This is a genomic window from Brevundimonas sp. Leaf168, assembly GCF_001423685.1.
GTDB lineage: Bacteria > Pseudomonadota > Alphaproteobacteria > Caulobacterales > Caulobacteraceae > Brevundimonas > Brevundimonas vesicularis_C.
This window is the reverse complement of record NZ_LMOY01000001.1, coordinates 778,324-835,058: the sequence shown is the minus strand read 5'-3', so window position 1 is coordinate 835,058 and position 56,735 is coordinate 778,324. Positions and strand designations below refer to the sequence as shown.

Annotated in this window: 53 protein-coding genes and 1 tRNA gene (1 of these 54 running past the window's edge); 14 read left to right on the top strand and 40 right to left on the bottom strand. The window is 66.3% G+C overall.

Features of this window, described 5'->3' with window-relative positions:
- The 3 genes in view from ASF81_RS04110 to lipA are tightly spaced (at most 7 nt apart) and all read right to left on the bottom strand, a layout consistent with a single transcriptional unit that may run on beyond the window.
- Window positions 1-931: the 5' portion of an NAD(P)/FAD-dependent oxidoreductase gene (locus ASF81_RS04110; RefSeq protein WP_055805071.1), read on the bottom strand. 185 nt of this gene lie to the left of the window's left edge; only the first 931 of its 1,116 coding nucleotides appear in the window; its start codon is at window positions 929-931; its stop codon lies off the left edge, out of view.
- Window positions 928-1,380: a type II toxin-antitoxin system RatA family toxin gene (locus ASF81_RS04105; protein ID WP_055805069.1), complete on the bottom strand. Its 453-nt coding sequence runs from the start codon at window positions 1,378-1,380 to the stop codon at window positions 928-930. Before ASF81_RS04105 ends, ASF81_RS04110 begins: the two co-directional genes overlap by 4 nt.
- A 7-nt stretch (window positions 1,381-1,387) precedes the next feature.
- On the bottom strand, window positions 1,388-2,350 hold the full coding sequence (lipA, locus tag ASF81_RS04100) for a lipoyl synthase (RefSeq protein WP_017504838.1): 963 nt from the start codon (window positions 2,348-2,350) through the stop codon (window positions 1,388-1,390).
- Between the two features lie 183 nt (window positions 2,351-2,533).
- On the opposite strand from lipA, the gene ASF81_RS04095 reads away from it, so the two are divergent.
- Complete coding sequence (locus tag ASF81_RS04095; RefSeq protein WP_055805065.1) at window positions 2,534-4,087, top strand: AMP-binding protein; 1,554 nt, start codon at window positions 2,534-2,536, stop codon at window positions 4,085-4,087.
- Here ASF81_RS04095 and ygiD read toward each other — a convergent pair whose 3' ends face one another.
- The 4 genes from ygiD to ASF81_RS04075 form a co-directional block, all read right to left on the bottom strand.
- On the bottom strand, window positions 4,088-4,846 hold the full coding sequence (gene ygiD / locus ASF81_RS04090) for a 4,5-DOPA dioxygenase extradiol (protein ID WP_082503415.1): 759 nt from the start codon (window positions 4,844-4,846) through the stop codon (window positions 4,088-4,090). It lies immediately after the preceding gene.
- Window positions 4,847-4,850: 4 nt separating this feature from the next.
- Entirely contained in the window at window positions 4,851-5,453 is a 603-nt protein-coding gene (gene wrbA, locus ASF81_RS04085; protein ID WP_055805062.1) for an NAD(P)H:quinone oxidoreductase, read from the bottom strand.
- Between the two features lie 98 nt (window positions 5,454-5,551).
- Window positions 5,552-6,010, bottom strand: coding sequence for a hypothetical protein (locus tag ASF81_RS04080; RefSeq protein WP_055805058.1), 459 nt, complete (start codon window positions 6,008-6,010; stop codon window positions 5,552-5,554).
- Window positions 5,986-6,843: a D-alanyl-D-alanine carboxypeptidase family protein gene (locus ASF81_RS04075; RefSeq protein WP_055805054.1), complete on the bottom strand. Its 858-nt coding sequence runs from the start codon at window positions 6,841-6,843 to the stop codon at window positions 5,986-5,988. Before ASF81_RS04075 ends, ASF81_RS04080 begins: the two co-directional genes overlap by 25 nt.
- 105 nt (window positions 6,844-6,948) lie before the next feature.
- Here ASF81_RS04075 and ASF81_RS04070 point away from each other — a divergent pair, with 105 nt between their 5' ends.
- From ASF81_RS04070 to ASF81_RS04060, 3 genes are read left to right on the top strand one after another with little or no spacing between them, the layout of a single operon-like run.
- Window positions 6,949-8,310, top strand: coding sequence for an MFS transporter (locus ASF81_RS04070; protein ID WP_055805449.1), 1,362 nt, complete (start codon window positions 6,949-6,951; stop codon window positions 8,308-8,310).
- Window positions 8,307-9,101: a nucleoside triphosphate pyrophosphohydrolase gene (gene mazG / locus ASF81_RS04065; protein ID WP_082503414.1), complete on the top strand. Its 795-nt coding sequence runs from the start codon at window positions 8,307-8,309 to the stop codon at window positions 9,099-9,101. Before ASF81_RS04070 ends, mazG begins: the two co-directional genes overlap by 4 nt.
- A gap of 11 nt (window positions 9,102-9,112) precedes the next feature.
- Entirely contained in the window at window positions 9,113-9,775 is a 663-nt protein-coding gene (locus ASF81_RS04060; RefSeq protein WP_055805047.1) for an HAD family phosphatase, read from the top strand.
- Here the strand turns inward: ASF81_RS04060 and ASF81_RS04055 are convergent.
- From ASF81_RS04055 to dusB, 7 genes are all read right to left on the bottom strand, one after another.
- On the bottom strand, window positions 9,766-11,403 hold the full coding sequence (locus ASF81_RS04055) for a Na+/H+ antiporter (RefSeq protein ID WP_055805044.1): 1,638 nt from the start codon (window positions 11,401-11,403) through the stop codon (window positions 9,766-9,768). The two genes, ASF81_RS04060 and ASF81_RS04055, sit on opposite strands and share 10 nt — an antisense overlap.
- A gap of 6 nt (window positions 11,404-11,409) precedes the next feature.
- Entirely contained in the window at window positions 11,410-12,723 is a 1,314-nt protein-coding gene (gene hflX, locus ASF81_RS04050; protein WP_055805040.1) for a GTPase HflX, read from the bottom strand.
- The gene (gene hfq, locus ASF81_RS04045) at window positions 12,724-12,969 is read right to left on the bottom strand and encodes an RNA chaperone Hfq (protein ID WP_003164861.1); all 246 of its coding nucleotides are present in this window, start codon (window positions 12,967-12,969) and stop codon (window positions 12,724-12,726) included.
- Window positions 12,970-13,070: 101 nt separating this feature from the next.
- Window positions 13,071-13,931 carry a D-amino-acid transaminase gene (locus ASF81_RS04040; protein WP_055805035.1) on the bottom strand — a complete coding sequence of 287 codons (861 nt, stop codon included), beginning with the start codon at window positions 13,929-13,931 and terminating at the stop codon, window positions 13,071-13,073.
- Window positions 13,931-15,337 (bottom strand): sigma-54 dependent transcriptional regulator, encoded by a 1,407-nt coding sequence (locus tag ASF81_RS04035; protein ID WP_055805031.1) that lies wholly within the window; start codon window positions 15,335-15,337, stop codon window positions 13,931-13,933. The genes ASF81_RS04040 and ASF81_RS04035 overlap by 1 nt, the downstream gene beginning before the upstream one ends.
- A 9-nt stretch (window positions 15,338-15,346) precedes the next feature.
- Window positions 15,347-17,617 (bottom strand): PAS domain-containing sensor histidine kinase, encoded by a 2,271-nt coding sequence (locus ASF81_RS04030; protein WP_055805028.1) that lies wholly within the window; start codon window positions 17,615-17,617, stop codon window positions 15,347-15,349.
- Window positions 17,614-18,669 (bottom strand): tRNA dihydrouridine synthase DusB, encoded by a 1,056-nt coding sequence (gene dusB, locus ASF81_RS04025; RefSeq protein WP_055805447.1) that lies wholly within the window; start codon window positions 18,667-18,669, stop codon window positions 17,614-17,616. Before dusB ends, ASF81_RS04030 begins: the two co-directional genes overlap by 4 nt.
- Before the next feature lie 95 nt (window positions 18,670-18,764).
- Here dusB and ASF81_RS04020 point away from each other — a divergent pair, with 95 nt between their 5' ends.
- Window positions 18,765-19,916 carry a bifunctional 2-C-methyl-D-erythritol 4-phosphate cytidylyltransferase/2-C-methyl-D-erythritol 2,4-cyclodiphosphate synthase gene (locus ASF81_RS04020; RefSeq protein ID WP_055805026.1) on the top strand — a complete coding sequence of 384 codons (1,152 nt, stop codon included), beginning with the start codon at window positions 18,765-18,767 and terminating at the stop codon, window positions 19,914-19,916.
- Here ASF81_RS04020 and ASF81_RS04015 read toward each other — a convergent pair.
- Window positions 19,913-22,201, bottom strand: coding sequence for a spermidine synthase (locus ASF81_RS04015; protein WP_055805023.1), 2,289 nt, complete (start codon window positions 22,199-22,201; stop codon window positions 19,913-19,915). The two genes, ASF81_RS04020 and ASF81_RS04015, sit on opposite strands and share 4 nt — an antisense overlap.
- A 40-nt stretch (window positions 22,202-22,241) precedes the next feature.
- On the opposite strand from ASF81_RS04015, the gene ASF81_RS04010 reads away from it, so the two are divergent.
- Both ASF81_RS04010 and ASF81_RS04005 read left to right on the top strand, forming a co-directional pair.
- On the top strand, window positions 22,242-22,730 hold the full coding sequence (locus tag ASF81_RS04010; protein WP_055805442.1) for a CinA family protein: 489 nt from the start codon (window positions 22,242-22,244) through the stop codon (window positions 22,728-22,730).
- Entirely contained in the window at window positions 22,727-22,978 is a 252-nt protein-coding gene (locus ASF81_RS04005) for a sulfurtransferase TusA family protein (protein WP_055805020.1), read from the top strand. Before ASF81_RS04010 ends, ASF81_RS04005 begins: the two co-directional genes overlap by 4 nt.
- On the opposite strand, the gene ASF81_RS04000 is transcribed toward ASF81_RS04005, so the two are convergent.
- Complete coding sequence (locus ASF81_RS04000) at window positions 22,935-23,783, bottom strand: YhjD/YihY/BrkB family envelope integrity protein (protein ID WP_017504819.1); 849 nt, start codon at window positions 23,781-23,783, stop codon at window positions 22,935-22,937. The genes ASF81_RS04005 and ASF81_RS04000 overlap by 44 nt on opposite strands.
- A 297-nt stretch (window positions 23,784-24,080) precedes the next feature.
- On the opposite strand from ASF81_RS04000, the gene ASF81_RS03995 reads away from it, so the two are divergent.
- Complete coding sequence (locus tag ASF81_RS03995; RefSeq protein ID WP_055805435.1) at window positions 24,081-25,388, top strand: diguanylate cyclase domain-containing protein; 1,308 nt, start codon at window positions 24,081-24,083, stop codon at window positions 25,386-25,388.
- A gap of 6 nt (window positions 25,389-25,394) precedes the next feature.
- On the opposite strand, the gene mfd is transcribed toward ASF81_RS03995, so the two are convergent.
- A complete protein-coding gene (mfd, locus tag ASF81_RS03990; protein WP_055805016.1) occupies window positions 25,395-28,844 on the bottom strand; it encodes a transcription-repair coupling factor in 3,450 nt (1,149 codons plus the stop codon).
- Window positions 28,844-29,152 (bottom strand): succinate dehydrogenase assembly factor 2, encoded by a 309-nt coding sequence (locus tag ASF81_RS03985; RefSeq protein WP_200932859.1) that lies wholly within the window; start codon window positions 29,150-29,152, stop codon window positions 28,844-28,846. The genes mfd and ASF81_RS03985 overlap by 1 nt, the downstream gene beginning before the upstream one ends.
- 177 nt (window positions 29,153-29,329) lie before the next feature.
- Here ASF81_RS03985 and recG point away from each other — a divergent pair, with 177 nt between their 5' ends.
- Entirely contained in the window at window positions 29,330-31,417 is a 2,088-nt protein-coding gene (gene recG / locus ASF81_RS03980; protein WP_055805431.1) for an ATP-dependent DNA helicase RecG, read from the top strand.
- Here recG and ASF81_RS03975 read toward each other — a convergent pair.
- The 5 genes from ASF81_RS03975 to ASF81_RS03955 are packed head-to-tail and all read right to left on the bottom strand — an operon-like array spanning window position 31,414 to window position 35,503.
- Window positions 31,414-32,208, bottom strand: a complete 795-nt coding sequence (locus ASF81_RS03975; protein ID WP_055805008.1) for an MBL fold metallo-hydrolase — start codon at window positions 32,206-32,208, stop codon at window positions 31,414-31,416. The genes recG and ASF81_RS03975 overlap by 4 nt on opposite strands.
- The gene (locus ASF81_RS03970) at window positions 32,205-32,987 is read right to left on the bottom strand and encodes a TatD family hydrolase (RefSeq protein ID WP_055805005.1); all 783 of its coding nucleotides are present in this window, start codon (window positions 32,985-32,987) and stop codon (window positions 32,205-32,207) included. Before ASF81_RS03970 ends, ASF81_RS03975 begins: the two co-directional genes overlap by 4 nt.
- On the bottom strand, window positions 32,987-33,976 hold the full coding sequence (locus ASF81_RS03965; RefSeq protein WP_055805000.1) for a DNA polymerase III subunit delta': 990 nt from the start codon (window positions 33,974-33,976) through the stop codon (window positions 32,987-32,989). The genes ASF81_RS03970 and ASF81_RS03965 overlap by 1 nt, the downstream gene beginning before the upstream one ends.
- The gene (gene tmk / locus ASF81_RS03960) at window positions 33,973-34,605 is read right to left on the bottom strand and encodes a dTMP kinase (RefSeq protein ID WP_055804997.1); all 633 of its coding nucleotides are present in this window, start codon (window positions 34,603-34,605) and stop codon (window positions 33,973-33,975) included. The genes ASF81_RS03965 and tmk overlap by 4 nt, the downstream gene beginning before the upstream one ends.
- 49 nt (window positions 34,606-34,654) lie before the next feature.
- Window positions 34,655-35,503, bottom strand: a complete 849-nt coding sequence (locus ASF81_RS03955) for a septal ring lytic transglycosylase RlpA family protein (protein ID WP_055804994.1) — start codon at window positions 35,501-35,503, stop codon at window positions 34,655-34,657.
- 106 nt (window positions 35,504-35,609) lie between these two features.
- Here ASF81_RS03955 and ASF81_RS03950 point away from each other — a divergent pair.
- From ASF81_RS03950 to ASF81_RS03940, 4 genes are all read left to right on the top strand, one after another.
- Window positions 35,610-35,699: transfer RNA gene (locus tag ASF81_RS03950), tRNA-Ser, on the top strand.
- A 68-nt stretch (window positions 35,700-35,767) separates the two neighbouring features.
- On the top strand, window positions 35,768-35,992 hold the full coding sequence (locus ASF81_RS15225) for a TM2 domain-containing protein (protein WP_235559208.1): 225 nt from the start codon (window positions 35,768-35,770) through the stop codon (window positions 35,990-35,992).
- Window positions 35,993-36,037: 45 nt separating this feature from the next.
- Entirely contained in the window at window positions 36,038-36,247 is a 210-nt protein-coding gene (locus tag ASF81_RS15220) for an SHOCT domain-containing protein (protein WP_200932856.1), read from the top strand.
- 80 nt (window positions 36,248-36,327) lie between these two features.
- Window positions 36,328-37,647, top strand: coding sequence for an Hsp70 family protein (locus tag ASF81_RS03940; protein ID WP_055804989.1), 1,320 nt, complete (start codon window positions 36,328-36,330; stop codon window positions 37,645-37,647).
- Between the two features lie 10 nt (window positions 37,648-37,657).
- On the opposite strand, the gene ASF81_RS03935 is transcribed toward ASF81_RS03940, so the two are convergent.
- From ASF81_RS03935 to ASF81_RS03895, 9 genes are all read right to left on the bottom strand, one after another.
- Window positions 37,658-38,776: an acyl-CoA dehydrogenase family protein gene (locus tag ASF81_RS03935; RefSeq protein WP_055804985.1), complete on the bottom strand. Its 1,119-nt coding sequence runs from the start codon at window positions 38,774-38,776 to the stop codon at window positions 37,658-37,660.
- Window positions 38,777-38,780: 4 nt separating this feature from the next.
- Window positions 38,781-39,962 (bottom strand): acyl-CoA dehydrogenase family protein, encoded by a 1,182-nt coding sequence (locus tag ASF81_RS03930; protein WP_055804982.1) that lies wholly within the window; start codon window positions 39,960-39,962, stop codon window positions 38,781-38,783.
- A 131-nt stretch (window positions 39,963-40,093) separates the two neighbouring features.
- Window positions 40,094-41,248 (bottom strand): rod shape-determining protein RodA, encoded by a 1,155-nt coding sequence (rodA, locus tag ASF81_RS03925; protein WP_039243638.1) that lies wholly within the window; start codon window positions 41,246-41,248, stop codon window positions 40,094-40,096.
- Window positions 41,245-43,275, bottom strand: a complete 2,031-nt coding sequence (gene mrdA / locus ASF81_RS03920) for a penicillin-binding protein 2 (protein WP_055804979.1) — start codon at window positions 43,273-43,275, stop codon at window positions 41,245-41,247. Before mrdA ends, rodA begins: the two co-directional genes overlap by 4 nt.
- Complete coding sequence (locus tag ASF81_RS03915; protein ID WP_055804976.1) at window positions 43,272-43,790, bottom strand: hypothetical protein; 519 nt, start codon at window positions 43,788-43,790, stop codon at window positions 43,272-43,274. The genes mrdA and ASF81_RS03915 overlap by 4 nt, the downstream gene beginning before the upstream one ends.
- On the bottom strand, window positions 43,787-44,932 hold the full coding sequence (mreC, locus tag ASF81_RS03910) for a rod shape-determining protein MreC (RefSeq protein WP_055804972.1): 1,146 nt from the start codon (window positions 44,930-44,932) through the stop codon (window positions 43,787-43,789). Before mreC ends, ASF81_RS03915 begins: the two co-directional genes overlap by 4 nt.
- Window positions 44,933-45,083: 151 nt before the next feature.
- Window positions 45,084-46,124: a rod shape-determining protein gene (locus ASF81_RS03905; RefSeq protein ID WP_017504801.1), complete on the bottom strand. Its 1,041-nt coding sequence runs from the start codon at window positions 46,122-46,124 to the stop codon at window positions 45,084-45,086.
- Window positions 46,125-46,344: 220 nt separating this feature from the next.
- A complete protein-coding gene (locus ASF81_RS03900; RefSeq protein WP_055804969.1) occupies window positions 46,345-46,800 on the bottom strand; it encodes a hemerythrin domain-containing protein in 456 nt (151 codons plus the stop codon).
- A 73-nt stretch (window positions 46,801-46,873) separates the two neighbouring features.
- Window positions 46,874-47,587 carry a TVP38/TMEM64 family protein gene (locus tag ASF81_RS03895; protein WP_055804966.1) on the bottom strand — a complete coding sequence of 238 codons (714 nt, stop codon included), beginning with the start codon at window positions 47,585-47,587 and terminating at the stop codon, window positions 46,874-46,876.
- A gap of 122 nt (window positions 47,588-47,709) precedes the next feature.
- Here ASF81_RS03895 and ASF81_RS03890 point away from each other — a divergent pair, with 122 nt between their 5' ends.
- Window positions 47,710-48,915, top strand: a complete 1,206-nt coding sequence (locus tag ASF81_RS03890; protein ID WP_055804963.1) for a pyridoxal phosphate-dependent aminotransferase — start codon at window positions 47,710-47,712, stop codon at window positions 48,913-48,915.
- A 43-nt stretch (window positions 48,916-48,958) separates the two neighbouring features.
- Here the strand turns inward: ASF81_RS03890 and ASF81_RS03885 are convergent, their stop codons facing one another.
- The 8 genes from ASF81_RS03885 to serS all read right to left on the bottom strand — a co-directional run bounded on the left by ASF81_RS03885 (window position 48,959) and on the right by serS (window position 56,453).
- Window positions 48,959-49,234: a hypothetical protein gene (locus tag ASF81_RS03885; RefSeq protein WP_055804960.1), complete on the bottom strand. Its 276-nt coding sequence runs from the start codon at window positions 49,232-49,234 to the stop codon at window positions 48,959-48,961.
- Window positions 49,235-49,321: 87 nt separating this feature from the next.
- Window positions 49,322-50,311, bottom strand: a complete 990-nt coding sequence (gene secF, locus ASF81_RS03880; RefSeq protein ID WP_055753796.1) for a protein translocase subunit SecF — start codon at window positions 50,309-50,311, stop codon at window positions 49,322-49,324.
- Entirely contained in the window at window positions 50,311-51,903 is a 1,593-nt protein-coding gene (secD, locus tag ASF81_RS03875) for a protein translocase subunit SecD (protein ID WP_055804957.1), read from the bottom strand. The genes secF and secD overlap by 1 nt, the downstream gene beginning before the upstream one ends.
- A gap of 36 nt (window positions 51,904-51,939) precedes the next feature.
- Window positions 51,940-52,251, bottom strand: coding sequence for a preprotein translocase subunit YajC (gene yajC / locus ASF81_RS03870; RefSeq protein ID WP_017504795.1), 312 nt, complete (start codon window positions 52,249-52,251; stop codon window positions 51,940-51,942).
- Window positions 52,252-52,355: 104 nt separating this feature from the next.
- Window positions 52,356-53,435, bottom strand: a complete 1,080-nt coding sequence (locus ASF81_RS03865) for a peptidoglycan DD-metalloendopeptidase family protein (RefSeq protein WP_055804954.1) — start codon at window positions 53,433-53,435, stop codon at window positions 52,356-52,358.
- A 197-nt stretch (window positions 53,436-53,632) separates the two neighbouring features.
- Entirely contained in the window at window positions 53,633-54,277 is a 645-nt protein-coding gene (locus ASF81_RS03860) for a protein-L-isoaspartate(D-aspartate) O-methyltransferase (protein WP_055804951.1), read from the bottom strand.
- Complete coding sequence (surE, locus tag ASF81_RS03855; protein ID WP_055804948.1) at window positions 54,274-55,068, bottom strand: 5'/3'-nucleotidase SurE; 795 nt, start codon at window positions 55,066-55,068, stop codon at window positions 54,274-54,276. Before surE ends, ASF81_RS03860 begins: the two co-directional genes overlap by 4 nt.
- Complete coding sequence (gene serS, locus ASF81_RS03850; RefSeq protein ID WP_055804945.1) at window positions 55,068-56,453, bottom strand: serine--tRNA ligase; 1,386 nt, start codon at window positions 56,451-56,453, stop codon at window positions 55,068-55,070. Before serS ends, surE begins: the two co-directional genes overlap by 1 nt.
- Window positions 56,454-56,735 lie beyond the last annotated feature (282 nt).

Below are 56,735 nucleotides of genomic sequence, written 5' to 3'. Positions count from 1 at the left end.
CCGGCGTCAGGGCGCCGTCGGGCAGACCCGGCCAGAAACGACGAATGTAGGTGGCGAACTCTTCGGCCTTGGCAGGATCAACCGAGTAATCCTCGGTTTCGACAAAGGCCAGATCGGGGCCGAACACGGCCTGACCACCCAGATCTTTGCGATAGTGGGTGCCCAGCGCGCCGGGGATGGGCGGCGGATAGATCAGGCGGTCGAACGGCGCCTTGCCTGTCAGCCGGAAATAGACGCCCTTGCCGAAATGCCCGGCGGGAATGTCTCCGGGTGGATAGCCTTCGATCGACGCCGCCACAGCCTGGGCCGACAGTCCGGGCGCGGTGACCAAAAGGCGGCTGGTGACCTGCATCGCCCCCTCCCCGCCGACACGGATCGTGAAGCCGCCTCCCACCAGCGGCTCTGCGCCCTCGAACGGCGCTGAGACCACGACCGACCCACCCGAATCCTCGATCTCGCCTTGCAAGGCGAGCATATAGCCGTGGCTGTCGAACAGGCCGCTCTCGGGCGACATAATGGCGGCGTGGGCGTTCAGCTCCGGCTCCAGCGCCCGCGCTTGGGCGCCGGTTAGATGCGCCAGCCCTTCGACGCCATTCGCCGTCGCCTGTTCGAAGATCGCCTCGATCCGCTCGACCTCTAATTCCTGCGTCGCCACGACTAGCTTGCCGCATTTCCAGTGTTCGATCTTGCGGCTGGCCAGGAAGTCGTAGAGCGCGCGGCGTCCCTCGACGCAGAAGCGGGCCTTCAGCGATCCGGTCGGGTAATAGAGGCCGCCGTGAATGACCTCGGAGTTACGCGAGGAGACGCCCTGGCCGATGTGGGCTTCCTTCTCCAGCACCAGCACCGTCAGCCCCCGTTTCGACAGCGCCCGACCGCAGGCCAGGCCCACAGCCCCGGCGCCCACGACGGTCGCGTCGAAATCGAAACTCATCGGACGTCGTATCTCCGTTTCGCCTCGGCCTCGAAACAGCCGATCAGCTTTTCCACAGCCCGGTCGAAGTTCGCCGACAGCATCATGTCCAGCATCCGGGACTTGAAGGCGAAGTCGATCATGAACTCCAGCCGCGTGCCGCCGGGATGAGGAAAGAACTCCCAACGGTTCTTCAGGTGCTTGAACGGTCCGCGCAACAGGCCGACCTCGACCTTGGGCGCATTGCGATCATGCCGGACCCAGGTGGAGAACCGCTCCTTTAGAAAGGAAAACCCGACGCTCGCCTCCGCGTCCTGTAAGCCGACGCCCTCGCCCTCCTCGCGCGCGTTCCAGACGCGCATCGACGTCACCCACGGCACGAAGTCGGGATAGGCGCGCACATCGGCGACCAGATCGGCAAGCTGCTGGGGCGCATAGGGAAGAATGCGCGTGACGCGGTGGACGGCCATGCGGGACTTAGCGGCGCAGCTGCGCCTCGCGCGCCGCCTTCAGCCGGGCGAAATCGTCGCCGGCATGGTGCGACGAACGCGTCAGCGGGCTGGACGACACCATCAGGAAGCCCTTGGCCCGGGCGATCGCCTCATAGGCCTTGAACTCTTCCGGCGTCACGAACCGATCGATGGCGGCATGTTTGCGCGTCGGCTGCAGGTACTGGCCGATGGTGATGAAGTCGACGCCGGCGGACCGCATGTCGTCCATCACCTGCATGACCTCTTCCTTGGTTTCGCCCAGACCGACCATGATGCCGGACTTGGTGAACTGGTTCGGGTCGCGCTCCTTTACCATCTGCAACAGGCGCAGGCTGTGGAAGTAGCGCGCGCCCGGCCGGATCTTCAGATACAAGCGCGGAACGGTCTCCAAGTTATGATTGAAGACGTCGGGCTTGGCGTCGATCATTACGGCAGCCGCCCCGTCCTTTCGCAGGAAGTCGGGCGTCAGGATCTCGATGGTGGTGTCCGGCGCTTGGATGCGGATCTGGCGCACCACCTCGGCGAAGTGGGCCGCACCGCCGTCGGCCACGTCGTCGCGATCGACCGATGTGATGACGACGTGGTTCAGGCCCATCTGCTGGACAGCCAATCCCACCTTGCCCGGCTCTTCCGGATCCAGCGGCTGAGGCAAGCCCGTCTTGACGTTGCAGAAGGCGCAGGCCCGCGTGCAGGTGTCGCCCATGATCATCAAGGTGGCGTGTTTCTGGCTCCAGCACTCGCCGATGTTCGGGCAGGCCGCCTCTTCACAGACCGTCACCAGCCCCTTGGAGCGAACGATCTCCTTGGTGGCGTTGTATTGACCAGAGCCCGGCGCCTTGACCCGCAGCCAGTCGGGCTTTTTCAGAACGACCGACTCGGGCCGGTTCTGCTTTTCGGGGTGGCGCAGCTCGGACGGCTTACGCTGAAGGGTGTCGATCAGGGTGACCATGGCCGGTATTTCGGACTTTGAGGCCGTTTAGGCAAGGCACACCGGGTAACAGACTTGCCGCAGGCGTGATCGCGCATCGGAACTCACGCGACGTTACGCATCTTTTCAAGATGACGCGGCGTCATTAATGACAGTCGCCCGAACAACAGAGAGGGCCGCCCGCGTCCTCCGTAGGAGACGCGCTTGCGCCAGGCCCTGGACCCCTCGCTTTACGACTCGACCCTGATCGACGCCCTGATCGATGCGCGGTCGCGTTTTGGCGACAAGGAAATCCTGGAGGATCAGGACCGGCATCCGCTGACCTACACCGGCCTGATCCGCGCCGCCTTCGTGCTGGGGCGCAAGATCGCCAATATGACCGACAAGGGCGAGCGGGTCGCGATCCTGCTGCCATCGTCCATGGGCGTCGTCGTCACCTTCTTCGGTCTGCACGCCCACGGTCGCGTGCCGGTGATGCTGAACTTCACCGCCGGCGAAGCCAATCTGAAGGCGGCGATCAAGGCCTCAGGCGTCAACAAGGTGCTGACCGCCAAACGCTTCATCGACCAGGCCAAGCTGGACGACCTGATCGTCGAACTGAAGACGGTGGCCGAGGTCGTCTGGCTGGACGATGTACGCAAGACCATCGGCCTGGCCGACAAGCTCTACGGCCTCGCCGCCGGCGCGGCGCCCAAGCGGTTCCGCGTGAAGACGGATCCGGACGCGCCGGGCGTCGTCCTGTTCACTTCCGGCAGCTTCGGCACGCCCAAGGGCGTGGTGCTGAGCCAGAAGAACCTCGTCGCCAATGCGCGTCAGGTGGCGGCCCACATCGACCTGCTGCCCGAATGGGTGATGTTCAATCCCCTGCCGACCTTCCACTGTTTCGGCCTGACCGGCGGGGTCATCCTGCCGCTGCTGCAAGGGTTGAAGGCCTTCCAGTATCCGTCGCCGCTGCACGCCAAACAGATCACCGACCTGCTGCCCCAGGTGAACGCATCGATCCTGTTCGCGACCGACACCTTCCTGAACCAGTACGGCCGCGTCGCCGAACCGAACGACTTCTCGACGCTGAAGTTCGTCGTCGCCGGCGCCGAGAAGGTGCGCGAGGAAACCCGCACCCTGTTCAACACCAAGTTCGGCGGCGTCGAACTGCTGGAAGGCTACGGCGCGACCGAGGCCTCGCCCGTGATCGCCGTCAACCATCCTGACCGCAACACGCCCGGCACGGTCGGTCAGGTGCTGCCTGGCATCGACTGGAAGCTGGAGCCCGTTGAGGGCATCGACGCGGGCGGTCGCCTGATGCTGCGCGGGCCCAATGTCATGAGCGGCTATGTCACCTCGGCCGAGCCGTTGCAGTGGGATCCGATCGGCGACGATTGGCTGGACACCGGCGACATCGTCGATGTGACGGACGACGGCTATGTCACCATCCGCGGCCGCGCCAAGCGCTTCGCTAAGATCGGCGGCGAGATGGTCTCGCTGACCGCCGTCGAAGGGATCGCCGGCGCCGTCTGGCCGGATCAGCGCCACGCCGTGGTGTCGATTCCGGACAGCCGCAAGGGCGAGAAGCTGGTGCTCGTCACTGACCACGCCGACGCTGAGGTCGCGCCCCTGGCCGAATGGGCGCGAACCAACGGCGCGCCCGAACTGATCGTGCCGAAAAAGATCGTCAAGGTCGCCGAGGTCCCCGTCCTGGGCACCGGCAAGACCGACTATGTGTCGATCCAGAAGATGGTAGAGGCCGAGAAGGCGGCCTGATCAGCCGATCCGGACGCCCGTCATCGAGATCGAGCCGCCGTCGATACGGTCGTTGAAGAAGCTGACCGCCTCGCCCGGCTCCTGCTGGGCGGCGATGTAAAGCACCGGCAGGAAATGTTCGTCGGTCGGCACGCTCAGTTGCGCGTCCTCGGCCAGACCCACCCAGTCGATCAGCGCTTCATGGTCGCCCCGTTCGAACGCCGTCTTCACCGCCTCGTTGAAGCCGGTCGCCCAGGCGTAGGGCTCTGCGCCGTCCTCGCGCTTCCAGGTCCGCAGATTGTGGACGAAGTCGCCCGAGCCAGCGATGACGATTCCCTTGTCCCGCAGCGGTTTCAACGCCTTGGCCAGTTCGTAATGCTGGCGCGCCGTCAGCTCGCGATTCAGCGACAGTTGCACTACCGGCACGTCCGCCTCTGGCCACACATGGCACAGCACCGACCAGGTCCCGTGATCCAGGCCCCACGCTTGCGTCTGGACGGCCCCGGTCAGCGCCGATACCCGCGCCGCCAAGGCGGGCGACCCGGGCGCCGGATACTGCATCTGATGAAGTTCGCGCGGAAAGTTGCCGAAGTCATGGATGGTCTCGGGCCTCTCCTGCGCGGTGACGCCCAGCCCGCGCGTCTCCCAGTGGGCGGAGATCATCACCACACCCTTGGGCTTGCCGATCGCTTCGCCCAGCGCACGCCAGGCGGCCCCATAGGGACTGCCAAGCGCATTCATGGGTGAACCGTGGCCGAAAAAGACGGCGGGCTGGCGCATCGGATCAGCCGTGCAGCTTCTTGGCCAGCTCGGCGATATGCTTGCCCTGGAACCGGGCGCCGTCCAGCTCGACGTCGCTGGGCTGACGCGAGCCGTCGCCGCCCGTGATCGTCGATGCGCCATAGGGCGAACCGCCGTGGATGGCGTCCAGCGTCATTTGTCCCTGGAAGGAATAGGGCAGACCCACGACCGGCATGCCGTGGTGCATGAAGAAGTTGTGCAGGCCCTGGAAGGTCGTCTCCTGACCGCCATGCTGTGTCGCCGTGGCGGTAAAGGCCCCGCCCACCTTGCCGATCAGGGCGCCCGAGAACCACAGGCCGCCGGCCTGATCCAGGAAGGCGCGCATCTGCGACGCGGCCGAACCAAACCGGGTGCCGGCGCCGATGATGATGGCGTCATAGTCCTTCAGATCGTCGATCTTGGCGATCGGCGCCTTTTGATCCAGCTTGTAGTGCGAGGCCTTGGCCAGCTCTTCCGGCACGGTTTCCGGCACGCGCTTGATGTCCACGACGGCGCCTTCGACCTCGCGCGCGCCTTCGGCGACCGCCTCGGCCATGGTTTCCAGGTGACCATAGGTCGAATGATAGAGGACGAGGACTTTCGGCATCGAGGAGGCTCCGTTGAATGACAAGGGTCGTCATTCGCAACAACGACCGTTGCTAACTTGGCGCGCTGCTTGCCCTTCCGCAAGTCCCCGACATCAAATCACGTCTCGAAGGGACAGACGGTGTCATAAAAAGTCTTGTCGCCCGGCGTTGGGCGACCGCGGCGACAGTGGAAACGATGCTCCATCACCATCGCCTGCTGCTCGATGTTCAAGGCGTCCCACCGGCAGGTCGGTTCCACGCGGTAGGCATAGGAGGCGGGTGTGTCCCCAGCCTTCAGCTTTGCGAACAGCAGATTGACGCCCTGCTGGGCCTGCCAGACGTGCGTCAGTTCATGGATCAGCACGCCCTGCATACGAACAGGCGCGACCGCGAAGTCTGAGACGAGTTGCGCTTGCGGCCACACGATCCAGTCTCGTCCGAACCAGCGTCCAGCCACAAAGGCGCGGCGGAACGGCCAACCGATCAAACGGACGGGCGCCAGGTCGATCGCGGCACCGAACGCCTCTCGCGCTAGGCCCTTTTCAGCTTCGGTCAGGGCGCGAACGAAGGATCCCAAGGCTTCACATACTCCCAGTGCCACGGCTCATAGACATAGGGCACGAAGCCGAAACGCCCAGCGTTCGCAACCAGCCAGCGATAGGTCGCCGACCGCGCCATATATTCGCGGCTGGCCGGGGTGGTGGAATCGACACCCAGACCCGGCGCTTGGCCGACGTAAAGATCGACCGCCGTGCCCGTCCGATGCGGCGAACAGACGGCACGACGCAGCCCGTCGCAGTTGCCCTGCTGCGCACAGCGCGCCGCGTCCGCCTCGGGATCGCGGAAGCCGGAGAATATCTGCAGCAGTTCGGGATCGCCCGCCACCTCCGGAACCTCAGCCCGCGCGGCTGCGACCAGCCGGCGATAGGCGTCCAGCACGTCCCTGCGCAGAAGGCGTGTCAGACGGTCGGCATGTTCCTCGGACTCGACCAGATAGCCCAGCTGATTGATCGGCGGCGGCTCGGGACAGGCTCCGCTGACGCGCGCCATGACGAACGGCCGTCGCTCCTGCCAAAGTCCGCGAAACACCTGGAATGTCGCCGCATCGAACAGGCCGGTCGGCGCCAGGCCGTGCGTCTGCTGAAACCCCGCCAGTTGCGATGCGAAGATCGGCGTGCCGGGCCCACAGGCCGTATGCAGTTCGCGCTGGATCAGCGGTAGATAGGCCTGCCACCCCCACTCCGCCGCCCCGAACGGCGCCCATTCCATGCCGTAGGCCGATGCCGCGTTCGCCAGTCCCTGGGCCTGCCAACCGTCGGCATTGGTGTGGCAGGGCCCGGCCGCCCGCGCGCCGCCGGCGAACGTCAGAACGCAGCAAACGGACAGGAACGCAAAAAGGCTTAGCCACATGTCCCACAGGAAGCCCCAAGCCGGTCGATCTCACAAGTGCATGCGTCAACGATCGCTGGCATGGTGACGCGCGGCCGACTCGCGCCGCGCCTTTCGGACCGACGCATGTCCACCGCCGCGCCGAGCGCGCCCCGCCGTTCAAACGCCGTGCTCGCGGCCTTCTCCGGCCCGTGCTTGCCTCTGGCGGCCTTCGGCGTCGCCCTGCCCGTCACCCTGCCCGAGTTCTACGCCACCCATGTGGGTTTGGAGTTGGGAGTCGTGGCGGCCGTGTTCATGGCTGTGCGCCTGATCGACATCGTCTTCGACCCCTTCATCGGCTGGGGCATGGACAAGACCAAGACACGGTTCGGTCGCTATCGCCCGTGGATGGCGATCTCGACGCCGATCCTGATGCTGTCGGCCTTCATGATGTTCGTCGTGGTCCAGCCCGGCGCCGGACCGGCCTATCTGTTTGGCTGGCTGCTGGTCCTCTATCTCGGCTTTTCGATCGCCACCCTGGGCCAACTCGGCTGGGCCGCCGTGCTTGCGCCGCAGTATGACCAGCGCAGCCGCGTCTACGGCTGGTGGCAGGTGTTCAACATCATCGGCGTGATCCTGATTCTGGTGCTGCCGACTGTGGTGGTTCAGACGGGCATCGGGAAATACGCCGACGGCGTGCGCATCATGGGCTGGGCCATTCTGATCGCCCTGCCCGTCACCATCGGCCTGGCCATGGTCGCCGTCCCCGAACCCGTCAATGCGGGCGATCAGCCGCACGGCGGCGCCGGCGCATATCTGGCGCTGTTGAAGATGCCGACGGTCCGGAAGCTTTTGATCGCCGACCTGCTGCTGGGCGTCGCACCCGGCATCACCGGCTCGCTGCTGTTCTTCTTCTTCGGACAGATCAAGGGTTACGACCACAGCCAGGCCGGCCTGTTCATGCTGTTCTATTTCATCGCCGGTCTGTGCGGCGCGCCCATCTGGGCCTGGCTGGCCACGCGCATCGGCAAGGACAAGGCCCTGGCGGTCGCCAGCCTGATCTTCGCAGCTCTCTACATCGCCGCCACCCTGGTTCCCGGCGGCAACTTCATGCTGACGGCGGGCGCCATGTTCATCGCCGGCCTGCCCTATGCGGCCGGCCTGTTCCTGTTGCGCGCCATGATGGCGGACGCGGGCGATGAGGTGCGGCTGGAGACGGGCGTGGATCGCACAGGACTGATGTTCTCCATCCTGTCCGCGACAACCAAGATCGGCCACGTGGTCGCGCTGATCCCCTATCTGATCCTACAGGGCGTGGGCTTCAAGGCTGTGCCAGGACCGACGGGTAACAGCGATTTTTCCCTGCTGACGCTCCAAATCCTGTTCATTCTGGTCCCCGGCCTGTTGCTGGCCGCCGCCGCCTGGGTGCTGAAGGGCTATCCCCTGACGCCGAAGCGGCACGATGAAATCCGACTCGCCCTGGAAGCTCGCGACGGAGCCCGCCGTTGAGACCGATCGATCGCCTGCTCGGCGTCATGGAGCGGCTGCGCGATCCCAACGGCGGCTGCCCCTGGGACGTGGAGCAGAGCTTCGCCACCATCGCCCCCTATACGATCGAGGAGGCCTATGAGGTCGCCGACGCCATCGAGCGCAACGATCTGGTCGAGCTGAAGGGCGAACTGGGCGACCTGTTGTTCCAGGTCGTCTTCCATGCCCGCATGGCTGAGGAACAAGGACTGTTCGCCTTTGACGATGTGGTCACGGCCATCGCCGACAAGTTGGAGCGCCGCCACCCCCACGTTTTCGGAGACGAGGCCCAGCGCTCCTCGAAGGAACAGACCATCGCCTGGGAAGTCATCAAGGCCGCCGAGCGCAAGGACCGCAAAAAGCCCGGCGTCCTGGATGATGTGCCGGTCGGCCTTCCCGCCCTGACCCGCGCCGCCAAACTGACCAAACGCGCCGGCCGCGTCGGCTTCGACTGGCCATCCACTGATGAAGTGTTCGACAAGCTGGCCGAAGAGGTTGAGGAATTGCGCGTCGAGATCGCCGCCGGCGACAAGGCCAAGGCGCGCGAAGAGCTGGGCGACCTTCTGTTCGTCGTCGCCAACCTGGCGCGCAAGCTGGACGTCGAACCCGAGGATGCGCTCCGCGCCGCCAACGCCAAGTTCGTGCGTCGCTTCGGCTTCATCGAGGCCGAGCTGGGGAAGGACGGCCGTACGCCCGACCAATCGGATCTGGCCGAGATGGACCGCCTCTGGGACGCCGCAAAGGTCGCCGAAAAGGCCGCGCCTGAAGCCTGAGCGACCTCCGCGTGACCTACGACCTGATCATTTTCGACTACGACGGCGTGGTCGCCGACAGCGAGGTGCTGAACAGTACCGTCATGGCCGAGCAACTGACCGCCATCGGCCTGCCGACCTCGCTCGACGACGTCTTGGCCGCCTATACGGGCAAGCGCTGGCGCGACAACCGGCCGGTCGTCGAGGCGGCTTTGGGTCGTGCCTGCCCTGACGACTTCCACACCACATGGTTTGCGACCTGTCGCCAGCGCGCGCCGCAGCAGCTTGAACCCGTGCCCGGTCTGCTGGACTTCGTCGCCGCCCGGACCGAGCCTCGCTGCATCGCCTCGTCCAGCGGCCCGGACTGGATCGGGGTCGGTCTGGACCTGTTCGGCCTGACGGATCATTTCGACGGCGCGGTCTTCACCGGTCTGGTGGTCGAGCGCGGCAAGCCCCACCCGGACATCTTCCTGCACGCCGCCCAGACGATGGGCGTGGATCCGACGCGCGTCCTGGTGATCGAAGACAGCGAGGCGGGCGTCACGGCAGGCGTCGCGGCCGGTATGACGGTCGTGGGACTGACGGCGGGCGGGCATGTTCGCGACGGCCATGCCGAGCGCCTGACGGCGCGCGGCGCCCACTGCATCGCCGACAGCTATGCGGCCGTCTCCGCTTTCATGGATCGTCAGAGGTAGCGCAGTTCCTGAAGATCGACGTCACGGAACAGTTTCTTGGCCGTCACCTCATCCAACTGACGCGCCCTCATCAATCGACGCAGTTCCTCGCGCTCGGCGGCCAAGCCGGCCAGCCAGAGACGACGCTCGATATCGTCCATCTTGCGCGTCAGGGCGGCGTCTTCCTCGTCCGTGCGGGTGTGGGTCTCGATCCGCTGGCGATAGGTCTCCATGATCCGGCCAGCGATGTCGGAATAGAGGTCGGGGTTGGGCTTGCCCTCCGCCATGGCGTGCGAGGCGTCCTCGATGGCGCGCAAGGCGGCCGAGGCGGCGGCGACCCGGCCGCGATCCTCTTCCTGCTCGTGCGAAGGCTCCGGCGGCAGTTCGACGTTCTTCAGCAACCGAGGCAAGGCGAAGGTCGCCAGCACCAGCGACACTACGATCACGCCCGCCGCCAGGAAGATCGCCAGGTTCCGCGACGGCATCGGCGACCCGTCGCCCAAGGCGAACGGCAGGGTCAGAATACCCGCAAGAGTGATCGCGCCCCGCACGCCCGCGAGAGACATCACCATGGTCAGCCGCAAACCGACCCTGGCCGGCGGACCGCGATGGCGGCGGCGAAACAGGGTCAGCTTCAGCGAGGTCCAAACCCAGACGAACCGCAGCGCCGCCAGGGTGGCGACGATGCCGAACACATAGACCGCCAGCCACCAGACCTCGGGCCGGCTGGTGCCCGCCACCACCTCGGCTGCGCGCGACATGATCGAGGGCATCTGTTCGCCCAGGATCACGAAGATGATGCCGTTGGCCACAAACTGAACCGTGTCCCACACGACGCTGCGCCGGATCCGCGTCATCGCCATCGACTGGCCGGCGATGCCCCCACGCTCGGTGAAGCTCATCATCACCCCGGCCGCAACCGCCGCCAAAATGCCGGACGCGTGCAGCTCTTCCGCGACCAGATAGGCCGCAAACGGGATCAGCAGGCTGACCAGAATCTGCGCGCCCACGTCCTCGCCCCAGCGTCGGCTGACGAAGCTCTTGGCGTAGCTGATGGCCATGGTGACCAGAACGCCGACGGCGACCCCGACCAGAGCCAGCCAGGCGAACGTCCCGACCGCATGGCCGATCGAAAACGCGCCAGTCGTCGCGGCGGCGACCGCGATCCGCATGCAGGTCAGGCCCGTCGCATCGTTCAACAGCGACTCGCCTTCCAGAATGTGCATCAGTCGCTTCGGGATCGGCGCTCGCGCCGCGATCGCCTGAACCGCGATGGGATCGGTCGGCGACAGGATTGCGGCCAGGGCGAACGCCACCGGCAGCGGCATCTCCGGGATCATCCACCAGATCAGGAAACCCAGACCGACGACGGTGAACAGCACCAGCCCCAGCGCCAGCTCCAGGATGACCGCCCGGTCGCGAAACAGATCTTCCTTGGGAATTCGCCAGCCATCCAGAAACAGCAGCGGCGGCAGGAACAGCAGAAAGAAGATGTCCGGCTCAAGATCGACCGTCTTGCCCGTGATCAGCACGATGGCGGCGCCCAGCCCGATCTGAACCAGCGGCAAGGCGATGCGCGTGATCCGCGCGATCGAACCCGACACCACCACGGCCAACAGCAGGAGCAGGACGGTTTCGATCAGATGCATGAAAACTCAGTCGGTCAGGTCGGGATACAGGCGCTCGAATCGCCCGAGCGCCGCAGGATGCAGCCGGACCGTGACGTGAGTACGGCCAAGCTCGTCCGCATCGCGCGCCGTGACCCGCCCATGTTCGTACAGCCACGCCAGGGCCTCGCCCTGATGGGGCTCGAGCGTCAGCTGCGTCTCGGGATCATCATCGATCAGGCCGGCGATGATCTGGCGCAGAGGCTCGATCCCCTCGCCCGTCCAGGCCGAGACGGCGACCGCCTCACCGTCCTTCGCCAACCGTTCGGCTTGACCCAGCACAGTTTCACCCGCCTCGTCATCCAGCAGGTCAATCTTGTTCCAGACCTCCAGCACCCGGCGCGTCTTGCCCTCTGGCGTCTCGATCTGCTTCAGCACGGCCTCGACGTCCTTGGCCTGGGCGGCGCTGTCTGGCGAGGCGATGTCGCGAACGTGCAGGATCAGATCGGCCTCGCCGACTTCTTCCAGCGTCGCGCGGAAGCTCTCGACCAGTTCATGCGGCAGGTCGGAGATGAAGCCGACGGTGTCCGCCACGATGGCGGGTCGCCCTTGCGGCAACCGGATGGTGCGCTGGGTCGTGTCCAGGGTGGCGAACAGCAGGTCCTTGGCGAAGACCTCCGATCCCGTCAGCCGGTTGAACAACGTCGACTTGCCGGCGTTGGTGTAGCCGACCAGGGCGATGGTCGGGAACGGCGCTTTCTGACGCTGTTTGCGATGCAGGCCGCGCGTGCGTCGCACCTCCTCCAGTTCGGACTTCAGCCTGACGATCCGGTCGGCGATCAGACGCCGGTCCAGCTCGATCTGGGTTTCGCCGGGCCCGCCGGTCGAGCCGGTGCCGCCACGTTGCCGCTCAAGGTGAGTCCAGGTGCGCACCAGACGCGACCGCTCATAATCCAGCCGCGCCAGCTCGACCTGAAGCCGACCCTCCTTGGTCCGCGCGCGACGGCCGAAGATTTCCAGGATCAGGCCGGTGCGGTCGATGACCTTCACCTCCCACGCCTTTTCCAGATTGCGCTGCTGCACCGGCGTCAGGGCGTCGTCGATGATGACGGCTTCGGCGTCCGCGGCGCGCACGAGCGCGGCCAGTTCCTCGACCTTGCCCGTGCCGAACAGGGTCGCTGGCGTGGTGCTGCGCAGCCGCACGATCTCTTCGGCGCGCACGTCGAGGTCTAGCGCGCGAGCAAGGCCCGCCGCCTCCTCAAGCCGTTCGCTCGCCAGCCGGGGACTGTCCGAGCGTCGGTCGGGGTGAATGACGACCGCCCGGATCAGCGGGACGGTGTGGTCGATCAGTTTTTGGGTCAATCAGTCTTCTTCGGCGTCGGGCTCGTACAGCTGCACGGGCGCGGACGGCATGATGGTTGAGATGGCGTGTTTGTACACCAGCTGGGACTGGCCATCGCGGCGCAGCAGGACACAGAAGTTGTCGAACCAGGTCACGATGCCCTGCAACTTGACCCCATTGACCAGGAAGATGGTCAGCGGCGTCTTGGTCTTGCGGACCGAGTTGAGGAAGGTGTCCTGAAGGTTCTGACGTTTGTCTTGCGACATGGCAGGTTTTTCCTGTTCTTCGTTGTTTGTCGCCGTGGGAGCGGCGGGGCCGATGCAGCCGACCGCGACCTTAACCGCCGCCCGGCCGCTCGGGCAACGCCCTAAATGGCCCCTCGACGCGCCTGTTCAAGATAGAGTTCTCGCAGGCGGGTTGCGACGGGGCCGGGCTTGCCATCGCCGATCTTCATGCCGTCCAGCGAAACCAGCGGCATGACAAAGGCGCTGGCGGCGGTGACGAACACCTCACGCGCCCGTTTCGCTTCATCGACCGAGAAGGCGCGTTCTTCCAGTACGACACCCTCGGCGGCGGCGAGCTCGAGGACCGCCGCCCGCGTGACGCCCCGCAGGATATTGGCCTGGATGTCCCGCGTTCTCAGCCTGCCGTGCTCATCCACGATCCACGCATTGGTCGATGCACCTTCGGTGATCAGACCCATATCATCATACATTAGACACTCGTAGGCCCCGCGCTCGCGCGCCGCCTGTTTGGCCAGCACGTTCGGCAACAGGCCGACCGTCTTGATGTCGCAACGTCCCCAGCGAATATCGGGTTGGGTGACGCCGGCTGCGCCGTTTTTCGCCAGTCGCTGATTTCGCGCCGGATCCATCGACTTGGCCGTCACGACCACGCTGGGCGCGACATCGACCGGAAAGCCATGATCGCGCGGCGCCGTCCCGCGCGTAACCTGCAGATAGACCATGCCGTCGCGCACACGATTGCGCCGCACGGTCTCGCGCAGAACGACGCCCAGGGCGCCGACGCTCATCGGAATATCGATCTTCAGTTCGTTCAGACTGCGGTGAAGGCGGCTCATATGACCTTCGAAATCGGCCAGCCGCCCGTCGAAGACCGACCAGACCTCATAGACCCCGTCCGCGAACTGGAAACCGCGATCCTCGATATGGACCACGGCCTCGCCATGCGCGGCATATGCGCCATTCACATAGGCGACGCGTGACATCAGGCCGGCTCGTCCTCATCGCCGCCGCGCGCGGGCGAGACACCCAGCGATTTCAGCTTCCTGTGCAAGGCCGATCGCTCCATGCCGATGAAGGCGGCGGTGCGCGAGATATTGCCGCCGAACCGCATGATCTGGGCAGCCAGATACTCCCGCTCGAAGACCTCGCGCGCCTCGCGCAGCGGCAGGGCGATGGTGCGCTCGCCGCCCAGATTCGCCGTCCCGCCGTTCGAGGTCGCCACCTCCTGCGGCAGCATGTCGGCGGTGATCGTTTCGGCCGGATCGCCGGTCGCCAGGATCAGTAGACGCTCGATATTGTTGCGCAGCTGGCGAATGTTTCCGGGCCACGGGTGGACTTGCAGCACCGCCACCGCATCGTCCCCAACGATGCGTTTGGGCAGCCCTTGCGAGGCGCTGATCGTGTCGACGAAATATTCGACTAGTTCGGCGATGTCCTCGCGCCGTTCCGACAGCGGCGGGACACGGATCGGCACAACGTTCAGACGGTGGAACAGATCTTCGCGGAAACGTCCCTCTGCGATCTCGGCCTTCAGATCGCGCGAGGTCGAGGTCACGACGCGGACATCGACCTGAACGTCCTGCTCTCCGCCGACACGCCGGAACCGCTGGTCCACCAGAACGCGCAGGATGCGGCTCTGGCTCTCGCGCGGCATGTCGCTGATTTCATCCAGATATAGCGTGCCGTTGTGGGCGCGTTCGAACACGCCGATCTTGCGCGGACGGCCGTCCTGGCCCTCCTCGCCGAACAGTTCGACATCCAGACGTTCCGGCGTCATGCCGGCGGCCGAAATCGCCACGAACTCGGCGCGCGCGCGCGGGCTGGCTTCGTGGATCTGACGCGCCACCAGCTCCTTGCCGGAGCCGGCCGGTCCGGCGATCAGGACCCGACTGTTGGCCTGGGCCACCTTGGCGATGGTGCTGCGCAAGGCCTGCGCGGCCTGCGATCGACCGATCAGACCCGACGGCGTCATAGTCGCCGCGCGCAGGCGGCGGTTCTCGCGCCTCAGCGTCGCCGCCTCAATAGCGCGTTCGACCACGACGACCAGTCGATCCGACTTGAACGGCTTTTCGATGAAGTCATAGGCGCCGCGTTTCAGCGCCGTCACTGCCGTCTCGATGTTGCCGTGACCGGAAATCATCACCACCGGCAGGTCAGGGTCCAGTTCTTTGACGACCTCCAACAGCTCCAGCCCGTCCAGCCCGCCGCCCTGCATCCAAATGTCCAGGATCGCCAGCGACGGCTTTCGGGCGCGGATCGCGGCCAAGGCTTCGTCGGAGTTGGCGGCGACGCGCACGGCATGGCCCTCGTCCTCCAGCAGGCCGGACACCAGGTCGCGGATGTCGGCCTCGTCGTCGACAACGAGAATGTCGGAACCGGTTGGTCGCATCTTGCCTCGCTATTCGGCGGCCAGGGTCTGGAGCTTGCGCTCCGCGCCCTCGCCGCCTTTGCCGTGGGGTTTCAGGGGGAAGATCATGCACACGCGTGCGCCGCGCAGGGTCTGAGCGTCGGCCAGCTTCAGCTCGCCGCCGTGGTCCTCGCAAATGCGTTTGACGATGGCCAGTCCCAGGCCCGTGCCCTTCTCGCGCGTGGTCACATAGGGTTCGGTCAGGCGATCGCGGTCGCGCGCCGGCAGACCCACGCCGTCGTCTTCGATCACGAAGGTCGCGACGCCGTCCTCGATCGTCAGCGACGCGATCACGCCCGCACGGTCTGACGCCGCCGCCTCGCCTGCCGCAAGCCTATGCGCTGCAACCGATTCGCCCGCGTTCTTGAGGATGTTGATCAGCGCCTGCCCCACCATGCGGCCGTCGGCCTGCATTGTTGCCTTAGGCAGGGGCTCGGTGATGTCGACGACGATGTCCGGGGCGGCGACCCGCTGGGCGAACACCGCCTCGCGCAGCATTTCGGCCGGATTCTCGGGCGCAAAACGCGGCGCCGGCATGCGGGCGAAGGAAGAGAACTCATCGACCATGCGGCCGATGTCTCCGACCTGGCGGATGATGGTGTCGGTGCACCGGTCGAAGATCTCGACATCCTCGCCGATCCTCGCGCGGTATTTCCGTTTCAGCCGCTCTGCCGACAACTGAATCGGTGTCAGCGGGTTCTTGATCTCATGGGCGATGCGACGGGCCACGTCGCGCCAGGCGGCGTTTCGCTGGGCCGTCACCAGGCGGGTGATATCATCAAAGGTCAGAACCATCTCGCCGCCCAGACCACCCTCGATCCGAACGCGCAGCCGCCGCGTGTCGCCGCCTCGGCTGACGTCGATGTCTTCCTCGATATGGGCCTCAGCGCGCCGCACCAGATCGCTCAGCTCTGGTGACAGGGCCGCGAGTTCATGGCCCAGAACCTCTGCGTCCTCGATGTGCAGCAGTTGCAGGGCGCTGTCATTGATGGCCGACACCCGCCCACGCTTGTCCAGGCCGATAACCCCGGCGCTGACGCCCGACAGCACGGTCTCGATGAAGCGGCTGCGGTCGTGCGCCTCGTCGCTCGCGGCCTTCAGCGCCGCCTGCTGCGCCTGCAGATCGCCGGTCATGCGGTTGAAGGCGTCCGACAGGGTTGCGATTTCGGCAGGCGCGCCGTCGCTATCGACCCGTGCGGTGAAGTCGCCGCCTGCGACCTGTCCCGCGGCTTTCACCAACCGACCGATTGGCGCGGAGATGCTGCTGGCCGCCGACATTCCCAGCCACACCGCCCCGACCAGCACCAGCAGCGCCGTCTCCAGATAGCTGAGGATGAAGGCCGATTGGATGCGTTCCCGGCTCTCCTGAGCCTCTCGGTAAGCCTGGATCGACTGAACCGACGTGTTCATTCGCGCCACAAGGCCGTCCTGCAGCGGGCGCACCAGATAAAGATAGGCGTCGCCATAGGCTGGCAGGGCGATGATCGACCTGACGGCGTCTGGATGCTGCGTGACGGTTTGCGGAGGCTGCCCGCCTTCAGCTGCGGCCGCGAGTTCATCGCGGGGCGGCGCAAGATAGGGAGGCGCGCCTGTCTTTTCAGCACGAGCCAGCACCTCGCCCTTGCCATCCAGAATGTAGATGGCGGGGTAGCCGAAGATGTCTCCAACTTGGCCTAGGGCGTCGTTGAACTGAATGCGATCAGCAAACAGGCTTCGCGCACTTCCCAACTGATCCGAAATCGTGACCAAGTCAGCATCCATCGCAGCCGACACGTCCTGGATATAGGCGCGTCCCACGATCGCCCCGTTCTCGACCGAGGCCTGGACGTTTTGGCTGAACCACTGATCCACGCCCCGATTGACCAGAACGCCGAACACCAGCGCGATCAGCACCGACGGGACCAGGGCCACCATCGAGAACAGAGCCACAAATCTGAGATGAAGGCGCGATCCGGCTTCGTCGGTGCTGCGCACAAGGGTCAGCACGCGTCGGCCGACGATGATGGCCAAGCCGGAAATCAGAAGCAGATTGGCGGCCAACACAATCAGGGCGATCTGGCTGCTCGATCCGCGCGCCGACCCCGATGTGGCGCCCGGCGCGACCGCCACCAGCCAGATGGCCGCCGCCGTGATCGCGACAGCCAGAAAGAACGCCAGTCCGAAGCCGGTCCGCGCCCGTTCGCTATCCACCCACCCCCAGAACGACCCGTCGTCCGACGCAAGGTCGGGCGAAGCGGTGCGTGCTGAAAGCGTATCCGTCATGCCACAGCAGTCTCCAACACCTGTGGCCCATTTTCAACAGCAGACTTACCAGACCGAGGCAAATCCGGCCGCCACAGTTCGTGCATGGCGACTTCGACGGCCATCTGATCGTCGAGACGGCAAATTCTTGCCTTCGCCTCGCGACGGTGTTGCGGATCGGCCGGCCACGGCGCCTGTTCGATGTACCAGCCCAGATGTTTGCGGAACATCTTCAAACCCAGCGGCAGGCCGTAGAACTCGGCCGACGCCCTTAGATGTTCGATCACGATCGCCAGACGCTCTTCAGGCCCGGGTTCCTCCAGCGCCACGCCGTCGATCAGCGCCCGTTCAAGGTGCGCCGCCAGCCATGGCCGCCCATAGACGCCACGTCCCAGCATCAAGCCGTCCGTGCCGGACTGCGCCAAGGCCTGGCGCGCTTCATCGGCGGTGATGATGTCGCCATTGACGATGACGGGAATGCCGACCGCCGCCTTCACCGACCCGACCGCGTCCCAATCCGCTTTCCCGGTGTAGAACTGCTTTCGCGTGCGGCCATGCACCGTGACGGCCTTGACGCCGATCGCTTCCGCACGGCGGGCCAGCTCGGCGGCGTTCCGGCTCTCGTCGTCCCAGCCCAGGCGCATCTTGACTGTCACCGGCCGATCGGTCGCCTTGACCGCCGCCTCCATGATCCGACACGCCAGATCCGGCGTCCGCATCAGAGCCGAACCGGCGGCCGAGCCTGTCACCTCCTTGGCCGGACAGCCGAAGTTCAGATCCACGATGTCCGCCCCAGCCTTTTCCGCCATCCGCGCCCCCTCGCCCATCTGTTCGGGATCACGCCCGACCAGCTGGATGACGGTCAGCGGCAGACCTGCTCCCACGGCGGCGCGCCGCACGACGTCCGGCCGCGCCCGCGCCAGTTCCTTGGCCGCCACCATCTCTGTCGCGACATAGGCGGCGCCCAGTCTGGAGGCCAGCACGCGGAACGGCAGATCGGTCACGCCGGTCATCGGCGCCATCAGCACCTGGCCGGGCACGGTCACATCGCCGATTTGCAAGGTCTTGGGCATTTCCGTCTTTCGCCGCATCGCAGTCGCCTTCGTCAAGCACGACCGCGGCGCTTTGATGGTTTCGCCCCGTCGCCGCGCGCACTATCAAGGCCGCCATGACATTCTCGGGCATCATCGTCGCAGCCGGTTCCGGCTCGCGCGCCGGCGGCGACAAACAGTGGCGGAACCTGGGTGGAAAGCCCGTGCTGCGCTGGTCCGCCGAGGCCCTGCTGAACGCCGGCGCTGACGAACTGATCGTCGTGATCGCGCCTGACGCCGTTGAGCGTGTGGCGGAGGTGCTGTCCGATTTGCCGCGTTGGAAAGCCGTCGCGGGTGGAGCCGCCCGCGCCGACTCGGTCCGCGCCGGGCTTGCAGCTCTGACCTGTGGAACGGATCAGCCAGTGCTGATCCATGACGCCGCCCGTCCGCTTTTGGACGCCGCCGTCATCGACCGTCTACTGTCGGCCCTTGAAACTTCGGACGGCGCCCTGCCCGCCCTGCCTGTCGCCGACAGCCTTCGGCGTGGCGAGGCGGAAATCATGACCGACGTGGTTGATCGCGACGGTCTGTGGCGCGCCCAAACGCCTCAAGCCTTCCGCCGGGGCGTGATCGAGACCGCCTATGCCGCCTGGTCGGACGCCGAGGCTCCGACCGACGAAGCCGTCGTCGTGCAGCGCAGCGGCGGTGCGGTGGCCCTGGTTCAGGGCGATGCGCGTCTGATGAAACTGACCTATCCCGAGGATTTCGCCATGGCCGAAGCTCTGCTGCCCCAAGCGCAGCGTTATCAGACCCGCATCGGCTCCGGCTATGACGTGCATCGCTGGGGGCCCGGCGGGTCCGTCTGGCTTTGCGGGATCGAGGTGCCGCACGATCAAACGCTGATCGGCCACTCCGACGCGGACGCCGGTCTCCACGCCCTGACCGACGCCATCCTGGGCGCCATCGCGGCGGGCGACATCGGCGACCATTTCCCGCCGACGGATCCGAAATGGAAAGGCGCCTCGTCAGATCAGTTCCTGATCCATGCCGCCGAACTGGTCGCGGCGCGCGGCGGCCGCATCGTCAATCTCGACGTCACCCTAATCTGCGAACGACCCAAGGTGAAGCCGCACCGCCAGGCCATGCGCGACCGGATTGCCGGGCTGCTGGGCCTTCCGCTCGACGCCGTCAGCGTCAAGGCGACCACGACCGAAGGGCTTGGTTTCACCGGACGCGGCGAGGGTCTGGCCGCCCAGGCCGTGGCGACTGTGGAAACGCCAGTCGCCTAGCGCGCCGCCATCTTCATCTGACGCACCAGCGATCCGAACAGATTGACGTAGTCGTCCGTCCACGGACGCACCGTCGTCGGCGACAGCTTGCGCCAACGCGCATCGTCCCTGAAGCCCTCCAGCGCCGCCGGACTCTTGCCGATCAGCAAGGCCTCGGTCGAGGCCTCGGCCATGTCGCCCTGGCCCGACTGCTCGATATAGACCTGGTGCAGGTGCGGGACCTTCAGCGCCTGCGCCGCCGCCTCGGCCGGCAGGGTGATCTCCAGGTTCCGGTTCGACAGATGCAGCACCACGACGCCGTCGGGCGCAAGCAGCCGCAGATAGCCGCGGATCGCCTCCACCGTCAGCAGATGCGTCGGCACGGCGTCGGACGAGAAGGCGTCGATGACCAGCAGGTCGTAGGATCCCGACGGCTCGCGATCCATAGTCAGGCGCGCGTCCCCCAGAACCGTCCGCACCGGCCCATCGGCGCAGCCCTTGATGAAGCTGAACCATTTAGGGTCGCGCGATAGCCGATCCACCATCGGATCGATCTCGAAAAAGGTCAGCTGGTCCTGGGCGCGCTTGTAGGCGGCCATGGCGCCCGAGCCCTGTCCCACCACGCCGACGCGTGCGCCGTCCAGTCGTCTCGTCTGCATCTGCAGCATCGCCTGCCCCAGCGGCGTCGAGGTCGCATAATAGAGCGTGGGCTGACAGCGGTTCGACGGCGCCTGGGCCTGGGCGCCATGCAAAGTCGTGCCGTGCATTAGCACATGGACCGGCCCGCCCATCAGCGGATCGTCGATATTGGCCACCCGCATCACGCCAAAGAAGCTGCGTTCCGACAGGGCCCAGTCATAACCGCGCGCCAGATGATAGCCGGACCATACGATGGCGGCCAAAACGATCGTGAACATCACCGCCCGATCGCGGACCAGGAAGGCGAACAGGGTCGCGATCCCCAGGATGGCTTGCGCGATCCGCACCAGTTCGGCGTCCGGGATGGCCGCGCGAATGTCGGGCGCATAGCGGACCGCCTCCATCGACAGCGGCCCCAACAGTGCGATGACCACGCCGGCGACGCAGCAGATGATCTCCCACGGCCTGATCTCGCGACGGCTCCACGGCCGCAGCAATCCGACCGCCACCAGCACCAGCGGATATTCCCACACCATGTCGAAAACGGCCGGCGCGATCAGGCCATTGAACAGTCCGCCGACTACGCCGCCCAGCGACAGCAACAGATAGAATTCGGTCAGACGATCCGGCGCCGGCCGCCGCGCCGCCAGCCTCTGGTGACACATCAGCGCGGTGAAGAAGAAGGCCGCCAGATTGACGGTGAACACCAGAAGCCATTCGCCTGTCCGGAACGCAATCAGGGCGGCGCAGGCCGCTGCCGCCGCCGCCTGCAAACCAAGGCCGATGGCTGGCGAAATCGCCGGCCGGGTCTGGAAAGCGATGACAAACGTCAGCAGATAGAGCGCGAGCGGTATGACCCACAGAAAGGGCGCCGAAGCCACATCCGTCGTCAGATGCGCCGTCACCCCCAGCATCAGACTGGACGGTGCGGCGGCCAGCAGAACCAGCATCCCCTTTTCGCGCCAAGCAATCGGCGGGCTGGCCTCAAGTGGCGCGGGCTCCGCCGTTCCAATCTCGCGTCGTCGCCAGACCTGAACGCCCAGCCCCACGACCATCACCACGAACAGCCCATAGCCGACGCTCCAGCCCAGGCGCTGATCCGGCAGGCTGGCCAACGGCTCGATCACGACCGGATAGGCCAGCAGGGCCAAGAAGCTGCCCAGGTTCGAGGCGGCATAGAGAACGTAGGGGTTCTGGCCGTCTGCATGTCCGGCCCGCACGCGCGCATACCAGGCCTGAAGCAGCGGCGCAGTCGCAGACAGCACAGCGAACGGCGCGCCGATGGACACCGCCAGCGTCGCCAGCAGCCACATCGCCGGTTGGGACGGATCGGGATCCCCCAACAGGCCGCTGATCTGCAGGGGCAGGAAAAACGCCGCCACGATCAGCAGGCCCAGGTGAACCCCGACCTGCGCCCGCATCGTCGCCAAACGTTGCAGCAGGTGCGCATAGCCATATCCAGCGAGCAGCGCGGTCTGGAAGAACACCATCGACGCGTTCCACACCGAAGGCGATCCGCCCAGCGTCGGCAACAGCAGCTTGGCCGCCATCGGTTGAACGACGAAGACCAGACAGGCCGATGTGAAGATGGCGACGGCGAACAGGATCGGCGCGATGCGATCCGATGTCGGGGCGGCGGGGCGTAACGGATCGACAGCCTCGGTCATGGCTCTGGTTAGAGCGGGGTTCGCGGCCTATGAAAAGACCATGTTTTCCCAAGATATCGCGCACCTGGCGCAACAGATTGTCGCAACGGCCAGCGAACGCGGCCTGATGCTGGCGACGGCCGAAAGCTGCACGGGCGGTCTGGTGTCCGGTGCGATCACGGCCATTCCCGGTTCGTCAGCGGTCCTGGATCGCGGCTTCGTCACCTACAGCAACGAGGCCAAGGCCCAGATGCTGGGCGTGTCGCTGGAAAGCCTGTCCGCCCACGGCGCCGTGTCGCAAGCCGTCGCGGTTGCCATGGCTGAGGGCGCCGTGGCGCACTCGCGCGCCTCCGTCTCTGTGTCCGTGACAGGCGTGGCCGGACCGGGCGGCGGATCGGTCGATAAACCCGTGGGTCTGGTCCACTTCGCAGCGTCAGGCCCACAAGGCGTCGTTCACCGTGTCGAGCGGTTCGGCGACCTCGGCCGCGACGACATTCGCCAAGCCAGCGTTCGTGTGGCGCTGGAACTGCTGGCGGATCGGCTCGCGTGAGCGACCCTGTCGTCATAGACGCCAGGGGTCACCGCTGCCCTGTTCCCAGCCTGAAGCTGATGAAGGCGTTGGAAACCGCCTCGCCCGGCGCGCGGATCGTGCTGCTGGCCACCGATCCGATGGCCCGGATCGATGTGCCGTTTCTGATGTCTCAGAAAGACGGGCGCGTGCTCGAGATCGACGAGGCCGACGGCCTTCTTCGCATTACGATCGAGACCGGCGCCCGGCCCTACGCTCCGACAGATTGACGACATCGGCCGGCGGCGTGTCGGCGATCGCGCGCGCCTTGGCCGCCAGTTCCATCTCGGTGGCGAACGCTCCGCCGTAAAAGATGGCGTTGACGTTCCACGACAGCCAGATCAGCAGCACCACCACGGCGCCGACCGATCCATAGGTGGCCCCCAGCGGCGCGATCTGTTCGACATAGATCGCGCACAGCCATGACGACACGACCGACATCAATGTCGCCACCAAACCGCCCGCCGTCGCCGGCAGCCAGGCGACCGGCGTCCTGTGGCTCATGGCGTAGCGGTAAAGCAGGGTCAGTCCGATGACCAAGCCGATAGCGGGCAGGAAGGCGTCCAGCGGCGCCATGCCGCTGCGCCCAGGTAGGCCGGCGGCCGACGACGACGCATGCGCCATAATGCGCACGGTCACGACCGCCCCCGACACGACCGTGAACAGCGCAAAGGCGAAGATGGCCACAAAGAAGGCCAGCAGATTGAACTTGAAGAAGCCGTGCGGCTCGGTCTCGTCATGGATCAGGTTCAATCCCGCCAACAAGGCCTTGAAACCTCGGTGCGCGGCATAGGCGCCGACGAACAGGGCGAAGGCGCTCTGAGCGGAAACCGTTCGCGCCGACGCATTGCTCAAACGCGTGATCTCGCCCTGAAAAATGGTCTGCGCCGCTTTGGGCAACAGGTCCGACAAAGCGGTCGCCTGGGCGCTGACTTCGCTGATCGACAGACCCAGCTTGTAGAAGCCGATCAGGATGGCGATCGCCGGAAACACGGCCAGCAGGGCGAAGAAGGACACGCCGCCCGTATAGAGCATGACGTCGCGCCCCCAGCTGCGGGTAAACGCTCTCACGGCCAGCCCGCCCCAGAACCCGGGCGCTTTCAGGACCGACCATGTCAGTTGCTCACTCAAATCGGTCCCCACAACCGTTGCACAAGCGGCGGAACCTAGCGGAATTCGTCTGCGGCGAAAGTCTCATCCGCGTGAGGGCGATCATTCGCGATCCGGCCGCATCCCTTCGGCCGGACGACATTGCATCCTTAACACCCTCGTCGCTATGGTCCGCGCGTTTCCGGCCGGCTAGTGGCGCGGCGACTTTTGGAGACGATCGGCTTGGCTTTCGACGCGCGCGTATTGATCCTGGCGGCTGACGATGGCCGGATCGGGCCGCTCGCTGCGGGTCTTGATGCGCTGGGCTGGACGACAGTGACCGCCCGCGACGTCGTCTCCGCCGAGATGACGCTTCAGGATTTTCCGCTCGAAGCCGCCGTCATCGACATCAACACCTTCGACGCCGACGTGGCTTCACGGCTGCGCGCCGCCGCCGAGCCGCGCCGGCTGCCCATCATGGTCATCGGCGCCCGCCCTGATTCGGTGAAGGGTGCGGATCTGACCACTTCCACGCCGCCGCATCCGGCCCAAGCCGCTTTGCGTCTGGAACAGCTGGGCCGAGCCGCCATCGCCGAGGAAGAGTATCGACTGCGCGTCACCACCTTCGCCACGCGCGGGGTGGGTCTAGATAAGCGGACAGACGACGATGGTCCCTTGCGTGTTCTGGCCGCCGGCGTCGCCGACCGGCGCTTTCTCGCCCTGTCGAACGCCCTCACCGCGGCCGGGGTCGAGGTGGTCGCGGCGCCGACGCCCTACACCGCCTTCGACTATCTGCACGAAAGCCCGTTTGACGCCGCCGTTCTGTGGGGCGCCGAAGACCATGCGCCGGCCCTGTCGATCGCGGCGGGCATGAAGCGCAACACGCGCCTGTATCACATCCCGCTGATGCTCTATCTGCGCGGCAGGAACGAGATCAGCCTGGCTGAACTGTTCAATCGCGGCTTCGCAGACGTCGCCTCCGCCGACACGCCCGAGAGCGAAACGGCCGAGCGGATCCTGGCCTTGGCCGGCGCGCATCGCATCCATTTGGGCATCCGCAAGACGCTGGACTCGGTGCGCAGCCTGGATGTGATGGACCCGGAGACGGGCCTGTTCACGCCCGAACTCTTCGCCAGCCACCTGGGCCGCGTCGCCGAGGCCTCGCGCGCGCGCAAGCGCCCGCTATCCGTCTGCGTTCTGAGAGTGCGCGAAACAGAATCCGTCACTTGGGCCCGTCAGGGCGGTTGGCTGGATCGCGCCATGCCGCAGATCGGGGCCATGGTTTCGCGCCTGGTCCGCGTCGAGGACACCCCTGCCCGCTTGGCGAAGGAGGTATTCGCCCTCGCCCTGCCTGCGACCCACGCTGAACCGGCGCGTCTGGCTGCAGAGCGAATCGCCGCCGTGATCGGCTGCACCGCCTTCGACGCAGGTCCAGACAGGTCGCCGTTCGTCGCCGAGTTCGACGTCGGCGCCGCCGAGATGCGCCCCGACGAAAGCGCCGCCGCCCTGCTTGAGCGCGCCTCGGCCGACCTGTTCGAAAAGACGCGCTGAGGGGCTTTACGCCCCCGCCACCCGCGCCAGATCGGCAGTGATCCGCTCGGCCACCTTCAGACGCTCTTCCGCCGTCGGCCAATCGCCCGAAACGACGATCTTCTGATCCGGCCGAATTTTCCAGAAGGCGTGGTTCTTCTGGATCAGCCCGACCAGTCCCGCCGGATTGGGGAAGCTGTTGTCGCGCAACGTCAGGACCGCACCGCGCGGTCCGATGTCGATCTTCTCGATGCAGGCCTTGCGGCAGTTCGACTTGATGCCGACGATCTTCAGCAGTTGCTGCGCCTCATCCGGCAAGGGCCCGAAACGGTCGATCAGTTCGGCGGCCAGGGCTTCGCGATCCTCGGCCTGTTCGGCGTCGGAAAGACGACGATAGAGGCTGAGACGCACGTTCAGGTCTGGCACGTAATCTTCTGGAATGAGGACAGAAGCACCGACATTGATCGACGGCGACCAACCACGATCCACGGCCTGTCCCTCGCCCTTCTCGCGCAACTCCGCCACGGCGTCTTCCAGCATCTGCTGGTACAGTTCGACGCCGACCTCGCGGATGTGGCCCGACTGTTCGTCGCCCAGCAGATTCCCGCCGCCGCGCTGGTCCAGATCGTGGCTGGCCAGCTGGAAGCCGGCGCCCAGATTGTCCAGCGACTGCAGAACCTGCAACCGCCGCTCGGCTGACAAGGTCATCGGCTTGACCGCATCGGTGGTCAAATAGGCGAAGGCGCGGGCCTTGGACCGCCCGACCCGACCCCGGATCTGATACAGTTGCGCCAGGCCGAACATGTCGGCGCGGTGCACGATCAGCGTATTCGCCGTCGGAATGTCCAACCCGCTCTCGACGATCGTGGTGGAGACCAGGACGTCATATTCCCCGTCGTAGAAGGCGCTCATCACCTCTTCCAGCTGGGTCGCACTCATCTGGCCGTGACCGACGACGAACTTCACTTCGGGGACCTGTTCGCGCAGGAACTTCTCGATGGCGGGCAGGTCCTTCAGACGCGGCGCGACGTAGTAGGCCTGACCCCCGCGATATTTCTCGCGCAGCAGGGCCTCACGCACCAGGACCGGATCCCACGGCGTGACGTAGGTCCGCACCGCCAGACGATCGACCGGCGGGGTGGCGATGATCGACATCTCGCGGATGCCCGACAGCGCCATCTGAAGCGTGCGCGGGATTGGCGTGGCGGTCAGGGTCAAGAGATGCACGTCGGCGCGCAGCGTCTTCAGCTTCTCCTTGTGCTTGACGCCGAAGTGCTGTTCCTCATCGACGATGACCAGGCCCAGGTCGCGGAAGCCGACCTGTTCGCTCAGCACCGCATGGGTGCCGACGACGATCTCGACCGAGCCGTCCTTCAGCCCAGCGCGCGTCTCCGCCGCCTCCTTGGACCCCACCATCCGCGACAACTGACGCACCTTGACCGGCCAGCCGGCGAAGCGTTCGGTGAAGGTCTTGTAGTGCTGGCGCGCCAGCAGGGTCGTCGGCGCGACGATCGCCACCTGCTGACCCGTCATGGCGACGACGAAGGCGGCCCTCAGCGCCACCTCGGTCTTGCCGAAGCCGACGTCGCCGCAGATGAGGCGATCCATCGGCGTGCCCTTGCCCAGATCTTCCAGCACATCGCCGATGGCGTTCAGCTGATCGTCGGTCTCCTCATAGGGGAAGCGCGCGCAGAACTCGGCGAACAGACCCGGCGGCGGCGTGACCGCATCGGTCTCGCGCAGCGCCCGTTTGGCGGCCAGAGCGATCAGCCCCTCGGCCATGGCGCGCAGACGTTCCTTGGCCTTGGCCTTTCTGGCCTGCCAGCCTGCGCCGCCCAGCTTGTCCAGTTGGACGCCCTCGGAGTCCGAACCGTACCGCGTCAGAAGGTCAATGTTTTCAACTGGTAGATAGAGCTTGCTCTCGCCGGCGTAGAACAGCTCCAGACAGTCGTGCGGGGCCTGCTGGATTTCCAGCGTCTTGAGCCCTTCATAGCGGCCGATCCCGTGATCCAGGTGAACGACCAGATCGCCCGTCGTCAGGGCCGACGCCTCCGCCAGGAAGTTCGAGGCGCGGCGCTTCTTGCGCGGTCGCGCCAGACGATCGCCCAGGATGTCAGTCTCGGAAATGACCGCCACCTCGTCGGTGACAAAGCCGTGCTCGACCGGCAGGACGCCGCGTAGATAGAGATCTTTCGGGGCCGCCTGAACATCGGCCCAGTCGCGCACGGCGACGATGTGATCCAGCCCATGGTCGGCCAGCATGGTGGCCAGCCGCTCCGACGACCCTTCGGTCCAGGAGGCGAACAGCACCCGCTTGCCCTCGGCCTTCAGCGCCGCCGCGTGGGCCGCCACCGCCTCGAACAGATTGACGCTGTCCTGCGCCCGCTCGGCGGCGAAGGTTCTGCCCAACCGTCCTCCGGCATCCTCGCCTCCCGTGGAGAAGGGCGTGAAACGACGCACGGCGCGACCCGCCAGCGCCTGGTTCCAGTCTCCGGCGTCCAGATAGAGCCGCTTTGGCGGCAAGGCGCGATTGGCGCTGGCTTGTCCTTTGGCCTTGGCCGCCTCGGCGCGCGCATCATAGGCGTCCGCGACCAGATCCCATCGCTCGGCGCGGGCCGTCTCGACCTGGTTGTCTAGGAAGATCGCCGCGTCGTCCGGCAGATAGTCGAACAGGCTGTCCAAGGTCTCATAAAACAGCGGCAGCCACTGTTCCATGCCCTGACGCCGCGCGCCCTCGCTGATCGTCGCATACAGCGGGTCGTCGCCCGGCGCGCCGAACAGGTTCAGATAGCCCGTGCGAAAGCGCGAGATGGCGGCCGCATCCAGCAGCGCTTCCGACACCGGCGCGAGGGACACGGACGTCATCTGGCCGGTCGACCGCTGCGTTTCGGGATCGAAGGTGCGGATCGATTCCAGCTCGGATCCGAACATGTCCAGCCGGACCGGCTCCTCGAAGCCGGGCGGATAGACGTCGACGACCCCGCCGCGCACCGCGAACTCACCGCGCTCCGACACGGTCGAGGCCCGGACATAGCCGTTGGCGGCGAAATAGCGCTCCAGCGCCTGGATATCGAGATCGCGTCCGACCTTGGTTTCGAACCCGGCCTGTGTCGTGACCGACTTGGGCGGCGTGCGCTGAATGGCCGCCGACACCGTCGTCACGACCAGAACAGGCGCATCGCCAGGCTTGCGCATCGCCAGCCGCGTCAGCGTCGCCATCCGCTGCGCGGCGATTCCCGCCGTGGGGCTCAGTCGGTCATAGGGCAGACAGTCCCACGCCGGATAATCCAGGACTTCAATATCTTTCGAGAAGAACTGAAACGCCTGAAAGAAGCTGCCCGACCTCTGAAAGTCGCGTGCGACGAACAGGCCGACGCCGCCGCCGGCCTTGATCCGTTCGGCGACGATCAGCGCGTCCAACCCCTCGGGCGCGCCGCCCAAGTCGGCGTCGGTTCGGTATTCGACCTTGTCGTCCATCAGCCGATTCCCTTGCCGACTTCGGCCGCGACGTGGGCGCGCATGAAGGCGCGCACCTTGGCCATCACCGGCGTCTCGAACTCGGGCGGCGTCGGATCACGCTCGATGATCCAGCCGTAAAGCCACTGGTCTTCCTCGTCGATCAGCCGCTCGAATTGGTCCAGTTCCGCATCGGTAAGGGTCGGCGCGACCTGATCGGAAAACGGACCCAGCACCATGTCAGCCTCGCGAAAGCCCCGCCGCCAGGCGCGGAACTGTATGCGGCCCAACCGCTGCCTGCGCTCAGGCGTCATTTGCTCAGGGGTCATTTCGCTTTCGGGACGCGCGTCGATTTCGGCCACAAGAATCCTTGCCCGGCAAAGTGGGAAGACGCTCAAGCAGCGAGCCACCGCGTGGCGAGCGTTAGCGTCTTCAAATGGAAGAAGCGCAGATAGCGTTCCTGAACGGACTTCGCCACCCGTCATGGTCACGCTATGTTCACGGCGATGCGTCCGCAGATTCTCTTTCCCCTGTTCGCCGAGGTCTCGACCCTCAAGGGCGTGGGCCCTCGCGTCCTGCCTCTGGTGCAAAAGGTGGCGGGCCCGCTGGTTCGCGATCTGCTGTTCCTGAGCCCGTCCGGCGTCATCGTGCGCCGCCCTGCCGAGGCCGCCACCGCGGTCGATGGCGAGGTGGGCGTCTTCACCGTGACCATCGACCGCCTCTTCACGCCCAGCCGTCCTGGCGCACCGCTGAAGGTCCGGGCCAGCGATCCCACGGGCTTCGTGCATCTGGTCTGGTTCGGCGGTTCGCCCCAGCACATCGACCGGCTGTTGCCGCGCGGCGAGACGCGGTTGGTCGCGGGCAAGGTCGAAAGGTTCAATGGCGAGGTCCAGATCGTCCATCCGGACATCGTGACACTCGAAAAGGCCGCCGACATTCCGGCGTGCGAGCCCGTCTATCCGGCGACACAGGGCCTCAGCTCGCGTCAGTTGCGTAAACTGGTCCAGGCCGCCCTGCCCGCCGCGCCCGACCTGCCGGAATGGCAGGATCCCGCCTGGCTCAAGAAGCAGAACTGGCTGGGTTGGCGCGCCGCTCTGGACGCTCTGCATGCCCCTACAGGCGAGATGGACCTGTCGCCCGACGCCCCCGCCCGCCAGCGCCTGGCCTATGACGAGTTCCTGGCCCACCAGTTGGCTCTGGCCCGTCGTCGCCGCGCCCGCGAGATCAGGCCCGCCCCCGCCATCGCCTCCGGTGAAGCGTCCGAACACCTGCTCCAGGCCCTGCCATTCCAGCTGACCAACGCCCAGGCCCAGGCCGTCGCCGAAATCCGTCGTGATCTGGCGTCGGGCCAGCAGATGGGCCGATTGCTGCAAGGCGATGTCGGCTCGGGCAAGACCGCCGTCGCCGCCCTGGCGCTAGCCGACGCCGCTGCCAGCGGCTTCCAGTCCGCACTCATGGCCCCCACCGAAATCCTGGCCCGCCAGCATTACGAGAAGCTCGGCCCCATGCTGGGCGCGGCTGGCGTGACTGCGGTCCTGCTCACCGGCCGCGACACCCCGGCGCAACGGCGCGAGAAACTGGCCGCACTGGCCTCGGGTCACGTCCAGGTCGCCATCGGCACCCATGCCCTGTTCCAGGACGCCGTCCGCTTCGATCGCCTGGCCCTGGCCGTCATCGACGAACAGCACCGGTTCGGCGTCAACGAACGCCAGCGGCTGCAAGCTAAGGGCGACCCGCGCCTGGGCGCCGTGCACCTGCTGACCATGTCGGCCACCCCCATTCCCCGTACGCTTGAGCTGACGCAGTACGGCGAGTTGGAGGTCAGTCGCCTGCTGGAAAAGCCGCCCGGCCGCACCCCCGTCACGACCGCCGTCCTGCCCTTGGCCCGTATCGGCGAGGTTGCCGCCCGTCTGAAGAACGCCGTCGACAGCGGCGCCCAGGCCTATTGGATCTGTCCCTTGGTTGAGGACTCCGAGGCCATCGACCTGGCGGCCGCCGTCGATCGCGCCGACGATCTGCGGCGCATGCTGGGCGTGGAGGTCGGCCTCGCTCACGGCCAGATGCCGGGCGCAGAGCGCGAGGCTGTCATGGCCGACTTCGCCGACGGCCGCCTGCCGGTCCTCGTCGCCACCACGGTGGTCGAAGTCGGCGTGGACGTGCCCAACGCCTCGATCATGGTGATCGAACACGCCGACCGTTTCGGTCTGGCGCAGTTGCACCAGTTGCGCGGCCGCGTCGGTCGCGGCGCCAAGGCCAGTTCCTGCATCCTGCTGTATGGCGGTCAGGACGGCACCCTCGGCGAGACGGCGAAAGAGCGGCTCGAAACCCTGCGTCGCACCGAGGACGGCTTCGTCATCGCCGAGGAAGACTTTCGCCTGCGTGGCGGCGGCGATCCCCTGGGCCTGAAACAGAGCGGTTTTCCCGCCTACCGCTTCGCCGATCCGATCCGCCACCGCAGCCTGATGCTGGCCGCCGCCGATGATGCGCGTCTGATCATGAACCGCGACCCGGATCTGACGTCGGAACGCGGCCAGGCGGTGCAGGTGCTGGAAGAGTTATTCGACTGGAAAAACCACAAGGTCGGCGCAAGCTAGCCGATCACTCGGCTCCAGCCATCGAATCCGACCTCGACGTTTTCGGGAACAAGCGCCGACAACACCTTGTAATCCATGTCGATGTGCAAATTCGTCAGCACCGCGCGTTCGATGTCAGCTGCGGCGATCCACGCCAGAGCTTGGTCCAGATGGGCGTGGGTTGGATGCGGCGCATAACGCAGCGCATCCACGATCCAGAGCTTACAGCCGGCCACGGCCGCCAGGGCCGCCTCGTCTAGGTCGGACACGTCGCTGGAATAGGCGACGTCGCCCAACCGATACCCCACCGAGCGGATCGGCCCGTGCGCCTGGTCGAAAGTCGTGACCGGGATCGCGCCGCCCGCGCCCTCGACCGACCAGTCCGTGCCATGCGGCGGAATGATCCGAGCGTCCAGCAGCGGCGGATAACCGAACTTGCTCTCGAAAATGTAGTCGAACCGATGCGTCAGCGAGCCGTGGGTCGGCTCATCCATCCACGCCGGTATCCGCTTCCTGGCCCGCGCGGCGAAGGTGCGCAGGTCGTCGATGCCGTGGGTCTGGTCCGCATGATCGTGGGTGTAGAGAACCGCATCCACATGCTTCGTGCCGCTGGCCAGCATCTGTTCGCGCAGGTCCGGCGACGTGTCGATCAGGATGTTGGTCACACCCTCCGCGCCGGTCTTTCTCGCCAGCATTGAACAGCGCGTGCGCCGGTTCTTGGGCTCGGCCGGGTCGCAGGCGCCCCAGTCGCCGTCCCCGCGTGGCACGCCGCCCGAAGATCCGCTGCCCAGAATCACGACTTCGAAACTCATGCGGGTCTGGGTATCCGGTCAAAGAGGCCGAAGAAGGCCTCGGTCGTGATGCGGTCCGCCTCCTCGGCACTCCAGCCTCGGATTTCGCCTAGCTTGTCCAGCACATGACCGATGTAGGCCGGCTCGTTGCGCCGTCCGCGATGCGGAATGGGCGCCAGATAGGGGCAGTCGGTCTCGACGATGATGCGGTCGCCCGGCATGTCGCGGATCACCGCCCGCACGTCCTCGGCCGCCTTGAAGGTCGCGATACCGGAAACCGAAAACCAGGCGCCCATTTCAGCAGCGATTTTCGCCAGTTCCGCACCACTCGTATAGCAGTGCATCAACATCTTGAACGGTCCCGCAGCATGCTCCTCGCGCAGGATCCCGGCCATCACGTCGTCCGCCTCACGCGTGTGGATCACCAGCGGCAATCCCGTCTCGCGCGCCGCCGCCACATGTTGCCGGAACACCGCCGCCTGCATCTCGCGCGGGCTGAAGTCGTAATGGAAATCCAGACCGCATTCGCCGATTCCGACCACCTTGGGCCGCTGGGCCAGTTCGATCAGGGTTGCCGCCGTCAGGTCCGCCGCATCCTTGGCCTCGTGCGGATGGACCCCGACCGTGCACCAGATGTCGGGGTTCGCCATAGCGATCCCGTGGGTCGCCTCGAAGGTCGTCAGCTTGTCGGAAATCTCCACCATCAGCCCGACGCCCGCCTCTCGCGCGCGCGCGATCACGGCGTCCCGGTCCTCGTCGAACTGCGGCGCGTGCAGGTTCACGTGACTGTCGATCAGCATCAGCCCATCCGCTCCTGCTGGGCTTGAACCCGCTTCAGGTCCGCCAGCGCCCCGGCCAGCACATCGGCCTTGTCCAGGTTCAATCCCGCCGCCCGCTCCGGCAGGGGCTGCAGCCGCTCCCACAGTTCGGCCCAGCGATTGCCGGCCCCCGGCGCGCTCTGCAAGGCGCGCATCCGCACCGCCGCGATCAGCCGGTCCATCAGGGTCTCGAACCGCTCCTGCCCCTCGGCCCCACGGAACCGGTCGGCGATGGCCAGGGCTTCAGCCCGGTCCACTTCGCCCTCGACCCAGCGCCGCGCCAGTTGATCCATCTCAAACGTTGCGCCTGACGCCAGGGCCAGGGCCGCGCCGGGCGATCCGCCCGCCATGATCGCCGCATGTTCGGCGTCCTCACGCTCTGCGCCCGTCCGGTTGCGCACCAGGGTCTCCAGCCGATCCGGCGCCCAGATCGGAAAGCTCAGCCGCCGGCACCGCGACCGGATCGTCGCCAGCAACCGCCCCGGCGCATGGGTGACCAAAAACAGGAGGCCACGCTCGGGCGGCTCCTCAAGAACCTTCAGCAAGGCGTTGGCGGCGTTAAGATTAAGGTCGTCTGCCGCATCGATGATCGCCACCCGAAACTGGGCTTGCGACGGGCTCTTTGAAAAGAACTCCGGCAATTCGCGCGACTGATCGACCGAGATCGACTTCTTCGTCTTGCCGCCCTCAACCAGCCGTTCCAACACCAGCAGGTCCGGATGCGACTGGGCCGAGATCAGCCGGCTGACCGGATCATCGCGCCGCGCGCCCAGCGGCCCGGACGCCGGATCGGCCGCCGCGCCCAGCAGCCGTCGCGCCGCCCGATAGGCGAAGGTCGCCTTGCCCGTCCCCTCGACCCCGCACAGCAGCCAGGCGTGGTGCAACCGCCCCCGTTCCCAGGCGTCCAGAAACGCCGTCTCCGCTGCGGCATCAGGGATCAGGTCGAAACGGTCGCGCGGGTGATCGCTCACAGCAGCCGGTCCTGAACCGCCTGCCAGACCCGCGCCTCGACCTCGTCCAGCGATCCGACCGCGTCGATCAGCACGCAACGCTGCGGATTGGCCTCGACGATGCGCAGGAAGCCCTCGCGCAGGCGTTGATGGAATTCCAGACCCTTGGATTCGAACCGCGTCTCGAACAGGCCGCGCCCGAACGCTCGCTCCAGCCCGACCTCGACCGGCAGGTCGAACACCAGGGTCAGGTCCGGCTGATCGTCCCCGACCACGCCCGCGTCAATCTGTTCGATGAAGCTTTGCGCCACGCCGCCGCCAGCGCCCTGATAGGCCCGGCTGGAATCGGCGAACCGGTCGCACACCACCCAGTCGCCGGCCGCCAGCGCCGGGCGGATGGTCCGCTCCAGATGGTCCGAGCGCGAGGCGTACATCAGCAGGGTCTCGGTCATGGCCGACCACGGCTCGGCGTCCGTGGCCACCACCAGATTGCGGATCACCTCCGCGCCTTTGGACCCGCCCGGCTCGCGCGTACGCACGACCCTGCGCTCGCCCAGCACCGCCTGCAGCCGCGCGACCAGCCGCCCGACCTGGGTCGATTTGCCGGCGCCCTCGCCGCCTTCGAAGCTTATGAATTGTCCACGGGTCACGCGCCTTCATGGCGCGCCGACGCCGCCCGGCGCAAGCCCGCCCGCGCGATCAGCTGCCGGATATCAACAGGGCGCCCGCATAACCTCGCGCCACGACCGACTGACGCGCCGCCTCGGCCGCATTGGCGCTGTCCCAAGGGCCCACCACCACATTGAACCGCCCCGCGCCCCGATCGGCCCGCACCCAGCCGCTCAGGCTGTCGGCGATTCGCCCGGCCTCGACCTGGTCCGAGAAAGTGCCTGCCTGAACCCAGAAGGTCGTCACCTCCGCAACCGCGGCCGGCGCGGGGGCGATAATGGCCGCGCTGACGGGCGGGCTGGCCGGGACCGCGCCTCGCGGCGTCTGCGCCGACGCCCTCAACAACGTGCCCCCGCCCTGCTGCGGCGCCCGGCCGAGATAGCGCACTCTTACCCGCCCCACGCCCTGCGACAGCATCCCCAGTTCGCTCGCCGCCTCGCGCGACAGGTCGATGATCCGGCTTTCCACGAACGGCCCGCGGTCATTGATCCGCACCACCAGTCGCCGCCCGTTCTCCAGGTTCGTCACCTCGACCAGGCCGGGCAGAGGCAGGGTCTTGTGCGCCGCCGTCAGGGCATGCATGTCGAACCGCTCGCCGGTCGAGGTCGGCCGGCCGTTGAAGGCGTCGCCGTACCAGGACGCCATCCCCACCTCTTCATAATCCGGCTGTTCCTTGGGCGTATACCAGCGCCCGCGCACCTGATAGGGCCGCATCGTCCCCGACACGATAGGTGCCGGATCCTTGACGACGGGCGGATGATCCTCGCCGCGCCCGGCGACCGTCCCACGCACGCCAGTTCCGCCTACGGTGGAACAGGCGGCCAGCAGCGAGAACAGCCCCAGGATCAGCGCGCCGCGCACTCCCTGTCCAAACGTCATCGACCCGCCTCGCAAAAAACAACGAAAACAGGATGACCGAAGACATTTCCGCTTTGGTTAATGACCCGTTCGCCTGCTATGGCGTCCGCCTCCGCTGCGGCGGCAAGGAAGTGTGGCCGAGTGGTTTAAGGCACTGGTCTTGAAAACCAGCGACGGTGAGAGCCGTCCGTGGGTTCGAATCCCACCGCTTCCGCCACTTACGCTCGGCGCTACAAAGCAGCAGATCACAACTCAAAGCACTTGACTGGAAAACGTCTAGGTTGAATGACGAGAGTCATCACGGGGGTGACCATGTCAAATCAATCGACCGGCCTGAGCGCCGACACGCAGGCGCTGATGGCGTTCGAGTCAAACAAGAAGTCGGCAGGCGTCGCCTATCTGCTTTGGTTTTTCACGGGCGGCGTCGGTGGGCATCGCTTCTACGCGGGCCGCACGGGTTCCGCTGTGGGCCAACTCATGCTTACGATCCTGGGCTGGGCGACCATTTGATTTGGCCTAGGCTTCGTCTTTCTCGGCGCGCTCGGCATTTGGTTGTTGGTTGATGTCTTCCTTCTGAGCGGCATCATCCGCGCCTACAATGCCGACCTGATGCTTCGACTAAACGCGGCGCCTCGTCGGGAAACTGCGTCTGCGGACGACCTCGCTAAATTCGCGGCTCTGCGCGATAGTGGCGCGATTTCCAACGACGAGTACGAATCCCAGAAGCGGCGCATTTTGGGTGTGCCCGGCAACGCCGTGGTCTGACGCGGCCGCGCGCCCTCATTAGCCCTTGCTATTGCCCCGTCTGTCGTTAGGAACCCGGCTCCCCTGCTTGGAGCCCTGCCATGACGGCGACGAAACCGATGACGATCGGGATCGATTTCGGTACGACCAATACGGTCGTGGCCCTGACCGATGCGGACGGCCTCGCCCATCTCGTGACCTTCGACGCCATTGAGGGCCAGACGACCACCTTCCGCTCGGCGCTCAGCTTCCAGACCCATCCCGGCGTGGACGGCCAGCCGCCCGAACGTGTGGTCGAGGCCGGGCCCTGGGCCATCGCCGCCTATGTCGAGGATCCGCTGGAGACCCGCTTCATCCAGTCGTTCAAGACCTTCGCCGCCAGCGCCGCCTTCACCGAAACCCGGATCGACAACAAGCGCTACGCCTTCGAGGATCTGCTGGCCGCCTTCCTCCTGCGCCTGCGCCACCATGCCGGCGACGCCCTGACGGACGCCCCGCCCGCCGTCATCGTCGGCCGTCCCGTCACCTTTGCGGGCGGCAATCCGGACGAGACCCTGGCCCTGTCGCGCTATCAGACGGCGTTCCAACGGCTGGGCTTCACCGACATCCGCTATGCGCACGAGCCGGTCGGCGCCGCCTTCTATTTCGCACGCCAGCTGAAGGCGGACGCCACGGTCCTGGTCGCCGACTTCGGCGGCGGCACCAGCGACTTCTCGATCATCCGGTTCGAACATACGCCCGACGGCCTGCGGTCGACGCCGCTGGCCCGCTCGGGCGTCGGCGTGGCGGGCGACGCCTTCGACTACCGGATCATCGACCAGCTGGTCTCGCCCGAACTGGGCAAGGGCGGTCTGTACAGTTCGGTCGGCAAACAACTGCCGATTCCCCAGCGGTATTATTCCGCCTTCGCCCGCTGGGATCAGCTGGCCCTGCTACGCGCCTCGCGCGACATGCGCGACATCCGCGCCCTGGCCCGCACCGCGCTGGAGCCCGAGAAGATCGAGCGACTGATCGAGGTGCTGGACGACAACCATGGCCATGACCTGTACCGCGCCGTCTCCACGCTGAAGATGGCGCTGTCGGCCGACGACCAGGCGACCTTCCTGTTCCAGGCCGGCGGCGTCCATATCGAAAAGCCGGTCGCCCGCGCCGATTTCGAACGCTGGATCGCGCCGGAACTGGCCGCCATCGAGGGCGCGGTGGATCAGGCGATGGCCCGCAGCGGCCTGGCGCCCGACGCCATCGACCGCGTCTTCCTGACCGGCGGCACCTCCTTCGTGCCGGCCGTGCGGGCGCTTTTCCAGAACCGCTTCGGCGCCGATCGGATCGAGACGGGCGGCGAGTTCGAATCCATCGCCGCCGGCCTGGCCCTGATCGGGCGCGAAGCGGATCTGGATTTGTGGAGCGAAAAGGCGGTCTAGAATCCCGACCCTAGAACCCTTGCGCCCGCGCCAAACGTTCGGCGTGGAACCCGGCGTCTCCCAGCAGTTCGTTCAGCACCCGCACCCGCTTCATGAACAGGCCGACGTCGAACTCGTCGGTCATGCCGACGCCGCCGTGCATCTGGACCGCCTCCTGCACCGCCAGCTCGGCGGCCCGCCCGGCCTTGGCCTTGGCGATGGACGCGGCCAGCGGCGCGTCTTCGCGCCCCTCGTCGATCGCGATCTGGGCGCCGATCGTCGCCGCCCGCGCCAACTCCAGCTCCGAGAACAGATGCGCGGCCCTATGTTGCAGCGCCTGGAACTCGCCGATCAGCTTTCCGAACTGTTTGCGGGTCCGCAGATAGTCCATCGTCGTCTTGAACGCCTGATCGCCCGCGCCTGTCAGGCTGGAGGCCGCGCAGGCCCGCCCCAGGTTCAGCGCGCCGTCCAGCAGCGCCTCCCCGCCCCCGACCGCGCCGATCACTGCATCGGCGTCGACCGCCACATCAGTCAGCGTGATCCGCGCCGCATTGTGCGCGTCCACCATCACCGTGCGCTCGACCGCGACGCCCGCCGTCGCCGGATCGACCAGGAACAGCGTCGTCCCCTCCTCAGCCGTCGCGACGACGATCAGGGCGTCGGCCACATGGCCGTCCAGCACGAAGGCCTTGGCGCCATTCAGCCTGAAACCGTTGCCCGCGCGCTCGGCCCGCGTGGTGATCCGCGACGGCGCGTGTTTCGCGCCCTCGTCCACCGCCAGCGACAGGATGGCCTCGCCCGCTGCGATCTTGGGTAGCCAGGCCTGCTGCGCCTGCGATCCGCCGTCGATCAGCACCTTGGCGGACAGGATCGACGATCCCAGATACGGCGACGGCGTCAAGGTGCGGCCCAGGCTCTCGGCGATCACCCCGGCCTCTACGGCGCCCAGCCCCATGCCGCCCAGCACCTCTGGGATGATGACGCCGGCGAAACCCATCTCGCCAAAGGTCCGCCACAGGTCGCGCGACACCCCGTCGGCGTCCCGCTCGTCCCGCAGCTTCCTCAGATGGGCGATCGGCGCCTGTTCGTTCAGGAAGCCGTCGGCGGCGTCCTGCAACATCGTCTGTTCTTCGGTCAGGATCAGGGGCATCGTCTCACGCTCCCGGCAATTGCAGCAGGTGTTTGGCGATGATGTTCAACTGAACCTCGCTGGTGCCGCCTTCGATGGAGTTGGCCTTGGTCCGCAGCCAGTCGCGCGCCGCCTTGCCGTCATGCGACCGCTCGCCCTCCCATTCCAGCGCATCGGCCCCGCCCGCCGCCATAAGCAGCTCATGGCGCCGCTTGTTCAGCTCGGAGCCATAGTATTTCAGCATGGAGGCGATGGCCGGGTGCGCCTGTTTGGCCTTCACCTGATCTCCGACCCGCTCCATCGCCAGGCGGAAGGCGGCGGCGTCGATCTCCAGGTCCGCGATCCGGGCGCGCAGCATCGGCTCGTCCAGACGCCCGGCCGCGTCGGCTCCGATGGCGTCCATCGCTACCTGCCCCACCGGACGCCCGCCGCCGACCTCGCCCATCGCGCCGATCATGGTTCGCTCGTGCGCCAGCAGGTATTTGGCCACGTCCCAGCCCCGGTTCAGCGTCCCGACCAGGTTTTCCTTCTCCACCCGCACGTCGTCGAAGAAGGTCTCGCAGAAGGGCGACTTGCCTGAAATCAGGGTGATCGGCCGCGTCGTCACGCCCGGCGTCTTCATGTCGAACAGGACGAAGCTGATGCCCAGATGTTTGGGCGCCTCGGGGTCCGTGCGCACCAGGCAGAAGATCCAGTCGGCCTTGTCGGCGTAGGAGGTCCAGATCTTCTGGCCGTTGACGATCCAATGGTCGCCCCGATCCTCGGCCCGCGTCTGGATGGACGCCAGATCGGATCCCGCGCCCGGCTCGGAATAGCCCTGGCACCAGCGGATCTCGCCGCGCACGATCTCTGGGAGGAAGCGCTTTTTCTGCTCTTCGGTCCCAAAGGCCAGCAGCGCCGGGCCCAGCATCCAGACGCCGAAACTGGCCAGGGCCGGTTGGGCCTTGATGCGGCGCAGTTCGGAGGCCAGTACCTTGGCCTCCTCGCGGCTGAGGCCGCCCCCGCCGTATGCCTTGGGCCATTCCGGCGCCGTCCAGCCCCGCGCGCCCATTCGCTCCAGCCATAGCTTGTGCGCCGGGGTCTTGAAGGTGGGATTTCGCCCGCCCCAGATCATCTCGTCGTCGGCCATCGGCCCGCGACATTCGGCCGGGCAGTTCGCCTCCAGCCAGGCGCGCGTGTCGGCGCGGAATTGCTCCAGATCGGTCATTCCTCGTCTCCCATGGCGTGCGTCGCTGACCGGCCCAAACCGATGCGAGACATCGTTGGGAATGACCTTATCCAGGAAATCCCCGCCTTGGAAAGCGAAACCTGAATGCCGATCACTTAGCTGACGTAACGTCAGATCAGGCCGTGACCCTTGGGCAGTTCAGCGTAGCGGTGAACCCGCGTCGCCATCACCAGACCGAAGCCGATCATGACGGTCAGCATCACGGTGCCGCCATAGGACAAGAGCGGCATCGGCACGCCCACGACCGGCGCTAGCCCCATCACCATCGCCCCGTTAATCAGCACATAGAGCGCAAAGGTCGCCGTCACGCCCGACGCCGCCAATCGCCCGAAGTGACTGTGCGACAACGAGGCGATCCTCAGCGAGATCAGAATGATGGCGGCATAGGAGGCCAACAGCGTGAAGGTGCCCACAAAGCCGAACTCCTCAGCGAAGGCGGCGAAGATGAAGTCGGTCTGGCGTTCGGGCAGGAACTCCAGCTGGCTCTGGCTGCCCAGACCGAACCCGCGCCCCAGCGGTCCGCCCGACCCCATGGCGATCTTGGACTGCACGATCTGATAGCCCTTGTCCGACATGTCGGCCTCGGGGTTCAGGAAGGTCAGCACCCGGTGACGCTGATAGTCATGCATACCGAACATCACATAAGGCGGCACCAGCACGGCGGCGGCGATGATCAGCGGCAGGATGATCCGCCAGCTCAGTCCGGCGACGAACATGATCGCCGCGCCCGTCAAACCGATCAGCATGGCCGATCCCAGGTCCGGCTGGTGCGCGACCAGCAAGAACGGCAAGCCGATGATCCCGACCGGGAAGATCAGCTTCCAATGGAAACTCGCCTCCTTGGCTGAGGCCCCGTGATACCAGCGCGCCAAGGCCAGCACGACGCCGATCTTCATGATCTCGGACGGCTGAATGCGGGTAAAGCCCAGGTCCAGCCATCGCGTGGCACCCAGCGCCGTATAGCCCAGCGGCGTCTCCACCAGCGCCAACATGAACAGCGCCATCCCATAGATGGGATAGGCCAGGGCGAACCAATATCGGATGCTGATCAGCGAAAGCATCAGCATCAGCGCCAGACACAGGCCGAACCGGATCAGATGTTTCATCGCCCAGGGCGACCAGGATCCGCCCGCCACCGAATACAGCATCAGGGCGCCGGTGCCGGACACCACGCACAGCAAGGCCGTCAGCCGCCAGTCGATCTGGCCCAGCTTGGTCGAGACGCGTTCGCGTTCGCCGGGACGTGACAAGGCCGAGGCGGTCATCGGCCGGGCTCGGACAGATAGGGACGCGGCCCGCTGGTCGCAGACGGCGCAGGGCGGCTCGGCTGCGGCGGGGCCACGACATCGGGCTCGGGCGCGGCGCCGACTACCCCGTCCTCGACGATCGCGTCGCCGGTCGGTTCGGGCGGCAGCGGCCGTTCGATGCGGGCGCGCATATCCGGATCCTTGAGCAGCACGGTGCGCATCACCTCACGCGCACGCGGCGCGCCGGCGGTCGCCCCGCCCTTGCCCCCGTGTTCGACGATGACGGCGACCGCATATCGCGGCGCATCCACCGGCGCGAAGGCCACGAACAGGTTGTGGTCCTTCAGCGCCCAGATATTGCTCTTGCGCGAGCCGGAGCCGTAGTTCCGGACCTGCGCCGTGCCGGTCTTGCCGGCCATCTGGATGTCGCCCAGACCCAACTGGCTCTGGCGATAAGCGGTGCCGGATCGATCGTTGGCCACGGCGATCATGCCCTGGCGTACATATTCGACGTGGGCCGGATCGAACGGCAGGTCCGGGGCCTCGGCCCCGCTGGGCTGTTCGACGCCGCCGATGGATTTGATCAGGCGCGGTTGAAGCTGCTTCTTCCCGTTCGCCAACCGCGAGGTCATGACCGCCAGCTGCAGGGCGTTCACCGTGATCGCGCCTTGCCCGATCGCAACCGAAGTCGTCTCCCCCGGATGCCAGACCGGATCGCGCGGGAAGGTCCGCGCCTTCCATTCTGTGGACGGCAACAGGCCTTTGCGCTGGTTGCCGACGCCGATGTCGAACTCGTGCTCGAAGCCCAGCGCCAGCCCCGCCTTGCGGATATTGTCCACGCCCGCGCGGTTGCACATGGCGTAGAAATAGACGTCGCAAGAGTTCTTGATCGCGTCGTGCATGTTCTGGGTGCCATGCCGCCCCCAGCATCGCTGCGTTCGGTTGCCCGTCCGATACGAACCTGAGCAGAACACCGTCAGCTTCGGATCGACGCCGGCTTCCAACAGAGCCAGCGCCGTGGTCGGTTTGAAGGTCGAGCCCGGCGGGAAGGTGCCGTTCAGCGTCTTGTCCAGCAGCGGTTTGCGCTCATAGTCGGCCAGCGCGCGATAGGTCTTGCTCGGCACGCCGCCGACGAAAAGGTTCGGATCGAACGATGGCGCAGACATCATGCACAGGATGTCGCCGTTGCGCACATCCATGACCACACAGGCGCCCGACTCGTCGCCAAACACTTCCAGAGCCCGGTTCTGAACATCGGCGTCCAGCGTCAGGATGACTTCCTTGCCCGGCAAGGCGGGCCGCGACCCGCCGATGTCCTCGGCGACGACGCGGCCTCGCGCATCGACCTCGACCCGATTGCCGCCCGGCTCTCCGCGCAGCGACGCGTCCAGCGCCTTTTCTACGCCCTGGCGGCCGATGCGGAAGCTGGGGTTGAACAACAGCGCGGGCGGTTGCTCGCCCTTGTCACGGATCGCCTTGACGTCCCGATCCGAAACCTTGGCCACATAGCCGATGACGTGGGCGAACGATCCGCCGAACGGATAGTAGCGCGCCTCGTTCATATCGACCATCACGCCGGGCAGTTCGTTGGCGTACTGATTGACCTTGGCGAACTCCTCCCAGGTCAGGTCGCTCTTGACCGGCACCGGGTTGAACTTGGACGCCGCATTGACGTCGCGGATGATCGCGCGACGGCGCTCCAGCGTGTCGGGCAGCAGCCGTCCCAAAAGGTCCAGGGTCTGGTCCAGATCCTTGGTCTCGTCGCGCACCACCAGCACCCGGAAGCTGGGGCGGTTGCCGGCGATGACGACGCCGTTGCGGTCCTTGATCAGGCCGCGCGGCGGCGGGACCATGCGAAAGTTGAACTGGTTCTGCGACGACAGGGTCGCATATTCCTGAGCCTGCACGACCTGCAGCTGGCCCAGCCGTCCGATCAGCGCGGTGATCCCCAGCGCCGTCGCCCCGCCCAGGACGAAGGTGCGCCGCAAGAAGGACCCCTGACGCTCATTCACATCGGCAAAGAAGATGGAGGGCTCGCCGCTCATCGGAACCGAATATCTCCGTCGTCAAATCGCTCAAGCATCCAGTTGGCGATCGGAAACAGCAGCAGCGTCGGCACGACCTGTCCGACCAGCGGCAGGACCGCCGGCGCGTTCGTCGCCCGCATGGTCACCACCAGATAGGCCAGAAAGAAGGCGCCCAGCGTACAGGCGGCATAGGCCCCGAAGCGGATCATCCCCTCATGCCCCGCCAGCAGATTGCGTGACAGCAGCACCGTTCCATAGACGCCCATCAGACACAGCGCCCACAGACCCAGCGGCGTATTCCAGAACAGATCCAGGAACAGGCCGATCAGAAACAAGACAGCCGGCGCCAGCATCGAGGGCCGGATCAAGGGCCAGGCGAAGGCCAGGATCATCGGAATGACCGGCTCGGGCAGATGCAAACCGAACAGCTGGAGCGGCGTTCCCAGAACGACCGTCGCGGCGAGGACGAGCAGGGCCGGATAGACGATCCACTGAAGAGGTCCGACAACGCGAACCGCGACGGGCCGTCTCACGCCGCGCCTCCCGGAGCGGGCGCCGGCGCAGGGCTGGGCGCAACCGGCGCAGGCGACGGGGTCGAAACCGCAGGCCTCGGAGACGTCACGGCCGGACGGGCCGCAGTCGGGGCAGCGGCGGGCGCAGGCGTTGGCGCTGGCGTCGCAGTCGCGGCACGCGCCCGTTCGGCCTGGGCCTGCTGCGCCGCCGCACGACGGGCGGCGGCGTCACGGATCGCCCCGACCTCGGCCGCGCTCGGCTCCGGCGCGGTCGTCAGGCCTGCGAGCGGCGGCGCATTCAAGCCGTTCGGGCTGACCAGCTGTCCAAAGCTCTGGAACAACAGCACGCGGACATAGTCGATCGCGCCGTGATCACTGAACAGCTTGACCCGCCAGGCGCCGTCCACGCCCTTGGCGGCCACCCCGACCGGCAGGCCGCGCGGCAGACCGCCGCCGTCACCTGAACTCAGGATACGGTCACCCGCCTTGATCGAACCGGATCCGCGAATGAACTCCAGACGCGGGCTGTCGCCGCCGTCTCCGGTCAGCATGGCGCGCGCATCGGTGCGCTCGACCATCACAGGCGTGCGCGACGCCACATCCGTCAGCAGCACGACACGGCTGACGCCGCCCGTCACGCCCGTCACCCGACCAACCAGTCCGTGTTCCGTCACAACGGGATTACCGATCCGCACGCCCTTGGCCGAACCGACGTCGATCAGCTTGGCGTTGGAGAAGGGACCCCGCGATTCCGAAATCGCCCGCCCCGTGGCCATGGGCACCGGCGGCTCGGTGCGCAGACCCAGCAGGGCCTCATAGCGGCCGTTGATGTTCTTTTGAGCGATCGCTTCGTCACGCCAGCCGCGCAGTTCGGCGATCTCGGCCTTCAAGCGGCGGTTCTCGCCGATAGCGAAGAAATAGCCGCCGACATAATCGCGCGCGGCCCCGGCCCAGCGCACCGGCGCGGCGAAGACCCCGCCCACCGGCCCGGCCGCCGCTTCGAAACCGCCGCGCGCCGCGCCCATGGTCGAGCCGCCCTCGGACGTGGTCCGATCGCCCAGCAACAGGACGATCGCGCCGATGACGGCCACGACGACGACGACCGCGGCGGTCCACGCCAGCGGCACCTTGATGTTTTCAAAAGGGCCGTCGCGAAACGCCACGGGCGACCTTCCACTCAAAGGGGTTGGAATCGGCAGGACGCCCCCTGCCGCTGAGCCTGCCTATCGCAAAATCAAGGCCGGAATGGAACCGTGATCACGCAGGCCTGACAAGGATTTGCAGCCAAGCTTTCACTTGGCCGCAACGGACGGATCAGAGCGCGGAGTCGAGAACGCCCTTCATCCAGCGCGGGTGCTCCAGCACGCGGCCGCAGCCGATGGCCACGCATGACAGCGGATCATCGGCGACCGAGACCGGCAGGCCGGTGTGATCGCGGATCTCGACGTCCAGACCGCGCAGCAGGGCGCCGCCGCCCGTCAGCATGATGCCCTTGTCGGCGATGTCGGCGGCCAGTTCAGGCGGGGTGGCTTCCAGCGCGACCTTCACGGCCTCGATGATCTGGGTGACCGGCTCGGCCAGGGCTTCCGCCGCCTGACGCTCCGAAATGCGCACCTCGCGCGGCACGCCCTGCATTAGGTCGCGGCCCTTGACCTCGATCGACAGGCCTTCGCCGTCGGCCGGGATGCGGGCGGTGCCGATGTCCTTCTTGATGCGTTCGGCGGTCGTTTCGCCGATCAGCAGGTTATGGTTGCGGCGCATGTAGCTGATGATGCTGTCGTCCATCTTGTCGCCGCCGACGCGGACCGAACGCGAATAGACGATGCCCGACAGCGACAGGACGGCGACTTCCGTCGTGCCGCCGCCGATGTCGACGACCATCGAGCCGGTCGGCTCGTGGATCGGCAAGCCGGCGCCGATCGCAGCCGCCATGGGCTCGTCGATCAGGCCCACGCGGCGCGCCGAGGCGTTCAGGCAGCTGTCGTTGATCGCGCGACGCTCGACCGCCGTGGCGCCTGAGGGCACGCAGACGATGATCTTGGGGTTCACGAAGCCCTTGCGATTATGAACCTTGCGGATGAAGTGCTTGATCATCTCTTCGGCGACTTCGAAATCGGCGATGACGCCGTCGCGCATGGGGCGGATCGCCTCCATGTGGCCCGGCGTGCGGCCCAGCATCTGCTTGGCCTCGATGCCCACGGCGTGGACGACCTTGCGCCCCCCGACGTTTCTCAGCGCCACGACCGACGGCTCGTTCAGGACGATGCCCTTGCCCTTCATGTAGATCAGGGTGTTGGCGGTGCCCAGGTCCATCGCGATGTCATTGGAGATCGCGCCGAAAAGGGAGAAGCTCATGGGAATCGATACCGTTGTTAGCTGGCAGGGCGTCTAGATGTCTCAGTCGACCTGGCGACGCCCCAACTGCCCTGACATCCCCACGCCGGACAGTTCCTGATCGTCTTCGCCACGCCTACTAGCGGCGGGTTTGCCCGTATGAAACCGGGAATACAAGCCCCGATGACAGTGTCGTCATATGGAGAGGGCTATCGAGGCACGACGCCTGTGGACGCCAGCTTCAGGATGTCGGCCTGACGTCGCGCTTCGGAACGACGGCCAAGGCGTCCGCCGCCTCCATCGTGGGATACAGCGTGTCCTCCTCGCGGGCGACCCGATGCGCCAAGGCGCCGATCAACCCCTTGGTTACAGAGGCGAAACGCTCCCGATCCCTCAGAATGCGGGCCTGTGACCACTCTTCGAAATAGTGCGCCCAAACGCCGCTCAGAGCCCCCATGTCCTCAACATAGTGCTGCGCGAGGTCGCGAACCGAATGATCTTGGGACCGCATCAGGACGGGATAAAGTTCGCCGTCCTCGATCGCGAGATGCTCGGTCAGAGCCGTATTCAGCGCACGCATCAGCTCACGGGCGCGGATCGCATCGTCTGACGTTTTCATAATGGCGGCGGTGCCGCCCAAGGCGCTGGCCAGTCGAATGATCCGGCCGTGCTGCGTCTTCAGAATACAGACATCCATGGCGACGCCTCCAAAGCAAGACCATGCAACCTCTGGATGAACGGATTCTAAATAGCAGGCTAAGCAAATTCCCTCAGTCGCCGCGCGCGATCTCGCGCCGCTTGACCAGTTCACGCACCAACAGCATCAGCGCCAGCCAGGCCAGCGCCACGCCAGCCAATATGGCCGAGGTCCAGATCCCGTCGCCGCTGACCGCCGTCATGAAGGATCCGCCGAAGAAGGCGACCAGCGCGGTCTTTGGCAATACGCCCAGCGCGCACCCCGCCAGAAAGCCCGAGAACGACGCCCTCGCCGCCCCGAACGCCATGTTGACGACGATGAACGGCGCCGACGGCACGTTGCGGATCATGAAGCTGGCGTAGAAGGCGTTCTTGCCGACGAAACGCGTCAGCCGTCCGACCGTCTTGCCGCCGTGCCGCGCCAGAAGCCGCGCCGTGGGTCCGCGTCCCAGCCAGTAGGTCACGCCCGCCGACACGACAGTCGCGATCCAGCTGTAGAGGAAGCCGAACCACGGCCCGAACGCCACGACGCAGGCGGCGATCAGGATGAACTGCGGCGCGCCGAAGAAGGCCGAAATCGTGAACATCACGATGGCGGCAACCAGCCCCCAAGGCCCCTGACGGAACCCGCCCAGCCAGTCTTCCAGCCGCCCCTCGGCCTCCAGCCCCAACTGGCTCTTGCCCACAGCGAACAGGGCGATCATCGCGCCCAGCAGCAAGGCCGTCGCCAGCACGGCGCGCCAGCGACGCGCCTCCATGTTCGACAGAAAATCGATGATCCAGCGCATCAGAGCCGCCGCTTATCATCCCATCTCTGCATTAGCGAGCATCAGCGCATTGTCCCGAGGGGCGACGCCGCGTAAACAACCCCGCCTCCCCGGCAAAAACTTCCAAAACCACGGGATAGTTCATGTCCAGCCTGCAATCTTCCGCCCTCGCCCGCGTCAAGCCCTCGGCCACCATCGCCGTCACCGCGCAGGCCCGGAAGCTTAAAGCCGAAGGCCGCGACGTGATCGGCCTGGGCGCCGGCGAGCCGGACTTCGATACGCCTGACAACATCAAACAGGCCGCGATCGACGCGATCAACCGCGGCGAGACCAAATACACCGACGCCGACGGCATGCCCGAGTTGAAGGCGGCCATCGTGGCCAAGTTCAAGCGCGAGAACGATCTCGACTATACAGCCGCCAACATCCACGTCGCGCCGGGCGGCAAGCCCGTCATCTTCAACGCCCTGGTCGCGACGCTGAATCCCGGCGACGAAGTCATCGTGCCCGCCCCCTACTGGGTCAGCTATCCTGATATGGTGCTGCTGGCCGGCGGCGAGCCGGTCACCGTGATCGGCGAGGAGAAGGACGGCTTCAAGCTGCTGCCGGCCGTGCTAGAGGCCGCCATCACGCCCCGCACCAAGTGGCTGATCCTGAACAGCCCTTCCAACCCAACCGGCGCCGCCTATACGCGCGCCGAACTGGAAGCCCTGGCGGAGGTGCTGCGTCGCCACCCGCAGGTCTGGGTGCTGACCGACGACATGTACGAGCACCTCGTCTACGGCGACTTCGAATACACCACCATCGCCCAAGTGGCGCCGGACCTGATCGACCGCACTTTGACGGTCAACGGCGTGTCCAAGGCCTATGCCATGACCGGCTGGCGCATCGGCTACGCCGGCGGGCCCAAGCCTTTGATCGACCTGATGCGCAAGGTGGCTAGCCAGACCACGTCCAACCCATCCAGCATCAGCCAGTGGGCGGCCGTCGAGGCGCTGAACGGCCCGCAGGACTTCATCCCTGAGCGCAAGGCCGCTTTCGAAAAGCGCCGTGACCTCGTTGTGTCGATGCTCAACCAGGCGGCTGGCATCACCTGCGCCACGCCTGAGGGCGCCTTCTACGTCTATCCGTCCATCGCCGGACTGATCGGCAAGACGACCGAGACAGGTGTCGCCATCGATGGCGATTCCACCTTCGCCGCGGAACTGCTGAACGCCGAGGGCGTCGCCGTGGTCCAGGGCGAGGCTTTCGGCCTGAGCCCCTATTTCCGCATCAGCTACGCCACCTCGGACGCCGTGCTGGAAGAAGCCTGCACCCGCATCCAGCGCTTTACGGCCTCGCTGCGCTGATCGACCAAGGGCGGAGGCTCAGGCCTCCGCCCGCCATCCGGCCCTACTTGCTGGGCTGCATATAGACCACGCGGCAATCGCCATCGATCGTGGTGTAGCGGTTGTTCGACGCGTCGACGAACGAGATCCGGCCGCCGTCGTCATATTCGACCTTGCCGGTCGAGCGTCCCTTGAAGTTCTCCACTCCATAGGTCCAGCAGGTGATGTCCGCCGGCTTGTCGCCCCAGGTGGCGTCGTTGCGCGCCCGCTTGCTGTCGGTGCAGGCGGACATTCCGCCGGTCAGGGCGAGGGCAACGGCGGTATAGACAAGCGCTTTCATAGGCTCAGCCTTGCACGGACCCCGCCCAAGGAAAAGGGCCGCCCCGGCGATGCCGGGACGGCCCAACTTTCGACGATGGCGCTCGACCTATGGCCGGCTGGCCATGCCCAGCTTCACCGGCTTAGCGTCGTCAGCCAGGGCGCCGCGCTTGACGCCCCACAGAAGGATGATCGGCGCGCCGACATAGATCGACGAATAGGTGCCGATGATGATGCCGAACATCAGAGCGATGGAGAAGCCGAACAGGGCCTCGCCGCCGAAGATGGCCAGGGCCGCCAGCACCATGACGGCGGTCACGCCGGTGATGATGGTCCGCGACAGGGTCTCGTTCAGCGACAGATCGATCACGTCGCGCAGCGGCATGGTCTTGTACTTGCGCAGGTTTTCGCGAAGACGGTCGAACACCACCACGGTGTCGTTCATGGAATAGCCGATGACCGTCAGGACGGCGGCGACCATGTTCAGGCTGAACTCCAGCTTGAACAGCACGATCAACCCGAACGTCAGGATCACGTCGTGCAGCAGGCCGACCACGGCGCCGAAGCCGAACTGCGGCTCGAACCGGAACCAGATGTAGAGGAACATCAGGCCGATCGCGACGCCCAGAGCCAACAGGCCCGAGGTGAACAGCTCGCCCGACACCTTGGAGCCGACGACGCTGACGCCCGAATAGTTGACCTGACCGACCGCGCCGCTGATGGCGCCCTCGACCTGGTTGACGACCTGGGTCTGATCGCGGCCTTCCGGCACCTGGAAGCGAAGAATGGCGGTCGAGCCGTCATCGACATTGGTGTCGCGGCGCGCGATGCCCTGGACCTGAACGTCGCCCAGGTTCAGGCCGTTCACGGCCTCGCGGACCCGATCCAGCTCGATCGTCTGACCCGCCGGCTTGGACACTTCCATCGAGGCGCCGCCCCGGAAGTCGATGCCCATGTTTAGGCCTGGATAGAAGCAGGAGACGATCGCCGCGATGCACAGGATCACAGACAGAACGCCGGCGAACCGCGCATATTTAACGAAGTGGAAGTTCGTCTTCTGCGGCAGAAGTTTGATGAGGGGCCATCCACGCATCGCCATCACTCCGCGATCGGCAGTTTTTTGGGCTTGGCCGTCTTGAGCCAGTAGCCGAGCAGGACCTGGGCGACCAGGACCGACGAGAAGACCGAGGTGAACACACCGATGGTCAGGGTCCAGGCGAACCCGCGAACAGGGCCTTCGCCGAACACGAACATGATGCCCGCCGCGACCAGGGTGGTCAGGTTGGCGTCGATGATGGTGCCCATGGCCTTGTTGAAGCCGGCGTCCATAGAGGCGATGACGCTGCGGCCCGCCCGGGCCTCGTCACGCATACGCTCATAGATCAGCACGTTGGCGTCCACCGCGACCGCGAAGGTCAGGATCAGACCGGCGATGCCTGGCAAGGTCAGCGTCGCCTGGGTCAACGACATGGCCGCCACGATCAGCACGCCGTTCAGCACCAGGCCGACCACCGACACGCCACCGAAAAGCAGACCGTAGGCCAGGATCATGAACAGCACGATGATGGCGAAGCCGACGGCGGTCGACAGGGCGCCTGCGGCGACCGCGTCCGCACCCAGTTCAGCCGTCACGGTGCGGCGCTCCTCGACGTTCAGCGGCGCCGGCAGGGCGCCCCCGTTCAGCAGGTTCACCAGCGTCGCCGCTTCTTGGATCGAGAAGTTGCCTGTGATCTGACCCGAGCCCGAGGTGATCGCGCTCTGGATCGTCGGGGCCGAAATGACCTTGCCGTCCAGGATGATGGCGAAGGGCTTCTGCAGATTGGCGGCGGTGGCTTCGCCGAAGCGCCGCGCGCCGGCGCCGTCGAAGCGGAAGTCGATGGCCGGGCGGCCGCTCTGGTCCGAACCGACGCCGGCGCGGGTCAGGTTCTCGCCCGACACCAGCACGCGCTTCTTGACCAGATAGGGCGTGCCGTCCTCGCCTTGCAGCAGTTCGGAATCAGGCGGCACACGGCCGGCCAGGGCGTCCTGAACCGAGTTCTCGACATCGACCATCTGGAAGGTCAGCTGCGCCGTCTGGCCGATGACTTCTTCCAGCTTGCTCGGATCGCTCTCGCCCGGCGCCTGGACCACGATCCGGTCGGCGCCCTGGCGGGTGATGGAGGGTTCGCGCGTGCCCAGGCTGTCGATCCGGCGGCGCACGACCTCGATCGACTGGTCCACGGCCGTCGCGCCCATGCCGTTCAGCGCGGCGTCGGTATAGGCGAAGCGGATGCGGTTATCGCCCAGGCGCGTCGCAGTGCGTTCCGCCTGGCCGCCCGGTCCGACCTGACCGCCCAGCTGTTGCAGCGCCTTGAACGCGGCATCGCCCTGGGCCGGATTGGCCAGGGTGACGACCACGCCGCCGGCTTCACGCTGGAAGCCGTTGGTGGCGACGCCCGCACCGTTCAGCGTGACCCGAACGTCCTCGATCAGGTTGGTGACGCGCTTTTCGCGCATCGCCGGCACATCGACTTCCAGCAACAGATACGAACCGCCCTGAAGGTCCAGCCCCAGATTCAGCTTGTTCTTGGGCATGAAGCCGGGCAGCGCTTCGCGCTGCTGATCCGACAACAGGTTCGGGAACGCCAGCAGACAGCCGAGAACGGCCGCGACGACGACGAGAATGACTTTCCAGCGCGACAGCTGAATCATGAGGGCGGTCCAGGTATCGGCGGATACGCGAGCGTATCAGGCCTTGGAATCGTTGGCGGCGATGGCGGTGCGGTTGCGCACCTCGGCGATCATGGCCTTGACCACGCGCACATTGACGCTGGGGGCGATCTCGACGTTGACCTCGGCCTCTTCGACGCGGGTGACCTTGCCGATCATGCCGCTGCCCAGGACGACGGTATCGCCACGCTTGACGGCGGCGATGGCGGTCGCGTGCTCCTTGGCGCGCTTCTGCTGCGGACGGATCAGCAGGAAGTAGAACAGGATGAAAATACCGATGATGGGCGCAAACCCGATCAACTGCGCCGTCAAGCCGCCTTCAGCGCCCATGGTAGTCTCCGCAAACAGATAGGGGGCGGCCGTCATCGGCGCCCATCAAAAACGAGGCGCGGAACCTAGGGCTCCGCTTCGTGGAATGCAACGCGGCGAAAGCGCTACCTGGGCAACACTGTCAAAGGATCGACCGCGACCGGATCATCGCCGCGCATCTGACGCGTCTCGAAGTGGATCGAGGGGCGTCCGTCGCCGGCCGTCAGACCTACGGTGCCGATCTGCTGGCCCGCGCGAACGTCGTCCCCGTCCTTGACCGTCGCCGAACCCAGATGGCCATAGACCGTGCGCCAGCCGTTGGCGTGCACGATCAGCACCGTCAGCCCCTGTCCTACCAGATCGCTGCCGACATAGGCCACGCGCCCGGCCGCAGAGGCGCTGACCGTCGCGCCGGCCGAGGCGCCGATGTTGATGCCGTTGTTCCGCTCGCCCATGCCGACCGGGCCGAAACGCCGCACGATGTCGCCGCGCACTGGCCACAGCAGGTTCGGCTGACCGGCAGCGGCGCCGGCGGCGTTGGTCTGTTCGACAGGACGCGTCTGGACCGGCAGGGCCGCATTGCCCGAGGGCGGCGGCGGGGGCGGCGGCACGGCGCCGTTGTTGGGCACCAGCACGCCGACGGGCGAGGCGCCGGTCGCGTAAGGATCGCGGCCGGTATCCACCGCCGCTTCAGGCAGGATGATTCGCTGGCCCGTCGTGATCGCCCCGCGCGGCCCCAGGCCATTCAGGTCGATCAGCGTCTGGACCGGGGTCTGGAACCGACGTCCCACGCCCGAAATCGTGTCGCCCGGTTGGATGATATAGGCCGCGCCCGGACGCACCGGGGCCGACGACGACGGATAGGACGGCGGCGTATAGGCGGGCGGCTGCGACGCCGGAGGCAGATAGGTCGGTTGGCTCGGACCGACATTGACCGTCGGCGGCAAGGCTCCGCCGTCCACCTGACCAATCGGCGCCGTCGCGGGCGGCGGCGATTCGTAAGGAGCCGGCCGATAGGGCTGGTTCGAATTCTGGCCGGCGTTCGGATAGGTCGGCTGCTGCGGGTAGGCGCCCTGCCCCGGACCATAGGCCGGCGCCGGGTTCGCATGCGTCGAATAGCGCGGCTCCGAAGGATAGCTGATGCAGGCCGCCGTGCTCAACGCCGCCCCCGCGACCAGAACCGCTCTCATCCAGCCCGAAATCATCGCCACCGGCTGCTCCCATTCGTGGTTAAACTCGCCCGCCCGGTGTGCCCGCTCGCGCCCCATAAGCCAACCCCGCAAACCGCACGGAATTGGGGCGCGAAGATTAATGGGCGGAACCAGGGTGATTAGTGAGTGGTGATTCGTGAGCAGTCGCCCTCTGGCTACTTAGTCACCACTCACTATTCACGACTCACCCGTCACCCCTCCTTCGCCATCCCCTCGACCAAGGGAACGAAACGCACTTCCGTCAGACTTTCGCGGTGGAACGACCCGTCGCCCTGCCCGACGTAGCGATGCAGCATCTGCACCGACGTGCGTCCCACAGGCGCGACCAGCACCCCGTTTGGCTTCAGCTGTTTCAGCAGTTCGGTCGGCTCGGTCGGCGAGGCGGCGGTGACCATGATCCGGTCGAACGGCGCCTGTTCGGCCCAGCCCAGGCCGCCGTCGCCGTGCTTGGTGATGACGTTCTCGATCTTCAGCACCCGCAGTCGGGCTTCCGCCTCGACCAGAAGGCTGCGATACCGCTCCACCGAATAGACATAGCGCGCAAGCCGGCTCAGCACCGCGCACTGATATCCGCTGCCTGTGCCGATCTCCAAAACCCGGTGCCGCGCCTGCACCTCCAGCGCCTGGGTCATCAGGCCGACGATATAGGGCTGGCTGATCGTCTGGGCGCAGTCGATCGGCAGGGCCTGATCCTCCCACGCCTGATCCAGGAACTTCTCGTGCACGAAGACCGCGCGGTCGATGCTCTCCATCGCCTTCAGCACGCGCGGATCCGTGACCCCCTGCTGCCGCAGCGACAGGATCAGCCGCCCGGCCCGGTCGTCGTGCAGATTCATGCGGCGGTCGCCACGCTCTTCGGCGGCGCCCCGCCCAGCACCTTTTTCAGGTCATTCACGCTGGTCATGTGCGTCAGGTCGATATGCAGCGGCGTGACCGAGATCCGCCCCTCCTCGATGGCCCGCAGGTCCGTGCCCTCGGCATGCTCCTGCTTTTCACCCCGGAAGCTCATCCAGTAATAGTCCCGCCCGCGCAGGTCCGTGCGCCGCACCGCGTGCATCTCGCCGACGTTGCGGAAGCCCTGGGTCGTCACCTCGACCTGATCGACGGCTTCGGGCGGCCGGTTGGGGAAGTTCAGGTTCATCACCACGCCCGGCGCCCATTTCTGGTCCAGCAGGCGGCTGATGATCGCCGGCGCAAAGGCTTCCGCCGTCTCCCAGTGCGCCACCACCTCGTCGTGGAACCGCTCAAGGCTCTGGCTCAGAGCGATGGAGCGGATGCCGAACGCCATCCCCTGCAAGGCGCCCGCCACTGTGCCGGAATAGCTGACGTCCTCGCCGATATTGTGCCCGCGATTGACGCCCGATAGCACCAGATCGGGCTTCTCCGGCATCAGGTCGTTGACCGCCAGCACGACGCAGTCGGTCGGCGTGCCCGTCACCGCGAACCGCTTCTCGCCCAGGTTCAGCACCCGCAGCGGCTCGGTCAGGGTGATCCCCCGCCCCTTGCCCGACTGTTCGACGGCGGGCGCGCACACCCACACGTCGTCGCTCAGCGTGCGCGCGATCCGCTCGAGGCATTCCAGGCCTTCGGCCTCGATCCCGTCGTCGTTGGTCAGAAGAATACGCATCAGCCGCCCACGAATTGAAGACCGCCCATATAGGGCTGCAACACCGCCGGCACTGCGATCCGCCCGTCGTCCTGCTGATAGTTTTCCATGATCGCCACCAGCGTCCGGCCGACCGCCAGGCCCGAGCCATTCAGCGTATGGACGAACTCGGTCTTCTTCTCGCCGGCCCGCTTGAACCGCGCATCCATGCGCCGCGCCTGGAAGTCCCCGCAGTTCGAACAGCTGCTGATCTCGCGATAGGTCCCCTGGCTGGGCAGCCAGACCTCCAGGTCGAAGGTCTTCTGCGCCGAAAAGCCCATGTCGCCCTTGCACAGCAGCATCCGCCGGAACGGCAGCTCCAGCGCCTTCAGCACCGCCTCCGCACAGGCCGTCATCCGCTCGTGCTCGGCGTCTGAGTCCTCCGGCCGCGCGATGGACACCATCTCGACCTTCGAGAACTGGTGCTGGCGGATCAGCCCGCGCGTATCGCGCCCCGCCGACCCCGCCTCGGCCCGGAAGCACGGCGTCAACGCCGTCATCCGCATCGGCGTCGCCAGCGCGTCCTCGGACAGGATGGTCTCGCGCACGAGATTGGTCAGGGAGACTTCGGCGGTGGGGATGAGCAGCAAGCGATCATCGAAAACTTGGTGGATCAGTTCATCAACAAGACCTGTCTCATCATCACGATGTTCGATTGCACGCGCCTGATCGATTGCTCCGGCGGCCATGCTGACAGCCTGAAAGAGGTCATCCTCAAACTTCGGCAACTGCCCCGTGCCGAACATCGCATCATCCCGCACCAGCAGCGGCGGGTTCACTTCCAGATACCCGTGCTGGTCCGTCTGCATATCCAGCATGAACTGCCCCACGGCCCGTTCCAGCCGCGCCAACTGGCCCTTCAGCACCGCGAACCGCGCGCCCGACATCTTGGCCGCCGCCTCGAAGTCCAGCATCCCCAGGGCCTCGCCCAGGTCGGCGTGATCCTTGGCCGGACCGGTGCGACGCGGCTCGCCCCAGGTCGAGACCTCGACGTTGCCCGCCTCGTCCTCGCCGTCCGGCACGTCCTCGGCCGCCAGATTCTTCTGCGCCGCCAGCAGGTCGCGCAGCTCCTTGCCGACACGCGCCTCGACCTCGGCCGCCGCCGCGATATCGCCTTTCAGCGCCTCGACCTCGGCCTTCAGCCGGTCGGCCTCGGCCATGTCCTTGCGCCCCATGGCGGCGCCGATCAGCTTGGAGGCTGCATTACGCTTGGCCAGGGCGTCCTGACCTGTCGTCTGGGCGTGACGCAGTTCGCCGTCCAGCCGCAGGATGTCCGCCACCAGCCCATCGGCCTCGTCCACCCCGCGCGACGACCAGCCCGCCACGTAAACCTGCGGGTTCTCGCGAATGGCTTTGATGTCGTGCATGGTCTGAAACTTCGGCTGGGCGGGAGAAGCCGAACGCTCTACCCGCCCACGCGGAATCCGGCAACGCGAGAAGCTCGCACCATCGTCTCCTCCCCACTTGTGGGGAGGGGACCGCGAAGCGGTGGAGGGGTTCTTGACGTCCCACAGACGCCTGCGATGCGCTGAAGAGCCCCTCCGTCACGGCGCGAAGGCGCGCCGCGCCACCTCCCCATGGATGGGGAGGAGACGATGCTCAGCCATCGCAATGCCGCTGGTCCATTGTCAGCGGATCCAATCGCTTGC

Coding starts and splice junctions, on each gene's coding strand:
- ASF81_RS04105 (WP_055805069.1), bottom strand. CDS start 1,380: ATGGCCGTCCACCGCGTCACGCGCATTCTTCCCTATGCGCCCCAGCAG.
- lipA (WP_017504838.1), bottom strand. CDS start 2,350: ATGGTCACCCTGATCGACACCCTTCAGCGTAAGCCGTCCGAGCTGCGC.
- ygiD (WP_082503415.1), bottom strand. CDS start 4,846: ATGCGCCAGCCCGCCGTCTTTTTCGGCCACGGTTCACCCATGAATGCG.
- wrbA (WP_055805062.1), bottom strand. CDS start 5,453: ATGCCGAAAGTCCTCGTCCTCTATCATTCGACCTATGGTCACCTGGAA.
- ASF81_RS04075 (WP_055805054.1), bottom strand. CDS start 6,843: ATGTGGCTAAGCCTTTTTGCGTTCCTGTCCGTTTGCTGCGTTCTGACG.
- ASF81_RS04070 (WP_055805449.1), top strand. CDS start 6,949: ATGTCCACCGCCGCGCCGAGCGCGCCCCGCCGTTCAAACGCCGTGCTC.
- ASF81_RS04055 (WP_055805044.1), bottom strand. CDS start 11,403: ATGCATCTGATCGAAACCGTCCTGCTCCTGCTGTTGGCCGTGGTGGTG.
- hfq (WP_003164861.1), bottom strand. CDS start 12,969: ATGTCGCAAGACAAACGTCAGAACCTTCAGGACACCTTCCTCAACTCG.
- ASF81_RS04040 (WP_055805035.1), bottom strand. CDS start 13,931: ATGTCACGCGTCGCCTATGTGAATGGCGCATATGCCGCGCATGGCGAG.
- ASF81_RS04035 (WP_055805031.1), bottom strand. CDS start 15,337: ATGCGACCAACCGGTTCCGACATTCTCGTTGTCGACGACGAGGCCGAC.
- ASF81_RS04030 (WP_055805028.1), bottom strand. CDS start 17,617: ATGACGGATACGCTTTCAGCACGCACCGCTTCGCCCGACCTTGCGTCG.
- dusB (WP_055805447.1), bottom strand. CDS start 18,669: ATGCCCAAGACCTTGCAAATCGGCGATGTGACCGTGCCCGGCCAGGTG.
- ASF81_RS04020 (WP_055805026.1), top strand. CDS start 18,765: ATGACATTCTCGGGCATCATCGTCGCAGCCGGTTCCGGCTCGCGCGCC.
- ASF81_RS04015 (WP_055805023.1), bottom strand. CDS start 22,201: ATGACCGAGGCTGTCGATCCGTTACGCCCCGCCGCCCCGACATCGGAT.
- ASF81_RS04010 (WP_055805442.1), top strand. CDS start 22,242: ATGTTTTCCCAAGATATCGCGCACCTGGCGCAACAGATTGTCGCAACG.
- ASF81_RS04000 (WP_017504819.1), bottom strand. CDS start 23,783: ATGCTCTATACGGGCGGCGTGTCCTTCTTCGCCCTGCTGGCCGTGTTT.
- mfd (WP_055805016.1), bottom strand. CDS start 28,844: ATGGACGACAAGGTCGAATACCGAACCGACGCCGACTTGGGCGGCGCG.
- ASF81_RS03985 (WP_200932859.1), bottom strand. CDS start 29,152: ATGACCCCTGAGCAAATGACGCCTGAGCGCAGGCAGCGGTTGGGCCGC.
- recG (WP_055805431.1), top strand. CDS start 29,330: ATGCGTCCGCAGATTCTCTTTCCCCTGTTCGCCGAGGTCTCGACCCTC.
- ASF81_RS03975 (WP_055805008.1), bottom strand. CDS start 32,208: ATGAGTTTCGAAGTCGTGATTCTGGGCAGCGGATCTTCGGGCGGCGTG.
- ASF81_RS03970 (WP_055805005.1), bottom strand. CDS start 32,987: ATGCTGATCGACAGTCACGTGAACCTGCACGCGCCGCAGTTCGACGAG.
- ASF81_RS03955 (WP_055804994.1), bottom strand. CDS start 35,503: ATGACGTTTGGACAGGGAGTGCGCGGCGCGCTGATCCTGGGGCTGTTC.
- ASF81_RS15225 (WP_235559208.1), top strand. CDS start 35,768: ATGACGAGAGTCATCACGGGGGTGACCATGTCAAATCAATCGACCGGC.
- ASF81_RS03940 (WP_055804989.1), top strand. CDS start 36,328: ATGACGGCGACGAAACCGATGACGATCGGGATCGATTTCGGTACGACC.
- ASF81_RS03935 (WP_055804985.1), bottom strand. CDS start 38,776: ATGCCCCTGATCCTGACCGAAGAACAGACGATGTTGCAGGACGCCGCC.
- ASF81_RS03930 (WP_055804982.1), bottom strand. CDS start 39,962: ATGACCGATCTGGAGCAATTCCGCGCCGACACGCGCGCCTGGCTGGAG.
- rodA (WP_039243638.1), bottom strand. CDS start 41,248: ATGACCGCCTCGGCCTTGTCACGTCCCGGCGAACGCGAACGCGTCTCG.
- mrdA (WP_055804979.1), bottom strand. CDS start 43,275: ATGAGCGGCGAGCCCTCCATCTTCTTTGCCGATGTGAATGAGCGTCAG.
- ASF81_RS03905 (WP_017504801.1), bottom strand. CDS start 46,124: ATGAGCTTCTCCCTTTTCGGCGCGATCTCCAATGACATCGCGATGGAC.
- ASF81_RS03900 (WP_055804969.1), bottom strand. CDS start 46,800: ATGGATGTCTGTATTCTGAAGACGCAGCACGGCCGGATCATTCGACTG.
- ASF81_RS03895 (WP_055804966.1), bottom strand. CDS start 47,587: ATGCGCTGGATCATCGATTTTCTGTCGAACATGGAGGCGCGTCGCTGG.
- ASF81_RS03890 (WP_055804963.1), top strand. CDS start 47,710: ATGTCCAGCCTGCAATCTTCCGCCCTCGCCCGCGTCAAGCCCTCGGCC.
- ASF81_RS03885 (WP_055804960.1), bottom strand. CDS start 49,234: ATGAAAGCGCTTGTCTATACCGCCGTTGCCCTCGCCCTGACCGGCGGA.
- secF (WP_055753796.1), bottom strand. CDS start 50,311: ATGGCGATGCGTGGATGGCCCCTCATCAAACTTCTGCCGCAGAAGACG.
- secD (WP_055804957.1), bottom strand. CDS start 51,903: ATGATTCAGCTGTCGCGCTGGAAAGTCATTCTCGTCGTCGTCGCGGCC.
- yajC (WP_017504795.1), bottom strand. CDS start 52,251: ATGGGCGCTGAAGGCGGCTTGACGGCGCAGTTGATCGGGTTTGCGCCC.
- ASF81_RS03865 (WP_055804954.1), bottom strand. CDS start 53,435: ATGATTTCGGGCTGGATGAGAGCGGTTCTGGTCGCGGGGGCGGCGTTG.
- ASF81_RS03860 (WP_055804951.1), bottom strand. CDS start 54,277: ATGAATCTGCACGACGACCGGGCCGGGCGGCTGATCCTGTCGCTGCGG.
- surE (WP_055804948.1), bottom strand. CDS start 55,068: ATGCGTATTCTTCTGACCAACGACGACGGGATCGAGGCCGAAGGCCTG.
- serS (WP_055804945.1), bottom strand. CDS start 56,453: ATGCACGACATCAAAGCCATTCGCGAGAACCCGCAGGTTTACGTGGCG.